The organism is Bacillus sp. BACIII (assembly GCF_057836745.1).
Window position 1 is genome coordinate 543,549 of the sequence record NZ_CM174437.1, and the last position, 53,861, is coordinate 597,409.

Annotated in this window: 69 protein-coding genes, 1 tRNA gene and 1 riboswitch (2 of these 71 cut by a window edge); of the genes, 55 read left to right on the forward strand and 15 right to left on the reverse strand. The window is 45.6% G+C overall.

Going from position 1 to position 53,861, the window contains the following annotated elements; translation table 11 throughout:
- The 8 genes from sodA to pstB (ACXN9U_RS02970) all read left to right on the forward strand — a co-directional run.
- Positions 1-231, forward strand: partial view of a superoxide dismutase SodA gene (sodA, locus tag ACXN9U_RS02935; RefSeq protein ID WP_060964747.1) — the final stretch only. 375 nt of this gene lie to the left of the window's left edge; only the last 231 of its 606 coding nucleotides appear in the window; the start codon falls outside the window, past its left edge; the stop codon is at positions 229-231.
- 119 nt (positions 232-350) lie between these two features.
- Positions 351-1,640 (forward strand): MFS transporter, encoded by a 1,290-nt coding sequence (locus ACXN9U_RS02940; protein WP_060964748.1) that lies wholly within the window; start codon positions 351-353, stop codon positions 1,638-1,640.
- A 101-nt stretch (positions 1,641-1,741) separates the two neighbouring features.
- The gene (pbpA, locus tag ACXN9U_RS02945) at positions 1,742-3,889 is read left to right on the forward strand and encodes a penicillin-binding protein 2A (protein WP_060964749.1); all 2,148 of its coding nucleotides are present in this window, start codon (positions 1,742-1,744) and stop codon (positions 3,887-3,889) included.
- 156 nt (positions 3,890-4,045) lie between these two features.
- Positions 4,046-4,948, forward strand: coding sequence for a phosphate ABC transporter substrate-binding protein (locus ACXN9U_RS02950; RefSeq protein ID WP_060964750.1), 903 nt, complete (start codon positions 4,046-4,048; stop codon positions 4,946-4,948).
- Between the two features lie 47 nt (positions 4,949-4,995).
- Positions 4,996-5,925, forward strand: a complete 930-nt coding sequence (gene pstC, locus ACXN9U_RS02955; RefSeq protein ID WP_489202145.1) for a phosphate ABC transporter permease subunit PstC — start codon at positions 4,996-4,998, stop codon at positions 5,923-5,925.
- On the forward strand, positions 5,925-6,809 hold the full coding sequence (gene pstA, locus ACXN9U_RS02960) for a phosphate ABC transporter permease PstA (RefSeq protein ID WP_016938946.1): 885 nt from the start codon (positions 5,925-5,927) through the stop codon (positions 6,807-6,809). Before pstC ends, pstA begins: the two co-directional genes overlap by 1 nt.
- A gap of 18 nt (positions 6,810-6,827) precedes the next feature.
- Complete coding sequence (gene pstB / locus ACXN9U_RS02965; protein WP_060964752.1) at positions 6,828-7,634, forward strand: phosphate ABC transporter ATP-binding protein PstB; 807 nt, start codon at positions 6,828-6,830, stop codon at positions 7,632-7,634.
- Between the two features lie 11 nt (positions 7,635-7,645).
- Positions 7,646-8,428 (forward strand): phosphate ABC transporter ATP-binding protein PstB, encoded by a 783-nt coding sequence (gene pstB / locus ACXN9U_RS02970; protein WP_489202146.1) that lies wholly within the window; start codon positions 7,646-7,648, stop codon positions 8,426-8,428.
- Positions 8,429-8,524: 96 nt separating this feature from the next.
- On the opposite strand, the gene ACXN9U_RS02975 is transcribed toward pstB (ACXN9U_RS02970), so the two are convergent.
- Entirely contained in the window at positions 8,525-8,989 is a 465-nt protein-coding gene (locus ACXN9U_RS02975; RefSeq protein ID WP_060964754.1) for an endolytic transglycosylase MltG, read from the reverse strand.
- Positions 8,986-9,339 carry a hypothetical protein gene (locus ACXN9U_RS02980; protein WP_016938950.1) on the reverse strand — a complete coding sequence of 118 codons (354 nt, stop codon included), beginning with the start codon at positions 9,337-9,339 and terminating at the stop codon, positions 8,986-8,988. The genes ACXN9U_RS02975 and ACXN9U_RS02980 overlap by 4 nt, the downstream gene beginning before the upstream one ends.
- A 347-nt stretch (positions 9,340-9,686) precedes the next feature.
- On the opposite strand from ACXN9U_RS02980, the gene rpmG reads away from it, so the two are divergent.
- The 3 genes from rpmG (at position 9,687) to ACXN9U_RS02995 (ending at position 10,705) form a co-directional block, all read left to right on the forward strand.
- Entirely contained in the window at positions 9,687-9,836 is a 150-nt protein-coding gene (rpmG, locus tag ACXN9U_RS02985) for a 50S ribosomal protein L33 (RefSeq protein WP_003153056.1), read from the forward strand.
- A 78-nt stretch (positions 9,837-9,914) separates the two neighbouring features.
- Positions 9,915-10,469: a 5-formyltetrahydrofolate cyclo-ligase gene (locus ACXN9U_RS02990; RefSeq protein WP_489202147.1), complete on the forward strand. Its 555-nt coding sequence runs from the start codon at positions 9,915-9,917 to the stop codon at positions 10,467-10,469.
- Between the two features lie 62 nt (positions 10,470-10,531).
- Positions 10,532-10,705 carry a hypothetical protein gene (locus ACXN9U_RS02995; RefSeq protein ID WP_101605444.1) on the forward strand — a complete coding sequence of 58 codons (174 nt, stop codon included), beginning with the start codon at positions 10,532-10,534 and terminating at the stop codon, positions 10,703-10,705.
- Between the two features lie 77 nt (positions 10,706-10,782).
- On the opposite strand, the gene nhaC is transcribed toward ACXN9U_RS02995, so the two are convergent.
- Positions 10,783-12,147, reverse strand: coding sequence for a Na+/H+ antiporter NhaC (gene nhaC, locus ACXN9U_RS03000; protein WP_489202148.1), 1,365 nt, complete (start codon positions 12,145-12,147; stop codon positions 10,783-10,785).
- Between the two features lie 209 nt (positions 12,148-12,356).
- Between nhaC and ACXN9U_RS03005 the strand changes: the two genes are divergently transcribed.
- From ACXN9U_RS03005 to ACXN9U_RS03025, 5 genes are all read left to right on the forward strand, one after another.
- Complete coding sequence (locus ACXN9U_RS03005) at positions 12,357-12,569, forward strand: YqgQ family protein (protein ID WP_235588381.1); 213 nt, start codon at positions 12,357-12,359, stop codon at positions 12,567-12,569.
- Positions 12,570-12,587: 18 nt separating this feature from the next.
- Positions 12,588-13,550, forward strand: a complete 963-nt coding sequence (gene glcK, locus ACXN9U_RS03010) for a glucose kinase GlcK (RefSeq protein ID WP_489202149.1) — start codon at positions 12,588-12,590, stop codon at positions 13,548-13,550.
- Positions 13,551-13,630: 80 nt separating this feature from the next.
- Positions 13,631-14,755, forward strand: coding sequence for a M14 family metallopeptidase (locus ACXN9U_RS03015; RefSeq protein WP_489202150.1), 1,125 nt, complete (start codon positions 13,631-13,633; stop codon positions 14,753-14,755).
- 72 nt (positions 14,756-14,827) lie between these two features.
- On the forward strand, positions 14,828-15,865 hold the full coding sequence (locus ACXN9U_RS03020) for a YqgU-like beta propeller domain-containing protein (RefSeq protein ID WP_489202151.1): 1,038 nt from the start codon (positions 14,828-14,830) through the stop codon (positions 15,863-15,865).
- Positions 15,866-15,870: 5 nt separating this feature from the next.
- Positions 15,871-16,185 (forward strand): MTH1187 family thiamine-binding protein, encoded by a 315-nt coding sequence (locus ACXN9U_RS03025; RefSeq protein ID WP_060964759.1) that lies wholly within the window; start codon positions 15,871-15,873, stop codon positions 16,183-16,185.
- Positions 16,186-16,218: 33 nt separating this feature from the next.
- Here ACXN9U_RS03025 and ACXN9U_RS03030 read toward each other — a convergent pair whose 3' ends face one another.
- The gene (locus ACXN9U_RS03030; RefSeq protein ID WP_003153076.1) at positions 16,219-16,392 is read right to left on the reverse strand and encodes a DUF2759 domain-containing protein; all 174 of its coding nucleotides are present in this window, start codon (positions 16,390-16,392) and stop codon (positions 16,219-16,221) included.
- A gap of 154 nt (positions 16,393-16,546) precedes the next feature.
- Here ACXN9U_RS03030 and ACXN9U_RS03035 point away from each other — a divergent pair, with 154 nt between their 5' ends.
- Positions 16,547-17,185, forward strand: coding sequence for an MBL fold metallo-hydrolase (locus ACXN9U_RS03035; protein ID WP_016938959.1), 639 nt, complete (start codon positions 16,547-16,549; stop codon positions 17,183-17,185).
- 39 nt (positions 17,186-17,224) lie between these two features.
- On the opposite strand, the gene ACXN9U_RS03040 is transcribed toward ACXN9U_RS03035, so the two are convergent.
- Positions 17,225-17,470, reverse strand: coding sequence for a DUF2626 domain-containing protein (locus ACXN9U_RS03040; protein WP_003153078.1), 246 nt, complete (start codon positions 17,468-17,470; stop codon positions 17,225-17,227).
- Between the two features lie 236 nt (positions 17,471-17,706).
- Between ACXN9U_RS03040 and ACXN9U_RS03045 the strand changes: the two genes are divergently transcribed.
- On the forward strand, positions 17,707-18,087 hold the full coding sequence (locus ACXN9U_RS03045) for a Spx/MgsR family RNA polymerase-binding regulatory protein (protein ID WP_060964760.1): 381 nt from the start codon (positions 17,707-17,709) through the stop codon (positions 18,085-18,087).
- 64 nt (positions 18,088-18,151) lie between these two features.
- On the opposite strand, the gene ACXN9U_RS03050 is transcribed toward ACXN9U_RS03045, so the two are convergent.
- Positions 18,152-18,222, reverse strand: a tRNA-Gln gene (locus ACXN9U_RS03050).
- Positions 18,223-18,295: 73 nt separating this feature from the next.
- On the opposite strand from ACXN9U_RS03050, the gene ACXN9U_RS03055 reads away from it, so the two are divergent.
- Positions 18,296-19,126, forward strand: coding sequence for an STAS domain-containing protein (locus ACXN9U_RS03055; RefSeq protein WP_060964761.1), 831 nt, complete (start codon positions 18,296-18,298; stop codon positions 19,124-19,126).
- Between the two features lie 37 nt (positions 19,127-19,163).
- On the opposite strand, the gene ACXN9U_RS03060 is transcribed toward ACXN9U_RS03055, so the two are convergent.
- Complete coding sequence (locus ACXN9U_RS03060) at positions 19,164-20,465, reverse strand: hemolysin family protein (RefSeq protein ID WP_060964762.1); 1,302 nt, start codon at positions 20,463-20,465, stop codon at positions 19,164-19,166.
- Between the two features lie 145 nt (positions 20,466-20,610).
- Here ACXN9U_RS03060 and ACXN9U_RS03065 point away from each other — a divergent pair, with 145 nt between their 5' ends.
- The 9 genes from ACXN9U_RS03065 (at position 20,611) to ACXN9U_RS03105 (ending at position 25,909) form a co-directional block, all read left to right on the forward strand.
- Positions 20,611-21,561 (forward strand): magnesium transporter CorA family protein, encoded by a 951-nt coding sequence (locus ACXN9U_RS03065; protein WP_060964763.1) that lies wholly within the window; start codon positions 20,611-20,613, stop codon positions 21,559-21,561.
- Between the two features lie 192 nt (positions 21,562-21,753).
- The gene (gene comGA, locus ACXN9U_RS03070) at positions 21,754-22,824 is read left to right on the forward strand and encodes a competence type IV pilus ATPase ComGA (protein ID WP_489202152.1); all 1,071 of its coding nucleotides are present in this window, start codon (positions 21,754-21,756) and stop codon (positions 22,822-22,824) included.
- Positions 22,811-23,848, forward strand: coding sequence for a competence type IV pilus assembly protein ComGB (comGB, locus tag ACXN9U_RS03075; RefSeq protein ID WP_489202153.1), 1,038 nt, complete (start codon positions 22,811-22,813; stop codon positions 23,846-23,848). The genes comGA and comGB overlap by 14 nt, the downstream gene beginning before the upstream one ends.
- Positions 23,849-23,852: 4 nt before the next feature.
- The gene (gene comGC / locus ACXN9U_RS03080) at positions 23,853-24,161 is read left to right on the forward strand and encodes a competence type IV pilus major pilin ComGC (protein WP_016938966.1); all 309 of its coding nucleotides are present in this window, start codon (positions 23,853-23,855) and stop codon (positions 24,159-24,161) included.
- A complete protein-coding gene (gene comGD, locus ACXN9U_RS03085; protein WP_045926719.1) occupies positions 24,151-24,588 on the forward strand; it encodes a competence type IV pilus minor pilin ComGD in 438 nt (145 codons plus the stop codon). The genes comGC and comGD overlap by 11 nt, the downstream gene beginning before the upstream one ends.
- A complete protein-coding gene (comGE, locus tag ACXN9U_RS03090) occupies positions 24,572-24,886 on the forward strand; it encodes a competence type IV pilus minor pilin ComGE (RefSeq protein ID WP_489202154.1) in 315 nt (104 codons plus the stop codon). The genes comGD and comGE overlap by 17 nt, the downstream gene beginning before the upstream one ends.
- Complete coding sequence (gene comGF, locus ACXN9U_RS03095; protein ID WP_489202155.1) at positions 24,798-25,295, forward strand: competence type IV pilus minor pilin ComGF; 498 nt, start codon at positions 24,798-24,800, stop codon at positions 25,293-25,295. The genes comGE and comGF overlap by 89 nt, the downstream gene beginning before the upstream one ends.
- Complete coding sequence (gene comGG / locus ACXN9U_RS03100; protein WP_060964768.1) at positions 25,296-25,673, forward strand: competence type IV pilus minor pilin ComGG; 378 nt, start codon at positions 25,296-25,298, stop codon at positions 25,671-25,673. It begins immediately after the preceding gene.
- Between the two features lie 56 nt (positions 25,674-25,729).
- The gene (locus tag ACXN9U_RS03105) at positions 25,730-25,909 is read left to right on the forward strand and encodes a YqzE family protein (protein ID WP_022552966.1); all 180 of its coding nucleotides are present in this window, start codon (positions 25,730-25,732) and stop codon (positions 25,907-25,909) included.
- 40 nt (positions 25,910-25,949) lie between these two features.
- On the opposite strand, the gene ACXN9U_RS03110 is transcribed toward ACXN9U_RS03105, so the two are convergent.
- Positions 25,950-26,279: a DUF3889 domain-containing protein gene (locus tag ACXN9U_RS03110; protein WP_016938972.1), complete on the reverse strand. Its 330-nt coding sequence runs from the start codon at positions 26,277-26,279 to the stop codon at positions 25,950-25,952.
- 258 nt (positions 26,280-26,537) lie between these two features.
- On the opposite strand from ACXN9U_RS03110, the gene tapA reads away from it, so the two are divergent.
- From tapA to tasA, 3 genes are all read left to right on the forward strand, one after another.
- Positions 26,538-27,209 (forward strand): amyloid fiber anchoring/assembly protein TapA, encoded by a 672-nt coding sequence (gene tapA, locus ACXN9U_RS03115; protein ID WP_489202156.1) that lies wholly within the window; start codon positions 26,538-26,540, stop codon positions 27,207-27,209.
- Positions 27,181-27,765, forward strand: a complete 585-nt coding sequence (gene sipW / locus ACXN9U_RS03120; protein WP_060964770.1) for a signal peptidase I SipW — start codon at positions 27,181-27,183, stop codon at positions 27,763-27,765. Before tapA ends, sipW begins: the two co-directional genes overlap by 29 nt.
- A gap of 63 nt (positions 27,766-27,828) precedes the next feature.
- The gene (gene tasA / locus ACXN9U_RS03125; protein WP_016938976.1) at positions 27,829-28,614 is read left to right on the forward strand and encodes a biofilm matrix protein TasA; all 786 of its coding nucleotides are present in this window, start codon (positions 27,829-27,831) and stop codon (positions 28,612-28,614) included.
- Between the two features lie 47 nt (positions 28,615-28,661).
- On the opposite strand, the gene sinR is transcribed toward tasA, so the two are convergent.
- From sinR to ACXN9U_RS03145, 4 genes are all read right to left on the reverse strand, one after another.
- Positions 28,662-28,997 carry a transcriptional regulator SinR gene (gene sinR, locus ACXN9U_RS03130; protein ID WP_003226345.1) on the reverse strand — a complete coding sequence of 112 codons (336 nt, stop codon included), beginning with the start codon at positions 28,995-28,997 and terminating at the stop codon, positions 28,662-28,664.
- 33 nt (positions 28,998-29,030) lie between these two features.
- Positions 29,031-29,204: an anti-repressor SinI gene (gene sinI / locus ACXN9U_RS03135; RefSeq protein ID WP_016938977.1), complete on the reverse strand. Its 174-nt coding sequence runs from the start codon at positions 29,202-29,204 to the stop codon at positions 29,031-29,033.
- Positions 29,205-29,380: 176 nt separating this feature from the next.
- On the reverse strand, positions 29,381-30,175 hold the full coding sequence (locus ACXN9U_RS03140) for a YqhG family protein (protein ID WP_438420222.1): 795 nt from the start codon (positions 30,173-30,175) through the stop codon (positions 29,381-29,383).
- Positions 30,176-30,196: 21 nt separating this feature from the next.
- Positions 30,197-31,867, reverse strand: a complete 1,671-nt coding sequence (locus tag ACXN9U_RS03145; RefSeq protein ID WP_489202157.1) for a DEAD/DEAH box helicase — start codon at positions 31,865-31,867, stop codon at positions 30,197-30,199.
- 144 nt (positions 31,868-32,011) lie between these two features.
- Positions 32,012-32,112: riboswitch (glycine riboswitch) on the forward strand.
- 178 nt (positions 32,113-32,290) lie between these two features.
- Here ACXN9U_RS03145 and gcvT point away from each other — a divergent pair.
- From gcvT to gcvPB, 3 genes are read left to right on the forward strand one after another with little or no spacing between them, the layout of a single operon-like run.
- On the forward strand, positions 32,291-33,391 hold the full coding sequence (gene gcvT, locus ACXN9U_RS03150) for a glycine cleavage system aminomethyltransferase GcvT (RefSeq protein WP_060964773.1): 1,101 nt from the start codon (positions 32,291-32,293) through the stop codon (positions 33,389-33,391).
- Between the two features lie 14 nt (positions 33,392-33,405).
- On the forward strand, positions 33,406-34,752 hold the full coding sequence (gene gcvPA / locus ACXN9U_RS03155) for an aminomethyl-transferring glycine dehydrogenase subunit GcvPA (protein WP_489202158.1): 1,347 nt from the start codon (positions 33,406-33,408) through the stop codon (positions 34,750-34,752).
- The gene (gcvPB, locus tag ACXN9U_RS03160) at positions 34,745-36,217 is read left to right on the forward strand and encodes an aminomethyl-transferring glycine dehydrogenase subunit GcvPB (RefSeq protein ID WP_060964775.1); all 1,473 of its coding nucleotides are present in this window, start codon (positions 34,745-34,747) and stop codon (positions 36,215-36,217) included. Before gcvPA ends, gcvPB begins: the two co-directional genes overlap by 8 nt.
- Before the next feature lie 38 nt (positions 36,218-36,255).
- On the opposite strand, the gene ACXN9U_RS03165 is transcribed toward gcvPB, so the two are convergent.
- On the reverse strand, positions 36,256-36,639 hold the full coding sequence (locus ACXN9U_RS03165) for a rhodanese-like domain-containing protein (RefSeq protein WP_013352854.1): 384 nt from the start codon (positions 36,637-36,639) through the stop codon (positions 36,256-36,258).
- 192 nt (positions 36,640-36,831) lie between these two features.
- On the opposite strand from ACXN9U_RS03165, the gene ACXN9U_RS03170 reads away from it, so the two are divergent.
- From ACXN9U_RS03170 to ACXN9U_RS03180, 3 genes are all read left to right on the forward strand, one after another.
- Positions 36,832-37,668 carry a lipoate--protein ligase family protein gene (locus tag ACXN9U_RS03170; RefSeq protein ID WP_489202159.1) on the forward strand — a complete coding sequence of 279 codons (837 nt, stop codon included), beginning with the start codon at positions 36,832-36,834 and terminating at the stop codon, positions 37,666-37,668.
- Between the two features lie 99 nt (positions 37,669-37,767).
- On the forward strand, positions 37,768-38,196 hold the full coding sequence (gene mntR, locus ACXN9U_RS03175) for a transcriptional regulator MntR (protein ID WP_013352852.1): 429 nt from the start codon (positions 37,768-37,770) through the stop codon (positions 38,194-38,196).
- Between the two features lie 112 nt (positions 38,197-38,308).
- On the forward strand, positions 38,309-39,184 hold the full coding sequence (locus ACXN9U_RS03180) for a patatin-like phospholipase family protein (protein ID WP_060964776.1): 876 nt from the start codon (positions 38,309-38,311) through the stop codon (positions 39,182-39,184).
- Here the strand turns inward: ACXN9U_RS03180 and ACXN9U_RS03185 are convergent.
- Positions 39,181-39,576: an SA1362 family protein gene (locus ACXN9U_RS03185; RefSeq protein ID WP_489202160.1), complete on the reverse strand. Its 396-nt coding sequence runs from the start codon at positions 39,574-39,576 to the stop codon at positions 39,181-39,183. The two genes, ACXN9U_RS03180 and ACXN9U_RS03185, sit on opposite strands and share 4 nt — an antisense overlap.
- 36 nt (positions 39,577-39,612) lie before the next feature.
- On the reverse strand, positions 39,613-40,569 hold the full coding sequence (locus tag ACXN9U_RS03190) for a DUF1385 domain-containing protein (RefSeq protein WP_489202161.1): 957 nt from the start codon (positions 40,567-40,569) through the stop codon (positions 39,613-39,615).
- Positions 40,570-40,789: 220 nt separating this feature from the next.
- Here ACXN9U_RS03190 and ACXN9U_RS03195 point away from each other — a divergent pair, with 220 nt between their 5' ends.
- From ACXN9U_RS03195 to xseA, 18 genes are all read left to right on the forward strand, one after another.
- Complete coding sequence (locus tag ACXN9U_RS03195) at positions 40,790-41,320, forward strand: YqhR family membrane protein (RefSeq protein WP_060964779.1); 531 nt, start codon at positions 40,790-40,792, stop codon at positions 41,318-41,320.
- Positions 41,321-41,451: 131 nt separating this feature from the next.
- Positions 41,452-42,513 (forward strand): M24 family metallopeptidase, encoded by a 1,062-nt coding sequence (locus ACXN9U_RS03200; RefSeq protein ID WP_060964780.1) that lies wholly within the window; start codon positions 41,452-41,454, stop codon positions 42,511-42,513.
- Positions 42,514-42,537: 24 nt separating this feature from the next.
- Positions 42,538-43,095 carry an elongation factor P gene (gene efp, locus ACXN9U_RS03205; protein WP_060964781.1) on the forward strand — a complete coding sequence of 186 codons (558 nt, stop codon included), beginning with the start codon at positions 42,538-42,540 and terminating at the stop codon, positions 43,093-43,095.
- 146 nt (positions 43,096-43,241) lie between these two features.
- Positions 43,242-43,523 (forward strand): YqhV family protein, encoded by a 282-nt coding sequence (locus tag ACXN9U_RS03210; protein ID WP_016938990.1) that lies wholly within the window; start codon positions 43,242-43,244, stop codon positions 43,521-43,523.
- A 76-nt stretch (positions 43,524-43,599) separates the two neighbouring features.
- Positions 43,600-44,523 (forward strand): stage III sporulation protein AA, encoded by a 924-nt coding sequence (gene spoIIIAA, locus ACXN9U_RS03215; RefSeq protein WP_489202162.1) that lies wholly within the window; start codon positions 43,600-43,602, stop codon positions 44,521-44,523.
- Positions 44,517-45,032 (forward strand): stage III sporulation protein SpoIIIAB, encoded by a 516-nt coding sequence (gene spoIIIAB / locus ACXN9U_RS03220; RefSeq protein ID WP_016938992.1) that lies wholly within the window; start codon positions 44,517-44,519, stop codon positions 45,030-45,032. The genes spoIIIAA and spoIIIAB overlap by 7 nt, the downstream gene beginning before the upstream one ends.
- A gap of 22 nt (positions 45,033-45,054) precedes the next feature.
- Positions 45,055-45,261, forward strand: a complete 207-nt coding sequence (gene spoIIIAC / locus ACXN9U_RS03225) for a stage III sporulation protein AC (RefSeq protein WP_003153142.1) — start codon at positions 45,055-45,057, stop codon at positions 45,259-45,261.
- Between the two features lie 12 nt (positions 45,262-45,273).
- Positions 45,274-45,663, forward strand: coding sequence for a stage III sporulation protein AD (gene spoIIIAD / locus ACXN9U_RS03230; RefSeq protein ID WP_076982559.1), 390 nt, complete (start codon positions 45,274-45,276; stop codon positions 45,661-45,663).
- A 26-nt stretch (positions 45,664-45,689) separates the two neighbouring features.
- Positions 45,690-46,901: a stage III sporulation protein AE gene (gene spoIIIAE, locus ACXN9U_RS03235; protein WP_064777768.1), complete on the forward strand. Its 1,212-nt coding sequence runs from the start codon at positions 45,690-45,692 to the stop codon at positions 46,899-46,901.
- A gap of 16 nt (positions 46,902-46,917) precedes the next feature.
- Entirely contained in the window at positions 46,918-47,538 is a 621-nt protein-coding gene (gene spoIIIAF, locus ACXN9U_RS03240) for a stage III sporulation protein AF (RefSeq protein WP_060964783.1), read from the forward strand.
- Positions 47,531-48,223, forward strand: a complete 693-nt coding sequence (gene spoIIIAG / locus ACXN9U_RS03245) for a stage III sporulation protein AG (RefSeq protein WP_060964784.1) — start codon at positions 47,531-47,533, stop codon at positions 48,221-48,223. Before spoIIIAF ends, spoIIIAG begins: the two co-directional genes overlap by 8 nt.
- 3 nt (positions 48,224-48,226) lie before the next feature.
- Positions 48,227-48,877, forward strand: coding sequence for a SpoIIIAH-like family protein (locus ACXN9U_RS03250; protein ID WP_060964785.1), 651 nt, complete (start codon positions 48,227-48,229; stop codon positions 48,875-48,877).
- 151 nt (positions 48,878-49,028) lie between these two features.
- Entirely contained in the window at positions 49,029-49,508 is a 480-nt protein-coding gene (accB, locus tag ACXN9U_RS03255) for an acetyl-CoA carboxylase biotin carboxyl carrier protein (protein WP_016938997.1), read from the forward strand.
- A 14-nt stretch (positions 49,509-49,522) separates the two neighbouring features.
- Positions 49,523-50,875, forward strand: a complete 1,353-nt coding sequence (accC, locus tag ACXN9U_RS03260; protein WP_045926702.1) for an acetyl-CoA carboxylase biotin carboxylase subunit — start codon at positions 49,523-49,525, stop codon at positions 50,873-50,875.
- Between the two features lie 21 nt (positions 50,876-50,896).
- Complete coding sequence (locus ACXN9U_RS03265) at positions 50,897-51,304, forward strand: Asp23/Gls24 family envelope stress response protein (RefSeq protein ID WP_016938999.1); 408 nt, start codon at positions 50,897-50,899, stop codon at positions 51,302-51,304.
- 264 nt (positions 51,305-51,568) lie between these two features.
- A complete protein-coding gene (gene nusB, locus ACXN9U_RS03270) occupies positions 51,569-51,961 on the forward strand; it encodes a transcription antitermination factor NusB (protein ID WP_016939001.1) in 393 nt (130 codons plus the stop codon).
- 11 nt (positions 51,962-51,972) lie between these two features.
- Positions 51,973-52,824, forward strand: coding sequence for a bifunctional methylenetetrahydrofolate dehydrogenase/methenyltetrahydrofolate cyclohydrolase FolD (gene folD / locus ACXN9U_RS03275; RefSeq protein ID WP_016939002.1), 852 nt, complete (start codon positions 51,973-51,975; stop codon positions 52,822-52,824).
- 123 nt (positions 52,825-52,947) lie between these two features.
- Positions 52,948-53,861: the 5' portion of an exodeoxyribonuclease VII large subunit gene (gene xseA, locus ACXN9U_RS03280; protein WP_060964786.1), read on the forward strand. 430 nt of this gene lie beyond the right edge of the window; 914 of the gene's 1,344 nt are visible here — the first part of the coding sequence; its start codon is at positions 52,948-52,950; its stop codon lies off the right edge, out of view.

Below are 53,861 nucleotides of genomic sequence, written 5' to 3' on the forward strand. Positions count from 1 at the left end.
TTCGGTTCCGGCTGGGCTTGGCTTGTTGTAAACAACGGCAAACTTGAAATTACAAGCACGCCAAACCAAGATTCACCGCTTTCAGAAGGTAAAACGCCTGTCCTCGGTCTTGATGTTTGGGAGCACGCTTACTACCTGAACTACCAAAACCGCCGTCCTGATTACATTTCAGCTTTCTGGAATGTTGTAAATTGGGATGAAGTTGCCCGCCTTTACAGCGAAGCAAAATAAATAGTTCTGATCAAACAAGGTCTCCCGAGGGAGGCCTTGTTTTTTTATTGACTTTGATTCCTTTTTACATATCTCAGTTTGAGTGAGACAGACTAATGTGTAGTAAAGGGGAGTCAATGATGAGCAAAATAAAAAAAATTATCGGCGACATCGAAGTAAATAAAGGTCTGCTGCTGTTATTGACGATTGGCGGCCTTTACTCATTAGGCATCGCGCTGTCAAATACTTTTGTCAATGTGTACTTATGGAAACAGTCAGGAAAATTCATTGATTTGGCCATATACAATTTATCGGTCGTGACGATGCAGCCGATTACCTTTCTTCTGGCGGGTCGGCTGGCTAAAAAAATTGACAGGGTGTTTATTCTCAGGTTCGGTGTTATCTTTTTGGCGGCTTTTTATTTAAGTGTGCTCCTTGCCGGGGAAAATGCGGCTTCCCGCCTCATTTTGATCGGTGCCGTGCTCGGAGTGGGATATGGTTTTTACTGGCTGGCTTTTAACGTGCTGACTTTCGAAATTACGGAACCTGAAACGAGAGATTTTTTCAACGGCTTTTTAGGCATTTTATCTTCGTCGGCAGGGATGATCGGCCCGATTGTGGCCGGGTTGGTCATCTCAAGACTTCAAAACAATACGGGTTATACAGTCATTTTCAGCCTGTCGCTCGGCTTATTTGCCCTTGCCGTGGTCATGAGCTTTTTTCTCAAGCGGAGAGAGTCGAAAGGCCGGTTTATGCTGAAAAAAGTTTATGATGAGCGTCACACGAATCTGAATTGGCGCCGGATTACAAACGCGCACTTTTTTCAAGGCTTGAGAGAAGGGATTTTTGTTTTTTTAATCAGCGTATTTGTGTTCATTGCGACAAACAGTGAGCTGGCGCTCGGGACATTCGGTCTCGTCAATTCCGCTGTTTCTTTTTTTGCTTACTATTTTGCATCAAGGCTCATCAAAAAAAGATCGCGTAAAAAGGCGATTCTTATCGGCGGATTGATTGTGTACGGCGCCCTGTTTCTCATTATTTTTCATATGAGCTTTACGACGCTTCTTATATACGGAGTGTTTATTGCGATCGGCTATCCTGTTCTGCTCGTGCCGTATGTCTCGCTTACATATGATGTAATAGGCCGGGCGCGGCTTGCCAGAAAGGCCAGAATTGAGTACATCGTGCTCAGGGAATTGTTTTTAAATGCAGGCCGGATCGTTTCCATCCTGTGCTTCCTTTTGATCGTTACCTTGCTGAAGGAAAAAGTGGGAATACCGGCGGCGCTCGTGCTGCTCGGAGCCGGTCATCCGCTGATTTATTACTTTATTAAAGACGTTAAACTGGATACGGAAACTTCTGATGAAACAGTGGAAGAGGACCGACAAAAACAGGCGGGTGAACCGAATTTTATAAAAGGAGAAAGATAAAAGGGTTATCTGTAGAAAATTATCGAAAAAACCTTTAGAATGAAAAATGGCACCTGAACAAAAGGTGTCATTTCTTTCTGTAAATAAGAAAAGGTGATGTCATGAGGAGAAATAAAAAGAAAATAGCAGTAAGCAAAGAAAAGAAAAAATCATTGCCGATCCGGCTTAATTTTTTGTTTTTGGCCGCGTTTCTTATTTTCACGTGGATTATCGTCGAGCTTGGCATCAAGCAGATCGTTCAGGGTGATGACTATAAAAACGCCGCCAATAAGCAAGAAGAGTCTGATGTCAGCACGGCTGTTCCGAGAGGGAAAATATACGACCGGAACCTTAATCCCATCGTAACGAATAAAGCATTAAATGCGATTACATATACACGTTCAGCCTCAACCACCCAGGCACAGCGTTTAAAAATCGCAAAAAAACTGTCGGGTATGATTAAAGTAAGCACCAAAAAGGTGACTGAACGGGATAAAAAAGACTATTGGATGTTAACGAGGCCTGATGAAGCGAAAAAACTGATTACGGCCAAAGAAAAGCAAAAAGCTGAAGACAAAAAATTGTCTGATGATGATTTATACCAGCTCCAGCTGAAACGCATTACGGACAAACAGCTGAATGAACTCACTTCAAAAGATATGCAGATCCTTGCGATCAAAAGGCAGATGGATTCAGGCTACTCACTGACGCCTCAATACATCAAAAATGAAGGAGTGTCAGCAAAAGAAATGGCCGTCGTCAGCGAACATTTAGATGAGCTGCCGGGGGTTGACGTGACGTCTGACTGGGAACGGTCTTATCCTTACAAAAGTCTGATCCGGACATTGCTCGGCAGTGTATCCAGTTCGAACGAAGGTCTTCCGTCCAACCTGCTGGATCACTATCTGTCACTCGGATACAGCCGGAATGACAGGGTCGGAAAAAGCTATTTAGAATATCAATATGAAAGCCTGCTGCAGGGGCAAAAAGAGAAAGTGCAGAACTTAACCGACTCATCCGGAAATGTCACGGGCAGCAAAGTGATTTCAAAAGGACAGGCCGGCAAAGACCTTGTGTTATCCATTGATATGGACCTGCAGAAGTCCGTTGAAAAAATCATTGAGAAAAATTTAAGATCGGCCAAAGCGAGACCGAGCACGAAGCTTCTTGATCGGGCCTTTGTCGTCATGATGAACCCGAAAAACGGCGAAGTGCTGACGATGGCCGGCAAACAGATTACGAATGACCATGGAAAGTACAAAATTAATGATTACGCCCTTGGCGCAATGACGTCCTCCTATGCAATGGGATCGGCGGTCAAAGGAGCAACGGTATTGACGGGACTCCAGACGGGCGCGATTAATTTGAACACCGTTTTTCAGGATGAGCCTTTGTATTTCAAAGGTAGTAAAAACCCGAAAAAATCATGGACGAATTTAGGTCCTGTTGATATCCAAAAAGCGCTTCAGGAATCATCAAACGTGTTCATGTTTAAAACGGCGATCGCCGTCGGTAAAGGGGAATATAAAAAAGGCCAGTCTCTGCCGCTTGATATGAAGGCATTTGATACTTTCAGATACTACTTCAGTCAGTTCGGTCTCGGAGTGAAGACGGGAATTGATCTCCCGAATGAAGCGACTGGGTATCAAGGGACACAGCGGATTTCCGGTCTTCTGTTAGACTTTGCCATCGGACAGTATGATACGTTCACACCGCTGCAAATGGCACAGTATGTATCAACAATCGCCAATGGAGGCTATCGTTTGAAACCTCAGCTTGTAAAAGAGGTCAGACAGCCTGATTCAAAAAGAGGAATCGGAGCCGTTGTAGAGTCTGTTCAGCCTCAAGTACTGAACAAGATTGATATGAATAATGCTGACATTAAAGAAGTGCAGGCAGGTTTCAGACGTGTCATGACAAAAGGAACAGCCGCAACTGATTTTGCAACGGCAAAATACAGTCCTGCCGGTAAAACGGGTACGGCGCAATCTTTCTATGACGGTCCGGACAAATCAGAGACGGGTGAAGGAACGTATAATACGACTCTTGTCGCTTATGCACCTGCTGATAATCCGGAAGTGGCTATTTCTGTAGTCGTTCCTTGGGCCTATATTGATTACAGCGATCGATATTCGATTACGAATGATATAGGAAGAGCAGCTCTGGACAAATACTTCGAGCTGAAAAAGAAACAAGAAGATAATAATACGAAGCAGAAAAACGAAGATAAAATTCAGGAAGACGCTGCTAACGGCAATACAAATAACTGATAGATGAAACGCTCACAGTCTGTGGGCGTTTTTTTTATACAAAAAAACATCCGGATTTACAAAACCTTAACATTCGATTTATACGCATTTTACACGAACCCTTTACTCTATACGTGTAGGACAAATTACACATTAAACGCAGGGGGAATTCAGGAAATGAAAAAAAACAAATGGATGCTTATGCTTCTGATGGCTGCTGTTATGATCATCGCTGCAGCATGCGGAAATGCAAAGGAAAGCGGCAAGACGGACGGCCAATCTGCAAGTGAGGATAAAAAAGCATCAGGTTCTTTAACCATTTCTGGTTCATCAGCCATGCAGCCGTTAGTACTGGCAGCGGCGGAAAAGTTTATGGAAAAACATCCGGATGCTGATGTGCAGGTGCAAGCGGGAGGTTCAGGAACAGGTCTTTCGCAAGTGTCTGAAGGCGCAGTGCAAATCGGCAACTCAGACGTCTTTGCTGAAGAAAAGGAAGGCATTGATGCGAAAGCCCTGAATGATCACCGTGTAGCGGTAGTTGCGATGGCGGCTGCGGTCAACCCGGGTGCGGGCGTAAAGGATATAACCAAAAAACAGCTGGCAGACGTTTTTACAGGCAAAATCAAAAACTGGAAAGAGCTTGGCGGCAAAGATCAAAAGATTACACTCGTCAACCGTCCTGATTCATCAGGCACACGCGCTACGTTCGTCAAATACGCGCTTGACGGAGCGGAGCCGGCAGAGGGCATCACAGAGGATTCCTCCAATACAGTCAAAAAAATCATTGCAGAAACACCGGGAGCAATCGGTTATCTGGCTTTCTCTTATATAAACGATGACAAAGTAACGCCTTTATCAATCGGCGGCATCAAACCTGAAGAGAAAAATGTCGTCACAGGCGAATATCCGATTTGGGCTTACGAGCACTCTTATACGAAAGGTGAAGCATCTGGCCTGACCAAAACATTTCTTGACTATTTGAACAGCGATGAAGTGCAGAAAAGTATCGTGAAAGATCAGGGCTACATTCCGATCTCTGATATGAAAGTCACACGTGACGCAAAAGGCAAGCAAAGCTGAGGGGAGGGCGGGCTCCCCGTCCTTCTTCTTTATAGGAGTGTAAACAAATGATAAATCACAGAGAAAAAGAGTCTGTAAGCGAACGCTTAATAAGCTCAAAACAAAACAGGCAAATGGATGAAGTCCGCGGAAGAGTGATTGTGTCTGTATGTGCGGCGATTATCATTGGGGCATCAGCGGCAATCACCATCTTTCTCGGCATAAAGGGGCTGCAATCTTTTTTTGTAAATGGTGTAAGCCCGATTGAGTTCTTAACAAGTCTGAATTGGAATCCAACCCAGGCAAAACCTGAGTTCGGCGCGCTGCCTTTTATTTTCGGATCATTCGCGGTCACGGTTCTTTCCGCTCTGATCGCGGCGCCCCTCGGGATTGCGGGTGCCGTGTTTATGACGGAAATTGCGCCGACTTGGGGAAAAAAGGTGCTGCAGCCGGTAATTGAGCTGCTTGTCGGCATTCCGTCCGTCGTTTATGGATTCATAGGTCTTACAGTATTGGTTCCGTTTATCGGATCTTTTAAATCAAGCGGAACGGGTCACAGTCTTCTGGCCGGAACGATCGTACTTTCGGTGATGATTCTGCCGACCATTACGTCGATTTCCGCTGATGCGCTTGCGTCATTACCGAAACACCTTCGTGACGGTTCATATGCGCTCGGTGCGACGAGATGGCAGACAATCAGGAAGGTGCTTATCCCGGCGGCGTTTCCGACATTGCTGACCGCTGTCGTGCTTGGAATGGCAAGAGCGTTCGGAGAAGCTCTCGCCGTACAGATGGTTATCGGAAATACAAAGCTTCTCCCGGAAAGCCTGCTTGATACGGCGGGGACATTAACGACGATTATCACGTTAAACATGGGCCATACCACATACGGAAGTATCGAAAATAACACGCTGTGGTCGATGGGGCTTGTTCTTCTTATCATGTCGTTTCTGTTTATACTGCTCATACGCTACTTGTCATCTAGGAGGAAAGTATAATGAACCGGAAAATAACGGATAAATTGGCCACCGGTGTATTCGGTTTATGCGCCGCTGTGATTGCGGCGATTTTGGCAGGATTGTTTTTGTATATTCTGATTCACGGCGTCTCAGAAATCACATTGCATTTTCTTACGTCAAAATCAAGTGCTATCGCGTCAGGCGGCGGGATACGGGATCAGCTTTTTAACTCCTTTTACATTCTGTTCATCACCATGCTGATTACGATACCGCTTGGTGTGGGGGGCGGCGTCTTTATGGCTGAATATGCGCCGCAAAATAAAATCACTGATTTTATCAGAACATGTATTGAAGTTCTGTCGTCGCTTCCGTCGATTGTCATCGGGATGTTCGGCATGCTGATGTTTGTGAACCTGACGGGGTGGGGATACACGATTATCGGGGGCGCACTCGCCTTAACAGTCTTTAACCTTCCCGTAATGGTCCGGGTGACAGAAGGCGCGCTCACTGCAGTTCCTAAAGAACTGAAAGAAGCTTCTCTCGCTTTAGGCGTATCGAGATGGCATACTGTCAAAACGGTGCTGATTCCGAGCGCGATTCCTTCAATTTTAACCGGAGCCATTTTGGCATCAGGAAGAGTGTTCGGAGAAGCGGCGGCATTGTTATTTACAGCGGGGCTGACAACGCCGCGGCTGAATTTTACCGATTTAAACCCGTTTTCTGAAGCATCTCCTTTAAATATTTTCAGGCCGGCTGAGACGCTGGCGGTTCATATATGGAGTGTCAATACCCAGGGGATTATTCCCGATGCAGAAGCAATAGCAAACGGCGGCTCGGCAGTGCTGGTGATTTCAGTGCTCTTATTTAACCTTTGTGCAAGATGGCTCGGATCTGCTATTTATAAAAAGCTTACGGCAAATTAATCGGAAAGAGGCGAAAATATGATTGATCACATCGTCAGGGAACAAGCGGAACAGACAGAGCGTTCGCCGGGGCCGTCGATTTTGGAAGTGAATCATTTGTCCATTTACTACGGAGACAAACAAGCGGTTAAGCGTGTGAATATGGATATTGAAAAACATGCGGTGACGGCTCTGATCGGCCCGTCCGGCTGCGGGAAATCAACATTTCTGAGGCAGATTAACAGAATGAACGATGCCATCCCTTCTGCAAGAAGCGAGGGGGAAATCCTTTATGAAGGACTGAATATTTTGGGGGAAGAGATTAATGTCGTGTCTCTCAGACGGGAGATCGGTATGGTGTTTCAAAAACCGAATCCGTTCCCCAAATCCATTTACAATAACATCACACATGCGCTGAAGTATGCGGGTGAACGAAGAAAAGCCGTTTTGGACGAAGCGGTAGAGGAAAGCTTAACGAAAGCTGCGCTTTGGGATGAAGTCAAAGACCGTCTTCATTCATCGGCTCTTTCATTATCAGGCGGACAGCAGCAGCGCCTTTGCATCGCCCGGACGCTTGCGATGAAACCTGCCGTGCTTCTTTTAGATGAACCGGCCTCAGCTCTGGACCCCATCTCAAACGCCAGAATCGAGACGCTTTTGACAGAACTGAAAAAAGATTATTCGATTGTTATCGTTACGCATAACATGCAGCAGGCGCTGAGGGTGTCTGACCGCACGGCTTTCTTTTTAAACGGAGAAGTGGTGGAGTACGGACAGACAGAACAGATTTTTACAAGTCCTAAAGAGCAAAAAACGGATGACTATATTAACGGAAAGTTCGGATAGGGGGAAGAACCGTGAGCGTTGTAAAAGAAGCGGTGCACACGCAGAATCTATTTGATATTCAAGGCATGAACGTATGGTACGGAGCTCATCAGGCCTTGAAAAATATTACGATCGAATTTGAGGAGCGGAAGGTCACTGCCATCATCGGTCCGTCCGGCTGCGGGAAATCCACGTTTATTAAAACATTAAACTTAATGCTGCAAATGGCCCCGAATGTCAAAGTGACAGGCGATATGATTTATAACGGGCGCAATCTGCTGAAGGAAAAGACGGATGCGGCAGAATTAAGAAAGCAGATCGGTATGGTGTTTCAAAAAGGCAATCCGTTTCCGCAGTCCATATTTGAGAATGTCGTGTACGGACCGAGAATACACGGCGAAAAAAATAAAAAGAAACTGCTTGAAATCGCCGAAGAATCATTAAAGGCAGCAGCGCTCTGGGATGAAGTGAAGGATCGTCTCCATCAGCAGGCGCTTTCCCTGTCAGGCGGACAGCAGCAGCGGCTGTGCATCGCAAGGGCGCTCGCCACAAAACCGGATGTCCTATTGATGGATGAACCGACGTCTGCTCTTGATCCCGTGTCCACCCGGAAAATAGAAGAGCTGATTCTGACCTTAAAAGAGAAGTATACCATTGTCATTGTGACGCACAACATGCAGCAGGCTGCGAGAGTTTCTGATCAAACCGCGTTTTTCTATATGGGCGAACTTGTAGAGCGGGGCGACACGGGCAAAATCTTTTCCCAGCCGGATCATCAAAAAACACATGATTATATCAGCGGAAAATTCGGATGAAAAAACGGGCCCGGCCATTGACCGGGTCCGTTTTATATTGTCTATTAAAAAAGCCTGCCGGCCGTATCCATGAATGGACGATGCCTGCAAGCTTTTTTAGCGGGTTAATGTTTTGACGATTTTTTTGAAGCTCATATCTGAGTCGACTTTGAAATGGCCGGCGCGGATTTCTTTGTGGTAGCCTGCGTCGATTACGTAATCATTAAAGTCCTTCGCTGAAGGAATAATTCCTTCTTTTTCAAGGATGGATGACACATCAGCCGTGCTCATTCCGTCTTTGATCGTCAGTTTGTATGTGACCTTTTTCTTTTTGGCGTCCGTGTTTTGATCGTTGTTTAACGATTTTTCTTTAGCGTCAAGCAGTTTTTGATAGTCATCCCGTTTGACGGAGACTTTTTGCTGAGAGTCGAGGTAGCTGTTTACTTCTTTTTCTGTCAATGCTGTTTTTTCAGTTTTAACGGCAGCTGCCCGGTCATGGTCAGTCAAATAGAAGACAGCGGCGAGGACGGCCGTCGCTAAAATCATACCTGCTGCAAAAGCCTGAATGCCCCGTTTTGTCATACGAGCACCTTCTCATTATCTTTAATAATGGTATTGACATCCTCGACAGACACGTGTTCCGCTTTTGCGATGGCTTCGGCAGACATCCCGTTGTTATATTTTGAAATGATTTGTTTGGCGATTTTTTGGTTAATGCCGCTGCTTTTGGTTTTGCGGATGACGAGGTTGGTTTCCAGCAATTCTTCTTCAAGCACCGTCATTTTCTTTTTTAACTTGTAAATTTCCTGCATGGCGGAAAGCTGAAGCGTTTCAAGCTCCTGTTCCACGTCTTTCATCGGATCTCTTTGAGAATATGAGAATGCAATAAGCGCTATACTGACGATAAACAACGCAATAATAGCAATTTCCACGTTTCATCACCTTCTATTATTAATTTGCCCTTCTTTTTTATACCATAAAACGCCGCCATTCTAAAGGAAATAGAGAAAAAAACAGAATTTTGTCGGAAAATCTTTTTTATTCGGGGGGCAAACGGATATTTCTCTATAGATTTCGCATATGAAAGCCCTTTTTTGTCCTGTTTCGTCATTTTTTGTATGCGTCTTGCGCAAGGCCATTCAGAGGATCAGAAACATAAACTGATGTTTTCTGCATTTAAACAACATTTCATGTAAATCAGCTCTAGCATTCCGTGCATTATAGTGGTATTATGTATAAGTCTGAATAAGTAAATGATATTTAGTTTGGAGGGAAAATAATGCGCGTTAATATTACTTTGGCTTGCACTGAATGTGGTGAGCGTAACTATATTTCTAAAAAGAACAAACGCAACAATCCGGACCGCGTTGAATTTAAAAAATATTGCCCACGTGATAAAAAATCTACGTTACACCGTGAAACAAAATAAGCTGTTTCAAACGGCGGAAAAAGCTGGAGCTTTCAATAAAGTTCTGGCTTTTTTGTCTTTCAGGGAGGTTTGAGAAACGTGAAAGCACAAATCAGAACCGATATAAAAGCAAAGCTTTCCGGCATAACAGAAAGTGAATGGGAGGCAAAAAGCCGCAGCATGCACAAAACGCTGTTTTCTTTAAAAGAATGGAAACAAGCCCGCATGATTGCCGTCACCATCTCGAAACGCTTGGAAATTCCGACACGGCCGATTATTGAACAGGCTTGGAAAGAGGGAAAACAAGTCTGTATCCCGAAATGCTTCCCCCAGACGGGAGCGATGGAATTCCGTACATATTCTGCTGATGATCAGCTGGAAACCGTATATGCCGGTCTCAGTGAACCGATCGAAAGCCTGACTGAAAAAGCGGCTCAAAAAGACATTGATCTTGTTATTGTGCCCGGTGTGGCTTTTGACCGGGAAGGCTTCAGAATCGGATACGGCGGCGGATATTATGATCGGTTTCTGACAGGTTATGAAGGCCGTACCGTGTCGCTTCTCTTCGACTGCCAGCTGACAGACCGCATTCCCCGCATGCCCCACGATATCCCGGTCGATATGATCGTGACTGAATCTGAAACCATCGCATAAAAAACTTCTTGCACCCGAATAATTCTCGCTGTTTGACAAACGATAGGGGCAGGAGGGATAAAATGAAAAAATTGTTGATCTACTCATTATGCGCCGTATCTGTTTTAGCCGTTTACCAAAACCGCTACCGTCTGATGAACACCGTGCTCAGCCAGCCAGGGATCAGACGGCCATTTATTCATTTCTTTTTAAAAATACCGTTTATCAGAAATAAGTTCATTCAGCAGGCCTTTTAAACAAATCCCGTTTTTTCAGCGGGATTTTTCGCATGAAAAAAACCTGCCTGTAATGACGGCAGGTTTTTCTCGTAATATCAGTTTTTTTTCAGGAAACCGAGAAGGATTGAAATGATCGGTGAAATGTACAGGAAAAAGGTAAACGGCAGGTAGTCGATGACAGAAACCCCTAACGCGCTTGCCATGAAAGCGCCGCTTACTCCCCAAGGAATCAGCGGATTGATTAATGTTCCGCCGTCCTCAATCGATCGTGCAAGGTGAAGCCGCTTAATGCTGAGCTTGTCATATAAAGGTTTATAAGACTGACCCGGAATTAAGATCGACAAGTATTGCTCGCCTGTCGCAAGGTTTACGCCAATGCTTGAGAAGACGGTCGCCATGACAAGACGTCCTTTCGTATGCACGCCTTTTATCAATCCTTGAAGCAGCGCTGCGATCAGGCCTGTTTTTTCCATCAGGCCGCCGAGCGCAAAGGCGATCATGATCAGAGAGACTGACCCCATCATGGATTGGAGTCCGCCTCTGTTGATAATGCTGGCTACAGCCTGGTCGCCGGTTTTAAAAGCCGTGCCGCTTTGCAGGGCGGATATAAATCCTTGAATACTGCTGTCAGGAATAAAAACGGCAGTCAGAAGCCCTGCGGAAATAATACCGGCGGTAAGCACCGGAATAACAGAAACCCGTCTGACCGCCAAAATGATCACCAAAAGAGGTGAAAGAAGCGACCAAGGCGTAACGTGCACGGCCTCTTTAATTCCGGAAATGACCGCCTCAATATTTTGCGTTGAAGCGGCATTTATTGAAACGGATGAACCGAGAATATAAAAAAGAACGATTGTGATCAAAAGGGCTGGAACGGTCGTGCCCATCATATGGCGGATATGCTTAAAAATCGGAATTTCGCCGATACCGGCGGCAAAATTCGTCGTGTCGGACATCGGTGACATTTTATCACCGAAACAGGCCCCGCAAATGACTGCTCCCGCCGTCCATTCGAGCGGAACTCCCGCCGCGCTTGCCACCCCTAACAGCGCGACGCCGATTGTACTGACAGTTGTCAGACTTGAGCCGACAAGCGTGCTGATAATCATACATGAAAATAATGCGGTCAATAGCAGCTGACTCGGCTGTATAATCGATAAAGCGTAAACAGTGACGGCGGGAATGGCCCCGCTGTACATCCAAGCACCAATCAGCACACCGATCAAAGCCAGCACGATAATCGGCTGTACACCGTTTTTCAATCCGTTGACAATTCCTTTTTCAAGACTGCCCCACGAGAAACCGAGCCCTAAACCTGCCAGAGACAGAATAATGACACAAAAAAACAGCGGCATATGCGGCTCCGTATGAAAGAAAAACAGGCAGGAAATAATGACTGCTAACATTAAAACAAATAAACCGATGGCTGAAATGAATGTCAGCCTTTTTTCTTGTTTCAAAACAACACCCCATCAAACTTTAATCCTTTTGTGCTTTTGGGCACGAAAGTATTGTAACAGAAAAACGCATAAATGAGTGTTTTTTTACAATTATGAATATAGATTTTACCAAAAAGACACAAGGATATTTTATCCAATTGTTTTTTGCTTGACGCCTGCTTTAGAGATGAAATACGCTTATACTGAGAAGAAAAGAAATGGTGAAAAAGATGAATTCATTTTATGACGTACAGCAGCTGTTTAAGTCATTCGGACATATCGTGTATTTCGGTGACAGACAAGCTGAAATTGACTTTATGAAAGATGAATTAAAGGAAATGTATTTGTCAAACGTGATTGAAAGAGACTTATGGCTGAAGGCCTCCGGAGTTCTACAGCAGGAATCAGAGAGGATCAAAGGAAGAGACAACAGCAGGATTTAATAAGAAAAGGAGATCATTATGGAAGAGACATGGTTTGCGGGGATTGATCTTGGCGGAACAACTATCAAGCTGGCCTTTATCAATATGTACGGTGAAATCCAGCATAAATGGGAGGTTCCGACCGATAAATCAGGAAACACTATAACGGTCACGATTGCAAAAGCGCTTGACCAGAAGCTGGAAGAATTGAACAAGCCGAAACGAATCTTGAAATGGATCGGCATGGGAGCGCCCGGACCCGTGGAAATAGCGACGGGGATGGTTTATGAGACGACTAATATGGGATGGAAAAACTATCCTTTGAAAGACCATCTTGAGGCGGAAACGGGTATTCCGGCCGTTATTGAAAACGATGCCAATATCGCGGCGCTCGGAGAAATGTGGAAAGGCGCAGGTGACGGAGCCAAAGATGTCATTTTAGTGACGCTCGGAACCGGTGTCGGCGGAGGCATCATCGTCAACGGCGAAATCGTTCACGGTAAAAACGGGGCCGGCGGAGAAATCGGTCATATTTGCAGCATTCCCGAAGGCGGAGCTCCGTGCAACTGCGGAAAATCCGGGTGTATCGAAACGATTGCGTCCGCAACCGGCATCGTCCGCATCGCAAAAGAAAAACTTGCGTCGGTTTCCGACTCTTCACTCTTGCAGGTGCGTGATCTGACAGCACGTGACGTGTTCGATGCGGCAAAACAGCAGGATAAAACTGCGCTTGAAGTCGTTGATTATGTCGCAAAACATTTAGGCCTCGTGCTCGGAAATCTGGCAAGCGCTATGAATCCGACGAAAATCGTGCTCGGCGGAGGCGTGTCTAAAGCAGGCGAAATACTGCGGTCAAAAGTGGAAGAGACCTTCAAAATCACCGCGTTCCCGCGTTCTGCGGAAGCGGCCGATATTTCGATTGCGGCACTGGGAAATGACGCCGGAGTCATTGGCGGAGCGTGGATTGCCAAAAATGAATGGCTTAAATATCAGAACTGCTGAGAAAGTCTGCCTGCCCATATAGCGGGCGGCTTTCTTTTTTTATCTCCCCTGTCATATAGTTTTAAAAAAGGGGGATGAACATGGCGGGAATTCGTGTCAAACCTGAAATAAAAAGGCATATGAAAGATGTCGCACAGGTGCTTTCAATTGATGAAAAACTGTTGGAAGACGCCAATAAAACGGCGGAAAGCGATGAATTATTTTGTCCCGGCTTCCTCGTGAGCGGTCAGCCACAATGTCCGATAGAAACGCTTAGCGGGCTTTCGCAATACATCCGGCACTGTGAAAGCGTTCTTTCCGCTGATCAATGGGTGAAGGAAGAAAAGGTGTACGGCGCTCAGTTGCTCTATGAAGAAATTGAGAAAATAATCGATGTCTTTCCATTTGTCACGTGCCGTAAAATCGGCAGTTCCGTTTTGGGAAAACCGCTCTATGAGCTGAGAATAGGCGCGGATACGGCCGAGAGAAACGTGCATGTAAACGCCTCTTTTCATGCCAATGAATGGATTACCACGTCGGTTGCGATTAAATGGTGCAAAGAATATTGCGCGGCATTATGCGAAAATAAAACCGTTTTCGGACATTCCGCCATTGATATATTCAGCCGGACATCCTTATCATTCGTTCCGCTCGTAAATCCCGACGGTGTGGATCTCGTACTTTACGGATGTGCAGATTTATCAGAAAAAAATGAATTTCTCAACGGATTAAATGAGCACCGCCCGGATTTCCGCGAATGGAAGGCGAATATAAACGGCGTTGATTTAAATAAACATTTCCCATCGAATTGGGAGATTGAACAGAGGCGCAAACCGAAGGCTCCCTCGTACCGTGATTTTCCGGGCACGGCGCCGCTCACTGAACCGGAGGCGCAGGCGATGCACCGGCTGATAACGGAGCAGCCGCCTGACAGGCTGATCGCGCTTCATACACAGGGAGAAGAGATTTATTGGGGGTACGAAGGATGTGAACCGGAGCAATCATCTGAGGTCATCCGGGAGTTTGAAGCGATAAGCGGAAACCGCTATCAAGGTGTAAAAACCATTGACAGCCATGCCGGTTTCAGGGATTGGTTTATACAGCAATACGGAAAAGAGGGCTATACCGTTGAGCTCGGAAAGGGAAAAAATCCTTTGCCTTTTCATCAGTTTTCTGATATCTATCAAGCGACGGAAGGAATATTGTGGAGGGCGCTTATTTTTTGAGACATCTGTGAAATTTCTCATTTGTTTATATTAACAAATATGGGACAATAGAAAAGAATGGAGGGAAGGCTGGTGAGATACTTGTGTTGTGTTCTGCTGTCCGCATTCGTTCTGTGTTTAGCGGCCTGTGAACCATCTCATCAGCAGCCTGACACAGACGTCTCAGCAAAAGCAGCAGAACAGAAAATCGTTCCGCTCAGTAAAAATGAAGCGGAGAAAACGGAAGGATGGCTGGATAACAGGACCATTTTGTATACAGCACATGATCAGCTGATGAAATATGACCTTTTCAGCGGAAAATCCGAACGGCTCTACGAAACAAAGGGCCATATTGTCAATGTAAAGATCAGCCTGAAAAAAAAGCTGATTCTCGTTCAGGTGACAAACAGCGGACAGACTGAGCTTGTGCTCATGAACAAGCAGGGGAAAAGACTTTATCACAAAGCCTTTAATTCTTATGAGCTGGAGACGGCTTGGAATCCATATGACCCGTACAAAATGATGATTACCGTTTTTTCTGAAACATGGGACTTCACAACCTATACAGCCGATATGAAACACGGCATTTTAAAAATAAGTCCCGTTCAGGCCCCTTTTGTCCATTGGATGTCCTCCGATGAATTTCAATATATTAAGCAAGGAAAAACGGAGGAAGAGGGCCCTTTATATTCCTATGATCTGGAGACGGCAAAAGAAAAAAGAGTGCTTCAGCATGTCATCTGGGCAGATTCCCGCCCGGGTATGACGCTTGCCGTCAGACAAGCGGATAAACCGGACGGCGACGGCGAGTTCCTTTTCCAAAAGCCGGCATCCGTGACACACCGTTTTCCTCTTCAAAAAAAGTATGAGAGCTTTGCGCCGATGGAATATGATTACGATCAGACCCACAAGCGGTTTTACACGTTTAAGCCGGAGGGCCGGTTATACAGGCTGATCAGCTTTGACTTGGGGGACAAACGGGAGCGGACGGTGCTTAACAATACGGAAATGGAACCGATTCAGATCTCTCCGAACGGGGAATACGCTTTATACGGCTTTACGTATGACCGGCTGATATCTCTGAAAACAGGACTGACAGAACCAATCATAACAAATGAAAAAGGAGTTTGAATCAAATGCCAATTGCAGATGTGACAATCATTCCGATCGGAACAAAAACACCGAGCGTCAGTGAGTATGTAGCGGATGTGCAAAAGATTTTGGAAGGCTACAAAGCAGCCGGCAAAATCAAATTTCAGCTCACACCGATGAACACTTTGATTGAAGGAGAGCTGAGCGACTTGTTCGCGGTCATTCAGGAGATTCACGAAGCCCCGTTCCAAAAAGGGCTGCACAGAGTGGCGACCAATATCCGCATTGATGACAGGCGTGATAAAGAAACGACGCTGGAGAGCAAAATCAAAAGTGTCAGCAAACATTTGCAGCAATAAAAAATAAGCCTGTATCCTAATGGATACAGGCTTTTAATGTGCAGTCGGATAGCCGCTTGTAACAACGGTCATGACGGTAAACCAGCCGAACACGCCCAGTGTGGCGGCGGCTAACAAAAATCCCAGGATATTTCTCTGTCTGACAGCCCGCAGGACTCCTAACACAGCTAATAATGCGACAAGGCCGAAGATTACAACAAGTAACATCATGCTCCCCCTTTGTCATTGGAACCTGAAAATCTTTCCATTTTATTTTAACCGTTTTCATTTTGTTTGTCGATAGTGTTTTCCCAGCCGCATTCATTGAATCTTCGGCAGAAAACCTTCATAATAAGGGCATATACATAAAGAGGTGATGAAAGTGAAATGGAGACGAATGCCGGCCGGTCCGATTCAGGCAAACGCATATTTCCTCGTCAGTGAGGATCAATCCTGTCTGATTTTCGATCCGGGCGGGGAAGCGGACAAACTCAACAATTACATAAAAGAAAACAATTTGAAGCCGCTTGCGATCTTGCTGACGCACGCCCATTTTGACCATATCGGCGCGCTTGACGAGGTAAGAGACAGATGGGATGTTCCCGTATATCTTCACAAAAATGAAGAAAAGTGGCTGGAGGACTCTTCCTTAAACGGATCAGGCATATTGCGCGGCATTGCTGTCACGGCACGGCCCGCCGATCGGCTGATTGAAGGCGACGGCATATTGGACATCGGTCCTTTCCATTTGGAGACGCTGTTTACGCCGGGTCATTCACCTGGAAGCGTTTCTTATTATGTGAAGGACGCTGATTTGGTGATTTCAGGCGATGTTCTCTTTCAGGGAGGCATCGGCCGGACGGATTTACATGGAGGAAATCAAGACGTATTGCTTGATTCCATCCATCAAAAACTGCTCACGCTTCCCGGGCATACACTTGTGTTAAGCGGTCACGGCGCGGAAACGGACATCCAGACAGAGCAGGAGCGAAATCCGTTTATTAATGGATTTTCATTGTAAACGAAAAAAGACAGACCGTAATCGGTCTGTCTTTTTCAGTCAGTGGGTTCCGCCGCCCGGTGTCATAATAAAAATAGAGTAATATGTAAATCCGGCGAAAAATACGGTTAAGTACGCTCCGAAAATATAAATATACATCCGCTCAGTCAGATTCAAATAAGAAAGAAATACGAAAAAGATCGTCTGTCCAAAAAACAAAAGAGATGCGTCTTTCATGCCGCCTAAAAAAAACATGACTGCAAAAATCCCCGTCCAAAATCCTAACACCCGGAACATGCGATTCATTCCTTATCCCCTCCCGAGAGTCTATCTGAAGTTTATTATAATAGATCGGCAGTTAAAATGTAAACATTTTCATGATTATATTTATTGTGGAATTTATGTCTTTCCCTGTGTTTTATATCTTATGCCGTTCTCTAAAAAAGATCCGAAAAATCTTTTTGAAATACGTTTAGTGAAAAAAAGTTCAGGGTACTTATGTTAACAAAGAGACGGATTATCCGAGGGAGGAATTTTTAAAAATGAAAGAACTTATTTTTTATTCATACCCGAGCTGCACATCTTGCCGAAAAACGAAACATTGGTTAAAAGCCCACAATATTGACTTTCAAGAGCGCCACCTATTCAGGGAGACACCGTCAATTGATGAATTGAAGCAAATCTTATCCTTAACAACCGAAGGAATTGATGAAATATTAGCGACGAGGAGCCAAACATTTAAAAACCTCAACCTGAACATTGAAGAAATGACTGTAAATGAAGTGCTGAAGCTTTTGACTGAAAATCCGAAGCTGCTGCGGCGTCCGATCCTGATCGATCGCAAAAAGCTCGTTATCGGATATAATCCAGGAGAATTGATGAAGCTGACGAAGAAAAAAACGGTGCATCAATCTGTATCATAAGAAAAAAACGAAGATCCGCTGATCAAACATCATCAGCTAATCTTCGTTTTTTGCGGTTCCAGGACTGGGCTAGCTGGATTCGAACCAACGATCACGGAGTCAAAGTCCATTGCCTTACCGCTTGGCTATAGCCCATCGAATGCTAATTACAGTATGTGCATCCGGCGCCGGTTTATACATACAAGTCAGATTTGAATGGAGGAAACCCGTGAAACATTTAAATGAAGTATTATCTCAAGTATTAATTGAAGAATCAGGCGAAATCATACGTCAATGGCTGCTCATCCCCGAACCGGGGCGGCCTTCAGAGGATCAGAAAGCGGAAACGCAGCAGCGCCTGTTAATTGAAATCGTTGCTGGCATTTTATCAGGGAAAGACGGCGGAGAAGAGGAGCTGACAAAGTGGGCGCTGCAGTTTGCAAGAGACCGGGCCGTGCATGAAGTCCCTGTCTATGAAAGCGTCGCAAGCTTTAAAGAATTCCGGAGATTGGTCTGGAACCGCATACAGACATGCAGTGAAACGATGTCTGAGAAGCCTGATACAAATGCGGTATTTACATGGGGAGAGAAGCTGAACAAAGCAATTGACCATATGATTGAAGTATTTACAGAGGAATATCATAAAGTGACAATAACGCAATTAAACGCCCAAAAAGAAATGATTAACGAACTAAGCGCGCCGATTATGCCGATTGCCGACGGTATTGGAATTTTGCCGCTTGTCGGCGAAATTGACACTTACCGGGCAAAAATGATTTTGGAATCGGTGCTTGACCAATGTTCTTCGCTCCGGCTTTCTTATTTATTTCTAGATATATCAGGTGTGCCGATTGTGGATACGATGGTCGCTTATCAAATTTTTAAAGTGATTGACAGCACAAAACTTCTTGGCATAGAAACGACAATCTCAGGCATCCGGCCGGAAATCGCCCAAACCGTCGTGAAGCTCGGCATCGACTTTTCTCATGTGAAAACGGAGCAGAGTCTGGCGAAGGCGCTGGCAAAAAACGGTTTTGTCGTAAAAGAATCATTAAGATGATATAAAGCTGAATGGCCGAGGGGGATTCCCCCCTCAGCTATTCAGCTTTGTCAGCTTCAATCGTAATGATATGATGGCTGTCGATTTCTTTTACCGTAAATGTGTACCCTTCAAAATCAATGGTGCTTCCGGGTTTTGCATCAATATGCTGAGTAAGGAACCAGCCCCCGAGTGTATCGACTTGATCAGCCGTAATCTCAGTTCCGAGTACGTCATTGACGTCACTGATCAGCAATTTGGCGTTCAGAAGATAACGGCTGTCTCCAAGCTTTTGAACAGAAGGTGTCTCATCCGTATCAAATTCGTCCCGGATCTCGCCGACGATCTCTTCAATGATGTCTTCCACGGTTACTAATCCCGCGGTTCCGCCGTACTCATCAATGAGAATGGCCATATGGGCGTGTTCCCGCTGCATTTTTACGAACAATTGATAAATCGGGATCGTCTCAATCACGTGGATGGCCGGCTGAATGTAAGGGCTGAGCTCGTGTTTTGTAAACGATGCCCCTTCAGACAGGAATCTGAATAAAACTTCTTTTATATTGATGATGCCGACAACATGATCTTTATCTCCCTTTACGACAGGATAACGGGTATATTTATTTGTTTTGATAATGTCGCGGAGCATATGTCCTGAACCGCTGTCTAACGGCAGGCTCACCATTTCATTCCGCGGCACCATGATTTCTTTCGCTGTGCGCTTATCAAATGTAAAAATGTTATTTACGTAATGCAGCTCGCTTTTTTTAATCATGCCGCTTCGGTAGCTTTCGGCAAGCAGCACCCGCAATTCTTCTTCCGTATAAGCCATTTCATGTTCTGAAGCCGGCTTCAAGCCGAACAGGGCTGTAATCAGGCGGGCGGAATGATTAAGCAGCCAGATGAACGGAAACATTAACTTATAAAACAAAATGATCGGTCTGGCAAACAAAAGCGTAATCCGCTCGGCTTTTTGAATGGCAAAACTTTTCGGCGCGAGTTCACCGATGACAACATTCACATATGTAACAAGCAGAAATGCGATAATCAGTGAAAGTACATGGGAAACCGCTTCATGAAGCCCGGTTTTTAAAAATAACGGCTGAAGCATTGCTTTGACTGTCGGTTCACCAAGCCAGCCGAGTCCCAAGGCGGTTACGGTGATGCCCAATTGGCACGCCGATAAATATTCATCAAGGTGTGTAATGACATGCTTGGCTGCTTTTGCCCCTTTCACACCTTCCTGAATGAGCTGATTGATGCGGGAGCGCCTTGCTTTAACGATTGAAAACTCGATGGCGACAAAACACGCCGTTAATAAAATAAATAGTACGATGGCAGTCAGTTTGATGATATACAATGTAACGCCTTCCGCGAAGGAAGGCTTGCACCTCCCTTTTTTCGGAATAATACCACTCTGGAAAGCTGCTCAAACATCAAACCTGGTTTAGCCTGCTTCATTTACGGTAATTAAAAAAGAAAGCGAAACTGGAGGCTGACAAGAGATGAAGGTACATTCAGGGACGGACTGGTTTTGGTACCAGCTCGGTCCGCATGAAAAAGCAGAAGCAAAAAAAATGATCCACCACAATCACTGGCCGCAATGCGAAAAGTGGTTTGAACATGAAAATCATATAAACTTTCTGCGCGCAGATACAAATGATCAGAATAATGAAGCGGTTTTCGGCTCTTTAATCTATCATCAAGGATTAGATGATGAAAAAAACCATACCGTATTTCACTTTTATATTACGAGAGACTTCTTTTTTACGATTAATTTTGATTTTTCGCTGCTGCGCGGTGTAAAAGAAAAGCATGCCACACAGCAGATTCAAACCTGTGAAAATCCGATTGAAGGCTTTTTTGTTCTGCTGGGAGAGCTGATGAATTCCTATCTGATCGGACTGGATGAATTTGAAGTCAAGCAGCGGACGCTGAAATGGCAGATTCATGATGACAACAGCAAAGGAATCTTGGAAAACGTGCATAAGCTGCGCCACGAGCTGTTCATTTGGAAAGGCCTGATACTGGGGGCTAAAAAAGTGGAAATGGCTTTAAAAGAAGCGTTTCTTCCGAAAAATGACAGGCAAAAAGATTACCTCAGGGCTCATCAAAAGATGGAAAGAGGGATTACATATATCAATGAGTTCGATCAGGAGCTGAGCAATCTGCTGCATGCCGAGGAAGTCATTACCTCTCAAAGAGGAAATGAAATTGTAAAAGCATTGACGATCTTTACAACTCTCTTTACACCGATGACGGCGCTTGGCGCTCTCTGGGGGATGAACTTTGATAATATGCCGGAGCTTCATTGGAAATATTCGTATATTTGTTCCATCGTGATTATTATCGTATCAACCCTGCTGATTTACATTTATCTGCGGCAGAAGGGCTGGACAGGGGATATTCTGCGGGAGAATCAAAAGAAATATTTGCGGAAAGAAAAGAAACGCTAAGAAGAGCAGGCACACGCCTGCTTTTTTGGCGGCCGAAAATGACTGAATGATTCCCGATTTCATTCAGTAAATCAATATCATGCAGCTGATTTTTGATTTTTTTACGTTTTACACTGTGTAAAAAGCATCATTTCTCTTTTGCCGGCTCTTGTCTATTTGATTTACAATACGTGTCGGAAGGAGGGAAATCTTATGGAGAATATTGAAACATACAGCAGGAACATTATAAACGAGGCCTATACGTCAAGAGCTTCAGATATACACATTGTGCCGCGTGAAAGGGATGCTTTCATTCATTTTCGCATTGGTCATGCTCTTGTGAAAAAAAGAGTCTTAAAAAAAGAGGAATGCGTTAGGCTTATTTCTCATTTTAAGTTTTTATCGGCGATGGATATAGGAGAAAGACGAAAGCCGCAAAACGGATCATTGTCTCTGCCGCTTCCATCCGAAACCGTTCATTTAAGGATGTCAACCTTACCGACAATGAATGATGAAAGTCTTGTCATCAGGCTGTTGCCTAAGCGGCAGATTCCCCCTCTGGATAAACTGTCCTTATTTCCGGGGGCAGGCGCCGCACTATTGTCCTTTCTGAAGCATTCCCACGGCCTGATTCTTTTTACCGGTCCGACCGGGTCTGGAAAAACGACCACTCTCTACTCGCTTGTCAATTATGCAAAACGTCATTTCAACCGGCGGATTGTCACGCTTGAAGATCCCGTAGAAACGAGAGATGAAGATGTTTTACAAGTTCAGGTGAATGAAAAAGCCGGAGTCACATATTCCGCCGGTTTAAAAGCGATTTTAAGACATGACCCCGATATGATCATCTTAGGGGAAATCAGGGATGCCGAGACGGCTGAAATTGCAGTTCGCGCGGCTATGACGGGGCACCTCGTTCTTTCAAGCCTGCATACAAGAGATGCTAAGGGCGCTATATACAGGCTGCTAGAGTTTGGGGTGAACATGACGGAAATTGAACAAACCGTTATTGCCATTGCCGCTCAGCGTCTGGTTGATTTAACGTGTCCGTTTTGCAAAGCGGAAAACTGCTCCGTGTACTGCCGGCTTTACAGGCAGACGCGCCGTGCGGGAATCTATGAACTGCTTTACGGGAAAAATCTCACCCAATGCTTTCAGGAAGCAAAAGGAGAGCACGCCAATTTTCAATATCAGACGCTCCGCAGGCTGATCCGAAAAGGAATCGCGCTCGGCTATGTCACGACTGACAACTACGATCGGTGGGTGTATCATGAAGCGGATTAAAAGAACCTGGCCGTTGAAAGATCAAGCGGCTTTTTTGAAAAGGCTCGGTGAAATGGCCGAAAAAGGGTACAGTCTGATCGAAGGGCTCAGACTGCTGAAACTCCAGCTTCATAAACGCCAGCTTGCAGAGCTGACGGACGGAATCCGCCGGCTGAGGGAGGGCGATGCGTTTTACGAAGTGCTTGAGGCATTGTCTTTTCATAAAGAAGCCGTCTCTATCTGCTATTTTGCGGAAAAACACGGAGAATTGCCCGGGGCGATGAAACAAAGCGGCGAATTGTTACAGAGAAAGCTCATGCAGACGAATCAAGTCAAAAAAATGCTCCGGTATCCGATGTTTTTAATCTGCTCCGTTTGTGTCATGTTTTATATTCTGCAAAGTATGATCATCCCGCAATTTTCAGGGATTTATCAATCAATGAATATGAATACTTCCGGTTGCGTCAGTTTCATCTTTGCGTTTTTTCGGCATTTTCATGAAGCCTGCACACTGGCGCTGTCCGCCGCTTTCTGCTTGTTTTTGTTCGTTTGGTTTTTATGTAAGAAAAAATCCCCGCAAGACAAAATGCTTATTGTTGTGAAAATCCCCTTAATAGGAAAAGCAGCCGTTCTTTTTAACAGCTACTTTTTCTCTTTACAGCTCAGCAGCCTTCTGAAATCCGGTCTTTCTATCTATGACAGCTTAACGGCTTTTAAGGAACAATCTTTTCTGCCTTTTTATCGTGAAGAAGCGGATATGCTCATTACACGTTTGAAAGCAGGTGAGACAATAGAATCCGCTCTTTCCGGGCATCCGTGTTATGAAAAAGATTTAGCGGCTGCAGTCAGCCACGGACAGGCAAACGGCAGGCTTCATCGCGAGCTTTATACGTACAGTCAGTTTATGATGGAGCGCCTTGAACAAAACGCGGAGAAGTATACAGGCATTCTCCAGCCTGTCATTTACGGCGTTGTAGCCGGTATGATTCTGATTGTCTATATGTCAATGCTGATGCCGATGTACCAGATGATGAACCAAATGTAAGGGAGTGCTTCGTCTGAAAAATCAAGATGGATTTACTTTAATTGAAATGCTGATCGTGTTATTTATCGTTTCAATTCTGCTTTTAATAACGATTCCTAACGTTACAAAACATAATCAAAGCATACAGCATAAAGGCTGTGAAGGACTGCAGAATATGGTGAAAGCCCAAGTGACGGCGTACGAAATCGACCATGAAGGAAAAATGCCGGATATGAAAGACTTACAATCAGAGGGATATATCAAAAAGAATACAGCCTGTCCGAATGGAAAACAGATCTTAATTAGCGGCGGGGAAGTTACAGTTGAACAATAACAGGCTGACAGAAAGCGGATTCACCCTTCTTGAAAGCCTGATTGTGTTAAGCCTGGCGTCCGTTCTGCTGACGGTCTTGTTCACGGCGCTTCCGCCGGTTTATACCCATCTGGCCGTTCGGCAAAAAACAGAACAGCTCCAAAAAGATATTCAGCTTGTTCAGGAAACGGCTGTCGCAGAGCATAAAAGAACAAAAATCATTTTTCTCCCCAAAGAGCATAAATACAAGTTCCAGTCAGCCGGAAAGGCTGTCGAGCGTTCATTTGATTCGCTTCATATTACACTTATGACCTTGCCGGAGAGCCTTGAATTTAATGAAAAAGGCCATCCGAATTCCGGCGGAAAGATTCAATTGAAGCACGCAGGGGTCACTTATGAAATAACAGTTTACCTAGGGAGCGGAAATGTCCATGCAGAACGGAAATAAAGGGTTCTCTACTATTGAAACACTATCAGCAATGGCCATTTGGCTGTTTCTTATGATTTCTATCGTTCCGGTCTGGACGGACCTGCTGACGGATAATCTGAAAACAGAGGAACGCCAAAAAGCGCGCCAGCTTCTCCAGGAACGCATCAGCGCTTATATGATGTCCGGAAAAAAGCAGCCGTCTCCCGGTGTGACGTGGAAGGAGGAAGGTGATTATTACAAAGTCTGTGCGGCTGTCCGCGGCGAAAAAGAAATGTGTCTCAGCATTCTCAAAACAGACTGGCTTTACGCTTCTTAATGTTTTGTTTTCCTTGGCAGTCTGTCTCTTCTTATCAAGCACCCTGAGCCCGATTTTACATTTGTTTTTATCCGGCCAAAGCGATAACGGCGGAATAGACAGCCGGGAGTATCATATTGCCGTTCAGCAGATTATGAATGAATGTAAACAGGCCGAGACTGTAAAGCCGGCGGACGGCGGACAGGCATTAAGCTGCCGGAAAGCAGGAGGCGAAGAAGTGCGTTTTGAAATCTACCATACGATGATAAGGAAAAGAGTGAACGGAAAAGGCCACGTGCCGATCCTGCATCATGCGGCATCTTTAACGGCTGGTGTGAAAAACGGCCTGCTTTTATTAGAGATCTCAAGCGATACAGGTAAAAAGAATCAGGCAGCCATTCCGGTTTACAGCTCTTTAAAAGGTGATTAAATGTACAAATCTGACGGGTTTATATATCCCGCGGTTCTGTTTGTTTCTGCCGCGGTTTTACTTGTCATCAGCTATACTTCATCTGATTTCATCACCCGAAAAACCTTTGCAAAAGAGGCCGGGGAGTACTGGATCGGTGAGAACCTGCTTCAAAACGGCGCGCTGCTGTCAAGCCGTCATGTGATACAGGGACAAAAGGGCCGAACCGGTACACATCGTTTTCCATACGGAACCGTTTCCTTTCAGATCACCGAAAGCGGTAAGCGGGAAACGGTTCAGGTTACAATTCAGGCGGAAACAGCGTCAGGGACGAGACGGGAGGTTCACCTTTTGTTCAATCAGAAGAAGAAACAGCTGATTCAATGGACAGAAGTATAAAAAAGAGGCGGCGGGACAACACTTCATAGTAAAGACAGCAATATGAGGTGAGAGCCGTGAAAACAAACGATTATGTAAAATATATGACTGAGCAATTCGTTAAATATTTCGATACGCCGAAACAGGAACGGAAAGAGCGAAAAGAAGTGCGGAAAGAAAAGAAAGTGCCGGCTTCCCAGCACTGGTTCGGAATATTGCCGTATAGTTTTAAGCTGTGGATGCAGCGGAAAAAATAAAGTGTAACACACGAAAGGTCCTCCTGATACAGGAGGGCCTTTATTGGTATTCCTCAATGACGGCAATTTTATTTACTTTTTGGCTGTAGGGATTAAAAGAAATCGTAACAAACACACCAAATTCTTTAGCGCCTTCCCGCAATGTCAGGTGGTATTGTTTTACTGCTTCATCTGTTCTTTTACGGTCCCACACCTTTTGAATAAATAACGTTTGCGCGAGCGGATATCTTTTTTTAGCTTCTTTTTCCGCGATTTTTTCCCATTTTGATTTATGGTGAACAGCATAATAAGGCGCCGCTTCCGCCTGATCCATTCCTGAAACCCCGAAAACAAGAAGAGAAAGGCAAATCAGACTTTGTTTGATCATCATTCTTCGTCCCTTCGCTGTATATGATTTCCAATTTGTTCTGGACACTTCATTATTTTCTCACATTTTATTAGAAAAAATTCCAAAAAGGTGTGTAATTTGGAGCAAAACGATGTTTTTAAAAGATTATATTCTTAAAAACGAACAATTTGACCGTTTTTGACATTTTTCAAGATGATAAACCTTGATTATACTTTGTTTGTGCAGTTCTTTAAAAAGAACGATTGTTATATTTATTAACAGTTTTACAGGGGGTAAGGCATGTTCCGATTGTTGCGAGTGGAGAAAAGCGGTAAGGGGAGATGGAGGATCATGCTGTTTTTGCGGCTTTCATTCATTTTCTGTCTGTCCGTGACGATATGTGCTCAGTTTACGGGTGACACGAGTTCCTCCTTTAATGATGTGAAAAGCTTCAGTCTTCCGGTTCAAACGTGCGGAGATTTTCGATATACCGATGACAATTGCCGTTATGACGAACGCTGGGATCAAAGTGATTTACATATAACAAATCAAACTGATACGTCGGGCGCCGTGTGTGCGCCGCTTCAACTCTATGCTGAGCTGGAGAATAGGGGAAAAGAGCGGACTGTTTCTGACTGGAAATGGGAACTTCATAAAATCGCCTCTCAGCAACAGCCTCTGCAAAACGGGAATGTTGTGGACAAAGGGCTTATTACTGATAAAAAAAGCAAAACGATTTATAAAATTGAGTCAAAGCGGACCCTGCAGCCAGGCATATACGCATTCAAGGTTTACAAGCCTGAAGGGTATCCTGCGGATGATGAAAAGTATGAGTGGTCAAAACCGATGAAGCTTGTCAAATGCCGGGAACAGGCGACCGTTTCCGATCTAAAGAAAACGGAGAAAGAGCCGGCTGAGCCGGTAAAAGAAAGCGGGGAAGAACATGAAAAGAACGCTGAAACTGATCAGTAATATTTTGTATGCCGTCATTTTCAGTTTGATTATTGTGCTGACCTTAACGGTGATCTCGACCCGGGCTTCCGGCGGTGAGCCGGCCATCTTCGGCTATACGCTTAAATCCGTGCTGTCGGGTTCAATGGACCCGGAATTTAAGACGGGTTCGCTCATAGCGGTAAAGAAAATTACTGACGTGAATGATTTAAAAAAAGGCGATGTCATCACTTTTACACAAAATGACGGATCAGCCGTAACACACAGAATTATCGGGATCACAAAAAAGGGCGGGCACCTGATGTTTGAGACAAAAGGAGACCATAATGCCGCTCCGGATGCCGCTCCTGTTCAAGCTGAAAACGTGGTGGCTCAGTATACGGGATATCAGCTTCCGTATGCGGGATATGTCATACATTTGGCAAGCCAGCCGATCGGAACGGCGATTCTGCTAATCGTTCCCGGCGTCATGCTTTTGATTTACTCAATAACTGTTATTGTCAGCGCTCTCCGCGATATCGAGCGGAAGACGAAAGCGCTGGAAGAACATGCGAAAAACGGGACGATGTCCACATGAATACGGTTGCAACCTGGCGACAGGATTTGATAACAAAAAAGAAAAAGTAGGGGGAATACAAACATGGGTATGAAAAAGAAATTAAGCTTGGGCGTTGCCTCAGCCGCACTCGGTTTAGCATTAGTGGGAGGAGGCACATGGGCCGCATTTAATGATGTGAAGTCGACGGACGCCACATTTGCGTCAGGAACGCTTGATTTATCGGCTAAAGAACAATCAGCCAATGTCAATTTGTCAAACTTAAAACCAGGTGATAAATTGACGAAAGATTTTGAATTCAGGAATAATGGCTCACTTGCCATTAAAGAAGTGCTGATGGCTTTGAATTTTACTGACTTCAAAGGAGCGAAAAAAGGAAACGAATCTGCGGAAGATTTCCTCAGCCAGTTTGAAATTACGGTTCTGACAGTCGGCAAAGAAGGCGGCAACGGCTATCCTAAAAATATCATTTTGAAGGCAGCCAGCCTGAAAGACTTATACTTAATGTCAACAAAACAGGATAAAGCAGCCGCCGAAGCGATCAGCAAACACATTGATCCGAAATTCCTGAGCGAGAGCGGAAAAGTCAATGTAGCAACCATTAATGGCAAGACGGCGCCTGAGTATGACGGAGTTCCGAAAACGCCTGTTGATTATGATCAGGTGCGGATGGAAATCCAATTTAAAAATGATACTGCAAAAGGTGCGGACGGACTGAGTGTCCAAAACAAATTCCAGGGCAATGCGATTTCTCTTCAATTCTCTTTTGAAGCGACGCAATGGAACGGCTTGACCATTACAAAAGATCATACGGATAAAGACGGTTACGTGAAGGAAAACGAAAAGGCTCACAGTGAGGATAAAAACTAATCCGAACGGCGGGCAGATAAAAGAGGAGTTGTGCACATATGGCGGCACTACTCCTCTTTTTGCGATTTTCTCCATTTTTGATAATCTAAAAATTCACGAAATTGTTTTTTTGATACCCCGGATGTCATCGCATCACGAACTAATTTCTCCCATTCACTATCTAATTGACCATCGTATTCGGTTTCATGTTTTTCATCAAGTAAAGTATGAACCGAGACGTCCAGAACAGCGGAGACTTTTTCTAGAAATTGAATGGAGGGGTTCGTCTGTAAATTTCGTTCTATTGAGCTTAAATAAGACTTCGCTACCCCAGCTTTTTCAGCTAGTTCTGATAGTGAGTAGCCTTTTTCTTTTCGGTATTGTTTAATACGCTGGCCAATCAATGTCATCACCTTCCTTGTGATATTATAGCACATTCAGAAAGGATTTACGGTATGACTTCTGGCGGCCTGGATATGTTGAGAAGACTTTTTATGCGAATGCAGGTATTTGCGTATTTCTTCCAGGCTGATATTTGCTTTTTGAGCTTCTAATATCAGCTCAACCCATTCCTTATCTAATTGCGAAAATTCCATTTTTGCATTTTTCATGCATTTTCTCCTCCTAAAATACTTGTTTATGTATTTCAGCCAATCCGCCCATGACCTTATCTTTACATGTCTGGAAGTGATTCATCGCATGCGAAACGCCAGAAATTTTTTCTGTATACTTTTATTATAATATAGAATTTCTAGAAAAAACGGGAAAGGTGTCGAATGGATAACGCTTATCCAGAAAAATTACTTTGCAGGAAAAATAAACCGCCATTTTCGATCTGAATGTGGATTTTCGGCTGATATAAGGCTTTCAGCGCTTGTTTTTCCAAGTGGTATTCCTCAGGTTTTTCCTCTGTCTGCTCGTAAAACTGATCGAGCAGCCTGAGATCCTTCTTCCATCTGGCGACCGCGCTGTCGGCCCAGTCTGACGGTTCTTTTGCGGCAGCGTTTTTTAAGTAATGCTCCATCCTTTTAATCCCGCTTTCCGGCTTAATCATCGGCGATATGGTAAAGCAATAGTCTGATATTTGTGATGTCATCGGCAGCGGTGCAAGCTTCTGCTGAAATCCTTCAACGATTGTTCCAGAAACAAGATGCAGGCCTAAAGACAAAAGTCTGTCTTTTTTCATGTCGGATTGGTATGAAATCACTACATTTAATCCAAGCCAGGGCTGAAGCGGCACTCTGGCTCCGGCTGATACAATTTTCTCATATATTCTTGTAAATCTCCCATTTTGTTTAACTGCTTGAAAGATTTGAAAGAGGCGCGGGGCTCCAAAGTAAATAAACTCGCCGTCCATATCCTCCGGAGCCGTTTCTTTATCAGTGATGAACGTGATCTTCATCGGGTTTGGTTCGCCGCCCGTTTTTTCACGCCAATGCCAATAAAACGGGCGGTTCATAATTTGTTTGTCCATCTCGACCGTCAACTGAACCGTCATAAAACCCGGCCCGTGTTCAGTAATCGGGCAGTGGTTCGCTTCAAAAAAGCGCAGTAAAAATTGGTGAACCTCCTGCTGTCTCATGTCGCGCTTCCTCCTTTTAAATTAAGAGCCTTTTTTTCTGGCGGGTTTTTCCGTACCGTACGATAAGAAAGAGGTAAGGTTGTCCATTTTGATCCGCATTTCTTCCACTGTCAGCGAGTGGCATAAAATATCATGTAAATGATCTTCAAAATTGCTCACTTTGATTTTTGTTAAAATGTCATCTAGTTCTCCGACGACATTTTCAAATAAATGAATTTTGTCATACAAGAGTTTTAAGATATGCTCTTCCACCGTATGTTTTGTCGCCATATTGTAGATGTGGACATCTCTTTCCTGACCGAGTCTGTGAATCCTACCGATTCTTTGTTCAAGCCGCATCGGGTTCCACGGAAGGTCATAGTTGATAATATGGTTGCAAAATTGCAGGTTGATTCCTTCCCCTCCGGCTTCTGTAGCGATCAGGACCTGCACTTTGCCGCGGAAGAGATCCTTCATCCAGTCTTTTTTCCCGCGCTTAAATCCGCCTCTGAACGGAACGGAGCTTATGCCGTTCTGCTGGAGGAACCATTGCAGGTAAATCTGTGTCGCCCGATACTCAGTAAAAATAATGACCTTGTCATTAATCTTTTTAATCAAGTCAACAACTTGAATCGCTTTTGAGTTTTGCGTGACTTGATTGATGCGGTCCATTAAATTGGCAATCGTCTGTTCATCGAAAGCGGGCGCTTGTTTGTCTTTTTGATCAAGCATTTTTTTAAGCGTCATATACACGGCTTCCCTGCTTGAACAGCACTCCCGTTGCAGCGTCATAATGGAAAATGCGCTTGCGGGCTTTTCCGTGCCGTTTTTCAGTGCGTTAATGTCATCGTAGAGCGCCTGTTCCGTCGGTGAAAAGGTGATCGGCACTGTTTCCACGTGGCGCTTCGTCCATGTAAGCCCCGTGTCGCTCCGTGTGTTGCGGATCATCACTTTATTGACGAGCTCTTTTAAATGCTCATGAGCGTCAATCCCGTCCTTTTGATTGAACGTTTCTTGAAATCCGCTTTCATTTCCTAAGTGGCCGGGTTTTAACAGTGACACTAAATTGAAAATTTCTTCGATCCGGTTTTGAATCGGGGTCGCCGTCAGAAGCAGGCAATATTTCTTCACAAGACTTCTCGCAAATTCATAATTTTTCGTTTTGCTGTTTTTGAGCTTATGCGCTTCGTCAATAATGACGAGATCATACGGAATCGAAAGCACAATGTCCTTGTGTGGCGAGCGTTTTGCCGTATCAATAGAAGAAACGACGATATCGCACTGTTCCCACACATAGCTTTTCTTCTGTTCAACAGCGGGTATTAAAAACTTCTCCTGAAGCTCTTTCACCCACTGGGAAACGAGTGATGCCGGCACAAGAATCAGGATTTTTTTGGCCAGCCCGCGAATCATGTATTCTTTTAAAATCAGTCCCGCTTCGACCGTTTTTCCGAGCCCCACTTCATCAGCCAAAATCGCTTTGCCATTCATTTTTTCAACGACTTTCTGCGCGACTTCAAGCTGATGGGGAAGCGGAGTGAAATCGGGCAGGTATAAAGGAGCCCTCAACCCTTCGAATTCAGGAATGGCAAGGGTCTGCTGGACTTCAGCCGACAGTTTGTACATCTCCCAATTTGACCAGGGACCGTCGGTTTTCAGCCGCTCAGAAAACTCTCCCGGCCAGTTTGCATCAAATATGATCTCTGCTGTCATATGTAACAAAACCGCCTTTCTTTTAAAAAACTGATTTATCATCATTTTTGTTGCCGGACGTATGTGAGGGTGGTAGGATATAAGTAATCATTTCACCTAAGATATTGCTTTAGTATGTCCATAACAATTGGTAAATATGAGCGAATGACAGCAAGGGGAGAGACTCGGACGAAAAATGTGCATCCGGGCGCCGAAGGAGCAAACTGCGGAGTGAATCTCTCAGGCAAAAGAACTCTTGCTCGACGCAACTCTGGAGAGTGTCTGCGGTTTGAAGCAGCAGACCACCAAAGGGGACGTCTTTATGATGTTTTCATAAAGTAAACTTTCAGGTGCCGGGACAGAGAAACCTTCATTTTCATGAGGTGTTTCTCTGTCCTTTTTTATATGTCTTTACAATGCGCCAATGACTGAAGGGGGAAGATGATGCTGAAACGAACACCGCTTTATGACGTTTATAAAGAATACGGCGGAAAAACGATTGATTTTGGAGGATGGGAGCTGCCGGTTCAATTTTCTTCTATTAAAGAGGAGCATGAAGCCGTCCGCACAAAGGGGGGTCTGTTTGATGTATCCCATATGGGAGAAGTCGAAGTCTCCGGTAAAGACGCCCTGTCTTTTCTGCAAAAAATGATGACAAATGACGTTGCCGATTTAAATCCGGGAAGCGCGCTCTATACCGCCATGTGTTATCCTGACGGCGGTACGGTCGATGATTTGCTGATCTATCAGAAAAGCGAGAGCTGCTATCTGCTTGTGATTAACGCGTCCAATATTGAAAAAGATATCGCTTGGCTGACAGAACACGCGGAAGGGGATGTCACGCTGACGAATCAGTCTGACGGGATTTCACTGCTAGCCGTTCAGGGGCCGAATGCTCAGGCAGTTCTTGCGAAGCTGACTGAATGTGATGTGTCGTCCTTAAAACCGTTTACGTTTATTGATGGAGCTGACGTTGCCGGCCGCCAAGTTCTGCTTTCAAGAACAGGCTATACCGGTGAAGACGGGTTTGAGTTATATTGCCGCAATGAAGACGCGGTGCATCTGTTTAAGGAGATTCTTACAGCGGGAGAGAATGAAGGAATCGTTCCGTGCGGTCTCGGTGCGCGTGATACGCTGAGATTTGAAGCGAAGCTCGCTTTATACGGTCAGGAATTGACGAAAGACATTACGCCGATTGAAGCCGGAATCGGATTTGCCGTAAAACACAAGAAAGATTCCGATTTTTTCGGGAAGTCTGTATTGAGTGAACAGAAAGAAAAAGGAGCACCGCGTAAGCTGGTCGGGCTTGAGATGATTGAAAAGGGAATTCCGAGACACGGTTACGCCGTGAAAAAAGACGGTGCTCTGATCGGGGAAGTCACGACAGGCACACAATCTCCGACTTTAAAGAAAAATATCGGCCTTGCCTTAATCAAAACGGAATTCAGTGAAATCGGAACGGAAGTCGAAGTGGAAATCCGCAAAAAAACGGTAAAAGCAAAGATTGTCCGCACACCGTTTTATAAACGCCCAAAACAGAGCTGAAAAAGGAGAGTCATATGAAGCATCGATATTTGCCCGCGACAGAACAGGATAAAAAAGAAATGCTGAAAGCCATCGGCGCAGATTCAATTGATGAACTGTTTGCCGATATTCCGGAAGATGTGAGGTTTCAAAAAGACTACCAAATTAAAAAAGCAAAATCAGAAACAGAGCTGACGAGAGAGCTGACAAAGCTTGCGGCGAAAAATAAGGACGCTGTTACATATGCATCTTTTCTGGGGGCAGGAGTGTACGATCACTATCAGCCGGTTATCGTCGATCATGTGATTTCCCGGTCAGAGTTCTACACGGCGTATACGCCTTACCAGCCTGAAATTTCACAAGGAGAGCTGCAGGCGATTTTTGAATTTCAAACGATGATTTGCGAATTAACAGGTATGGATATTGCAAACTCCTCCATGTACGACGGGGGAACGGCGCTGGCAGAAGCGGCGATGCTTGCGTCAGGACATACGAAAAAGAAAAAAATCGTCATTTCCGCCGCCGTGCATCCGGAATCACGGGATGTTCTGAAAACATACGCAAAAGGCCAATATATTGAAGTTGTAGAGGTGCCTGCAAAAAACGGCGTCACAGACCTTGACGCATTAGAACATGCCGTCTGTGATGAAACGGCCGCCGTAATCGTCCAGTATCCGAACTTCTTCGGACAAATTGAGCCGTTAAAGGACATTGAGCCGCTCGCACATAAAGGGAACAGCCAGCTGATTGTTTCTTCTAACCCGCTTGCCCTCGGTATTTTGACTCCGCCCGGAGCATACGGAGCTGATATCGTCGTCGGGGACGCGCAGCCTTTCGGCATACCTGCGGCGTTCGGCGGCCCGCACTGCGGCTATTTTGCAGTAACGAAAAAACTGATGAGAAAGGTGCCGGGCCGGCTTGTCGGCCAAACGGAGGATGAAAACGGGCGGAGAGGTTTTGTTCTCACCCTTCAGGCACGCGAGCAGCATATCAGAAGAGACAAAGCCACCTCTAACATCTGCTCAAACCAGGCGCTGAATGCGTTAGCAGCTTCAGTCGCGATGACGGCGCTCGGAAAAAACGGCGTCAAAGACATGGCACGCCAAAATATACTGAAAGCCGATTATGCGAGACGCCAAGCGGAAAAAGCCGGCTTGCACGTAGCATTCGACGGCCCGATGTTTAATGAATTTGCCGTCAGGCTGAACCTCCCCGTCAAAGAAGCAAACCGGCAGCTCCTGCAAGACGGATTCATCGGCGGATATGACTTAGGCCTTGCGTATCCGGAATTGAATCAGCATATGCTCATTGCCGTCACAGAGCTGAGAACAAAAGAAGAGATCGATTCGCTTATTGCGGGATTGGGGGATCAACATGAATAATCAAGATCAGGCGCTTATTTTTGAAATGTCCCGCGAAGGGCGTATCGGTTACAGCCTTCCGGAGCTTGATGTGCCGGAAACAGAGCTTGAGAGCCTTCTTCCCGGTGACTGCATCCGCGATGAAGACGCAAAGCTGCCGGAAGTATCAGAGCTTGATATTATGCGGCATTATACCGCTCTTTCCAGAAGAAACCACGGAGTTGATTCAGGTTTTTATCCGCTCGGCTCCTGTACGATGAAATACAATCCGAAATTAAATGAAAAAGTTGCCCGGTTCCCAGGCTTTTCCGCCATTCATCCGCTTCAGGACGAGGACACGGTTCAGGGGGCGCTTGAGCTTTTATACGATTTAAGCGGACATTTGGAGGAAATTACGGGCATGGACGAAGTGACGCTGCAGCCTGCCGCGGGGGCTCACGGCGAATGGACCGGCCTGATGATGATCCGCGCCTATCATGAAGCGCGCAGGGACTTCGGACGGACGAAGGTCATTGTCCCTGATTCAGCCCACGGCACGAATCCGGCATCCGCTACGGTCGCCGGTTTTGAAACGATTACCGTCAAGTCGAATGAACACGGACTGGTTGACATTGAAGATCTGAAAAGAGCGGTCAATGAAGAAACAGCAGCGCTGATGCTGACGAATCCGAACACCCTCGGATTATTCGAGGAAAACATTACGGAAATGGCTGAAATCGTCCATCAGGCCGGCGGAAAACTTTACTATGACGGAGCGAATTTAAATGCCGTTTTAAGTAAAGCAAGACCGGGAGATATGGGATTTGACGTCGTTCACCTTAATCTGCATAAAACATTTACCGGGCCGCACGGCGGGGGAGGACCGGGTTCGGGGCCGGTCGGAGTAAAAAAAGAATTCATTCCGTATCTGCCGAAACCCGTTCTCACGAAAAAAGAGGGCCGTTTGACTTTTGACGATGACCGCCCGCAATCGATCGGGCGCGTAAAGCCTTATTACGGCAACTTCGGCATTAATGTCAGAGCCTACACGTATATCCGTTCCATGGGGCCTGACGGCTTAAAAGCTGTGACCGAAAACGCGGTTTTAAATGCAAATTATATGATGAGAAAACTCGCGCCTTATTATGATCTCCCGTATGACCGTCATTGCAAGCATGAATTTGTGTTATCGGGAAGAAGGCAGAAAAAGCTCGGCGTAAGAACGCTTGATATTGCCAAACGGCTTTTAGATTTCGGCTATCATCCGCCGACTGTGTATTTCCCGCTGAATGTTGAAGAAAGCATCATGATCGAACCGACGGAAACGGAATCCAAGGAAACGCTTGATGCGTTTATAGATGCGATGATTCAAATTGCGCGGGAGGCGGAGGAATCGCCTGAAATCGTTCAGGAGGCGCCGCATACCACGGTTGTCAAAAGAATGGATGAAACCAAGGCCGCAAGAAAGCCGGTTTTAAAATACGAACATACATCTGACGGGGTGTAAAAAAAAGAGCTTCCGTATAAACGGAAAGCTCTTTTTCATTATTGGTTCTTTGCTTTAATTTTTCCGCCCCATTTTTTAAAGCCGCCTTTCAGGTTGTAAATATCCTTGCAGCCGTGTTTGCGGAGCGTCTGTGCCGCGCGTCCGCTGCGGACATTGTTTTGGCAGTACAGATAAACGGGTTTATCAGGACGGATTTCGCTTTTGCGCTGTTTCAGCTGTGACAGCGGAATGTTGCGCGCGCCGAGAATATGGCCGCCTTCAAATTCATTCGGTTCACGGACGTCAATCAGCTGCGCTTTTCTGTAGCCCGCGCGGAATTCCTCTTCCGTAAGTGTTTTCATTAAACGCTGTTGGTAAAAATACGACACGATCATATAAACGATAAACGCCGCAACAATAATTAAAGCAATCATATTAGACAATGCGATTCTACTCCTTTAGCTTATAAAATCAAAACCCTGCTTCTGAAAACAAGGCTTACCGGACGTTTTGGGACAAATACTATTATAGTAAAGCATGGAGCGATTGTCATCCTTAATGAAACGAAATATTTTTCATTTTCACGGCAGTTTGATAAACTGATTTTATTAAAACGATAAAGAAGGGTTCAGTTTATGGAAAAAGAAACATGGCGGTTTATTGACTCAGGGAACGAAAGCCCGGCATTTAACATGGCGCTGGATGAAGCGCTTTTATATTGGCACAGCCAAAAGAAAATTCCCCCGGTGATCCGTTTTTACGGGTGGAATCCGGCAACATTGTCTGTCGGATATTTTCAAAATATTAAGAAGGAAATTAACTTTGACGCAGTACATAAACACGGCCTCGGGTTTGTCAGAAGACCGACAGGCGGACGGGGTGTTCTGCATGATAAAGAATTGACATACAGCGTCATCGTTTCAGAGGATCACCCGGAAATGCCGGCCACGGTGACAGAGGCGTACCGGGTCATTTCAGAAGGCATCCTGCAGGGATTCAGAAACCTTGGGCTGGATGCCTACTTTGCGATTCCGCGCACGGAGAAAGAAAAAGAAAGCCTGAAAAATCCGCGCTCGTCCGTTTGCTTTGATGCGCCTTCGTGGTATGAGCTGGTCGTCGAAGGACGGAAAGTTGCGGGAAGCGCCCAGACACGCCAAAAAGGCGTTATTCTTCAGCACGGCTCTATCCTGCTTGACATTGATGAGGACAAGCTGTTTGATCTGTTTTTATATCCGAGCGACAGAGTCCGTGAGCGCATGCAGCGGAATTTCAAAAACAAAGCGGTAGCCATCAACGCCTTAGCCCAAAAACCGGTTACGATGGATGAGGCCAGAACCGCTTTTAAAGCCGGTTTTGAGGAAGGCCTCAACATTCATCTTGAACCTTACACGCTCACTCCTGAAGAGCTTGCGTTTGTCAATGATCTGGCTGAGACGAAATACGCGTCTGACGAATGGAATTATAAGCGCTGATTAAGGCTTGACAGACCGGAAGCATCCTTGTTTTTTCATAACCGTTAGTGTAAACTTGTAATGGTTTATTAAGTTAAGGTGCTTTTTGGGAGGGGTACGATGACAACACCAAGTATGGAAGATTATATTGAACAGATTTATATGCTGATAGAAGAAAAAGGATATGCGCGGGTTTCTGATATCGCGGAAGCTTTGGCAGTCCATCCCTCCTCTGTAACGAAAATGGTTCAAAAACTAGATAAAGACGAGTATTTGATTTATGAAAAATATCGCGGGCTCGTATTGACGTCAAAAGGTAAAAAGATCGGCAAACGGCTCGTATACAGACACGAATTGCTTGAGCAGTTTTTACGAATCATTGGTGTTGATGAAGAGAAGATTTACAATGATGTAGAAGGAATCGAACATCATCTGAGCTGGAACAGCATTGACCGCATCGGCGATCTCGTCCAGTATTTTGAAGATGACGACAGCCGGAAAAAAGAATTGAAATCCGTACAGAAAAAAACCGAAAATCCCGGTGAATAAAAGGGCGGCCCAAATAGGCGCCCTTTTTTTAATGTCTTCATTCTTTGGTCTATTTCCCCAAGCCGTTTCTTAAAATAATAATACACCTTGGATGGAAGGGAGAGGGCGCGGTATGCAGATTGACGGCGTATTTTCGGGCGGGGGAATAAAAGGGGTCGCGCTTGCCGGCGCTTATGAAGCGCTGGAAGAAAAGGGCTTTCGCTTTGAAAGGCTCGCCGGAACAAGCGCCGGCGCGATTATTGCCGCATTGATCGCTGCGGGCTACACGAGCAGAGAGGTTCATGCGATCATCGATGATGTGGACGGAAGGCAATTGCTTGATCAGAGATACTCATTCCTCCCGCTGAAAATCCTGCAGTGGGTGTCGATATATTGGCGCCTCGGATTGTACAGAGGCGATGTGCTGGAAAAGTGGATTGCGGATAAATTAAAAGCGAAGGGCATCATCGCATTCGGCGATATGAAAAAAGGATCGCTCCGTCTGATCGCTTCAGATCTGACGAACGGAACGATGATCGTGCTTCCCGACGACCTTCCCCGCTACGGATTAAATCCGGAGGTGTTCCCGGTTGCCAGAGCTGTCAGAATGAGCTGCAGCATCCCTTATTTTTTTGAACCGATTAAACTGAAGACCGAAAAAGGCATTTCAACGGTTGTTGACGGCGGCGTGTTAAGCAATTTTCCGATTTGGCTGTTTTCAAAAGAGCGCAAACGGCCGGTCATCGGAATTTCGCTTTCTCCTAATGAAAAAGAGCGTCCGAAGAAATCAATCCGGAACGCTTTTGAGCTGTTCGGCGCTTTGTTTGAAACGATGAAAGACGCTCATGATGCCAGACATATCGCGACAAAGTACGAACAGAATATTATTTTTATTCCCGTGGAACATGTGATGGCGACGGAGTTTCACCTCACACCGCAAAAAAAACTAGCTCTCATTGAGCTAGGAAAAAGCAAAACAGAGCAATTTTTGAAGCAATGGAGCTATTAAAAAAGCGCTCTGTTTTTCTTTTTATTCTTTTTACCTTCTATGACGGTAAGCTGGGTCTGGCTTTTTTTCTTCAGAATCATCGGCTTCGGTCTGCTGCTGCTCGGCACGCTCCGCAAATGGCTGACCCGCCCCCTGTGGCCGGCGCGGTGCTTCGCTTTGTGCTCCTTCATTCGGAGCCGCGATTGTTTGGCCGCTTTTCTGAAAGCGGTTCCGTCACGTCCGGTGCGGCGGTTCAGGACCGATCTCACGATAAAATAAATAATGATGCCTGCGATAATGACGGTGATCGCTCTTGAGATCATCTGCGCGGGGTTTGTGACCGCCGCATAAACGAAACCGAATGCGCCAAGCGCTATTAATACAGCAAAAAAAGGTTGTACACGATGATTCATAACTGCCCACCTCCGAAAATAATAACAGGTAACGGTTCAGATTGCGTTGTGAGACGGCTTTTCGCTCTGTTCTGAAATGTCTTCCAGTCTGAGAAGCTCGTTAAAGCTTTCTATGGCAACCTCGACCTGGTCATCTTCCGGTTCCTTTGTCGTTAAAAGCTGCAGCCACAGGCCGGGATAACCGAGCACCTTCAAAACGGGGATATTCCGAACCCTGTTCGTCAGCTGGAGCACTTCAAAGGAGATGCCGAGGACGGCCGGTATAAGCGCAATCCTGTCTAAAATCCGCACCCAAAGCGGATCTGTCGGAACGAGTAAATAGACAAACATGCCGACAATGATCGTAAATAAGATAAAGCTTGAACCGCATCGGTAATGCAGCCGCGACTGTTTCTGAACATTTTCTATCGTAATTGGTAAATTCTGTTCATAACAGTTTATGACCTTATGTTCGGCTCCATGATATTGAAACACTCTTTTAATTAACGGCGTCATTGATAAAAAATAAATGTAGCCGAGAAGCAGGATAAGCTTAAACAGGCTTTCGATGCCGATCTGCGCGGCATCTGAGGAAAAAACGGGCCTTACAAGCTCAGCTAAAAAGACCGGGACGAGCGTAAAAACGAATTTGCTGAACAAAAACGATAGAACGCCGATCACCGCCAGGCTGAAAAACATTGATAATCCCGAACCCTTCTTATCTTCCTGTTCCAGCTTGGCGTCCTCTTGGGGGTCAAGCCCGTAACGTTCACTGGAGAAGTTTAAATGCTTTGTGCCGTTGGCGCTTGCCTCGATAATTGCGACGATTCCCCGCAAAAAAGGAATCTTTTTTAAAACCGAAAGCTTGGGGTTCGGCACTCTCGGAAGCTTGAAAAAATCAATGCTTCCGTCATTCCTGCGGATGGCGGTAACATAATTTTTTCTGCCGCCGAACATAACCCCTTCAACGACAGCCTGACCGCCGTATGCGGGCGGCGTTTTGTGTTTGGACATTGTTTATCAACCTGCCTGTTTTCTTAGGATTTACTAACCATTTTCTTTCACTCTATTGTACAGGAAACAGCGGTAAACCTCTAGTTTGACAGCCGGAAAATCAATGCTTTTTCTACAAGCAGTATACCCGGTTTCCTAGAATTTACTCATTAAATGAAAATATGGCGGAACTTTTTATGACTTTTCAATTTTGGGGCACTCTATGACTGGAGGTGCCATGATGACCAGCGAAAAACATTCAGAACAGGAAGAAAAAAAGAAGCAGGATGATGATCAGCAGCCTGTTTCATTTACCGGGAGAATTTGCGGTATCGGATTTGCCGGCGGTGTATTTTGGAGTTTGATCGGCTATCTCGGATATATCTTTCATTTTTCAGAGATCAGTCCTAACATGATTCTTCAGCCGTTTATGATCGGAGAATGGAAAAAACAATGGCTCGGCACGATGGTCAGCATCGTTGTCATCGGATTCATTTCGATTGCCGGGGCATTTATATATTTTGTCTGTCTGAAGCGTTTTAAAACGATGTGGCCGGGGATGGTATACGGCGTCATTTTATGGTGTGCGGTTTTTTTCTTATTCAATCCGATTTTCGAAGACGTGAAATCTGTCACTGAATTGAAATCAGATACAATCGTGACGACGATTTGCCTTTACATTCTGTATGGTTTGTTTGTCGGCTACTCGATTTCTTTCAACTACAATGAGCTTACGTCAGACAAGCTTGCAAGGGCGCTCGGCAACAAGTGAATAAGTGTATAATCCCTGTCCGGTATGGTAAAATGTTCACGAGAAGTGAACATTTTTTATGCTGAAAACCGGATGGGGATGCTCCCGCGGTGTCAGGCGGCAGTCAAGAATCGGCGAGGAGGAGAAAGGGAATGAAACTTGAGAAATTGCGAAATCTGTTCGGTCAGCTGGATATAGACGGAATGTTGGTGACAAGCTCCGCCAATCTGCAGTATATGACGGGATTTACGGGTTCGTCAGGCCTTGCGGTCATATCGAAAGAACGCGCGGCATTTATCACGGATTTCCGTTACACCGAGCAGGCGAAGGCGCAAGTAAAGGGCTTTGATATTATCGAGCACGGCGGAAGCTTAATCCAAACGGCTGCGGATACGATTCTTGAGTACGGCATTAAAAAACTCGGCTTTGAGCAAAACAGCATGACGTACGGAACATATGCATCCTGCCAAGCGGTGCTGCAGGAAGCGGAGATGGTTCCCGTCGCGGATTCCGTTGAAAAGTTGCGCTTGATTAAGTCAAGTGAAGAGATTAAGATATTAGAGGAAGCTGCGAAGATTGCGGATGATGCGTTTGAACATATTCTGACGTTTATTAAACCGGGCATCTCAGAGATTTCAGTTGCAAATGAGCTTGAATTTTATATGAGACGTCAGGGAGCAGACGGTTCTTCCTTTGATATGATCGTCGCCTCGGGAGTGAGATCCAGCCTTCCGCACGGAGTGGCAAGCGGCAAATTGATTGAAAAGGGAGACTTGGTCACGCTCGATTTCGGCGCGTATTATAAAGGCTATTGTTCTGATATCACACGCACCATCGCGGTCGGAGAGCCAAGTGATAAACTGAAAGAAATTTATCAGGTCGTATACGATGCCCAGGCGCTTGGCGTTTTGCATATTAAACCCGGCATGACGGGAAAAGAAGCGGATGCCCTGACGAGGGATCACATCACCGCAAAAGGCTACGGACAGTATTTCGGCCATTCAACAGGACACGGATTCGGAATGGAGGTCCATGAATCACCGGGGCTGTCTTTCAGGTCATCGGCCGTTCTTGAGCCGGGCATGGCTGTAACGGTTGAGCCGGGCATATACATACCGGAAGTTGGGGGCGCAAGAATCGAAGATGATATCATCATCACAGAGGACGGCAACCGGACAATTACGCATTCCCCTAAAGAATTAATTATTTTGTGATTGGAATATAGGAGGACATCAAACATGATTTCAGTTAACGATTTTCGTACAGGATTAACGATTGAAGTAGACGGCGGCATTTGGCGCGTCGTTGACTTCCAGCACGTAAAGCCGGGAAAAGGCGCGGCATTTGTCCGTTCTAAACTTCGCAATCTGCGCACGGGCGCTATTCAGGAGAAAACATTCCGTGCAGGTGAAAAAGTGGCGAAAGCGCAAATCGAAACAAAAACGATGCAGTATCTTTATGCCAACGGAGATCAGCACGTGTTCATGGATACAAGCTCATATGAACAGCTTGAATTGAACGAAAACCAAATCGAAGAAGAATTAAAATATCTTTTGGAAAATATGTCTGTGCACATCATGATGTATCAGGCTGAAACGCTCGGTATTGAACTGCCGAACACAGTTGAGCTGAAAGTTGTTGAAACAGAGCCGGGAATTAAAGGCGACACGGCGTCGGGCGGCACAAAACCTGCCAAAACGGAAACAGGCCTTGTCGTAAACGTACCGTTCTTTGTGAACGAAGGCGATACGCTTGTTGTAAATACATCAGACGGCTCTTACGTGTCAAGAGCGTAGTCAAAGAAATTCAGAGTCTGCTCCTTTTACGGGGCAGGCTTTTTTTGCGTTTGAAACAGAATCTTTCTTCTATATGAAAATAGTGAGACTACTTCCGTCAGCTAGAGCATATAGTGTAACAAAATGCTTGAAGTTGGGGGATTGCAATGAAATTTTTGTTTGGTTCAATCAATTCTACTGTTTTAACGATGGCCGGTTTACGAGTTTTGTCCTCTCTCATTGAATTATCGGCGGCCATTATCATGCTTGTTACAAACGACATCAGAAAAGCGGTTGTGGTGAATAGTATTTTGGCAATCGTCGGCCCGCTGATCTTTATCATCACGATGACGATCGGCATTTATCAGATTGCCGGACAGCTTTCATATGCAAAATTGATTTTGATTTTCGCGGGGGTTGTGCTGATTCTAGCCGGTGTTCACAAATAGGGGTCCGGGTGTCATAAAGTCTGTCCCGGATCATACATTTTAAAGAAGCCAATCGGTAAAAAAGGAGGAGACTCTATTGAATGAAATTACAGAGGTTCTCCCTGAATTATTGAGAGATGCCATCTCCGCCGTGTCTGAAGAAACGCGCCGGGATACAGAGGAAATCAGAATCCGCGTCGGCAGGCCGGTTGAACTGATCCGAAAAGGACAACCTTTGTTTTTGTCATATATCTGTACGGCCGGCGACGCACAGCTGATCCTCAGCCGGCTCAGCAATTACAGTATGTACACGCTGGAAGAAGAGCTGAAAAAAGGATATATCACAATCAGAGGAGGCCACCGTGTGGGGCTCGCCGGAAGAGTCATCGTTGAAAACGGAGCTGTCAAAGGACTCCGGGATATTACTTCCTTTAATATTCGAATCGCCCGGGAGAAGCTTGGCATTGCAGAACCGCTCATCCCTTTCTTATGGAAAGAAAACTGGCTGAATACGCTGATCATCGGCCCTCCGCAAACGGGGAAAACGACTTTGCTTCGTGATTTGGCCCGGCTTTCAAGCACCGGATCGAAACGCATTCCGGCGAAAAAGACCGCTATTGTAGATGAACGCTCAGAAATTGCCGGCTGCCTGCGGGGCATTCCCCAGCACAGTTTCGGCCGCAGAGTGGATGTCCTTGACGCCTGTCCGAAGGCGGAAGGGCTAATGATGATGATCCGCTCTATGAGTCCAGATGTCATGATCGCGGATGAGATCGGGAGAATGGAAGACTCAAAAGCGCTGATGGAGGCGCTTCATGCCGGCGTAACCGTTATCGTATCCGCGCACGGATGGAATATGAAAGACTTGGTCAAAAGGCCGTCGCTTAAAATGCTTTGGGAGGAAAAAGTGTTTGACCGATATGTTGAGCTGTCAAGACGCCGCGGTCCGGGAACGATCAGCAGGATGTATGGAAAGGACGGGGAACCGGTTCCGCATGCTGAAAGCGTGATGACATGCTGAAGCTTTTGGGTGCCGTGTTCATTCTGACGGCGACGACATGGACGGGATTTGAGATCGCCAAAATCTATATTGAAAGGCCGAGACAGATCCGTCAGCTGCGCGCGGCGCTGCAATCGCTTGAAGCGGAAATTATGTTCGGGCATACGCCGCTGCACATAGCTTCGGGACAAATCGCCGCACAGCTTTCCAAGCCTGTATCGTCATTGTTCCAAGCTTTCAGCAGGAGGCTTGAGCAGGGAAGCGATTCCGCCAAAACAGCCTGGGAACAGAGCTTGAAACATAACTGGCCCTCCATGGCGATGAAAAAAAGCGAATACGATGTGCTGAAGCAATTCGGAGAGACGCTCGGGCTCCATGACCGCGTTTCTCAGCAGAAACATATCAAGCTTGCGCTTACACATTTGGAAGCGGCGGAAGCGGATGCCGGACGGGCGCAGGCGAAAAATGAAAAAATGGTGAAAAGTTTAGGGTTTTTAGCCGGACTGTTACTCATTCTTCTATTGATGTAAACATGAGGGGAGCAAACATAAAATGGGAGTCGACGTAAATGTCATTTTTCAAATCGCCGGAGTCGGTATCGTGGTTGCCTTTCTGCACACCATACTTGATCAAATGGGAAAAAAAGAATACGCCCAATGGGTGACGCTGCTTGGCTTTATCTATATTTTATTTATGGTGGCAACGATTGTCGATGACCTGTTCAAAAAGATCAAAGCTGTGTTTCTATTCCAAGGATAGGGGGGCTTACAGATTGAGATTGTTCAAATTGTAGGTTTAGGCCTGATCGCCACGTTTCTCTCCCTGATCGTAAAAGAACAGAAACCGACTTTCGCGTTTATGATTGTCGTCTTCAGCGGCTGCGTGATCTTTCTTTATCTCGTCGACCAGATTTACGACATTATCAGAATGATAGAAAAAATAGCCGTCAATGCAAATGTCAATATGGTCTATGTGGAAACCATTTTAAAAATTATCGGCATCGCCTACATCGCTGAATTCGGAGCACAGCTGACAAAAGATGCGGGCCAGGGAGCGATTGCTTCGAAAATAGAGCTGGCCGGGAAGATTTTGATCCTCGTGATGGCCGTGCCGATACTGACCGTTATTATTGAAACGATTCTCGGACTTATTCCTTCTTAATCATAAAGGGAAAGGGGGCGCAAAAAATGAAGCGCTTTCGGTGGGCGGGGGCTTTTTTGTTCATCCTCCTCTTAATTTTTCAGACTGAATGTGTACAAGCTGCCGGAACAGACGGTGCGGCGCAGGAAACCGCAGTTCACCAAGAAACGGCTGATGAAGTGGCGAAAAAGCAGGCCGAAGCGCTGAAAACAGAAGGCATCGGAAAGTTCTGGGACGACATTATGACAGAATACGGCGGCCTTCTGCCGGAAAGCCAAAAGGGAAGCATCATCGATTTTATTAACGGAGAAAAAACGTTCTCGCCTGAGGCGTGGCTGAAGGCCTTATTTTCCTATCTGTTTCATGAAGTGCTTGCAAACGGAAAACTTCTGGGAACTTTGATCCTTCTCACCATTTTTTGCGTCATTCTTCAGCTGCTGCAAAATGCGTTCCAGCAGAGCACCGTCAGCAAAGTGGCTTATGCGATTGTTTATATGGTACTGATTATTCTCGCTTTAAACAGCTTTCATGTTGCCGTCAATTATGCCAGTGAAGCGATTCAGACGATGACAAGCTTCATTCTCGCGCTGATCCCGCTTTTGCTCGCGCTTTTGGCATCTTCCGGGGGAGCCGTTTCCGCTGCCTTTTTTCACCCCGTTATTTTATTTCTGATGAATACGAGCGGCCTGCTCATTCAAAACATCGTCATGCCGCTTATCTTCCTGTCAGCGATTTTAAGCATCGTCAGCACGATGACAGATCAATATAAAGTCACACAGCTTGCCAATCTCCTCAGAAATATCGCGATCGGCGCGCTTGCCGTATTCCTCACCGTGTTTCTCGGCGTCATCTCCGTCCAGGGGGCTTCGGCTGCCGTGACAGACGGGATCACCCTCAGGACTGCAAAATTTATAACGGGCAATTTTATTCCCGTGCTCGGCCGGATGTTTACGGATGCGACCGATACGGTCATCAGCGCCTCACTCTTATTAAAAAACACTGTGGGAATCCTCGGTGTTGGAATTTTGATCTGCATCTCCGCATTTCCGGCAATCAAAGTGCTTTCTCTCGCTTTTATTTATAAGCTCGCGGCCGCCATTCTGCAGCCGCTCGGAGGCGGGCCCGTCATTACGTGTCTCGGCGTCATCAGCAGAAGCGTGCTCTATATTTTTGCGGCGCTCGCCATTGTCTCTCTCATGTTTTTCCTCAGCATCACAGTCATTATTACAGCAGGCAATCTCACCATGATGATGAAATAAAGGAGGCCCATTGGATATGAGCTTTTTAACAGAATGGCTGACAAGCATTATTTTGTTTATCTTATTTGCCATCGTCATCGACATGCTGCTGCCCAGCTCCAGTATGCAAAAATACGCAAAGATGGTTGTCAGCCTGCTGTTAATCATTGTCATGCTCAACCCGATATTCAAACTTTTCAAAACAGACCCGGAGATCATCTTCGATTATTTGACAAAACAAGAGCAATCTCAATCCGCTGACATAAAAAATCAAATCAAATCAGAAAAAAAAGAAATACAAGCATCAAACCGCGCATATGTTTTAGAAGAAATGGCTGTCCAACTAAAAAAGAAAGCGGAGGAGATGTTCAGTCATGACGAATACAAAATAGACGACATCCGCCTTACAGCGGAAGAACAGGTTCGTTCAGAAGAAGATGTAAAAACGATCAGCGTGTATATGGCCCCATCTTCTGAAAAAACCGTGCAAACCGTCGCACCGATCGACATCCGCACAGACCGCAAATACGAACCCGAAGGCGCAGCCGGCAAAAAGGAGGCCGCAGTCATCAAAGGAAAACTTGCGGATATATGGGAAATCGGCAGTGAGAAAATTACGGTTTATATGGAAGGCGGGGAGAAAAACGGCCATGAATAAAAACGGACTATGGACCATACTCAAAAAACAGCTGATGATCGGACAGGCGAAAGACGGAGAAAAACCAAAACTGACAAAATATCATTACTTTCTGTTCGTGTTTGTGCTCGGCGTATCTTTTATGCTGGTCAGCCAGATGTTCTCTTCACCGGAAAAAACCGGGAAGGGCGAAACGGCGCAGACCGTCATGTCCGGCCGTGCGGACGATAAGAGCGGGCAAAAAAGCGCACCCGTTTTTAAAGCATCAAAAGACAGCAGCGCCAAAAACACGATTGATGATTACGAGAGAGACTATGAAAACCAGCTGAAAGAGATCCTTGAAACGATTATCGGCGTGGAGGATGTATCAATAGTCGTAAACGTAGACGCCACATCTTTAAAAGTGTTTGAGAAAAATAAAACGAAAAAAGACACCACCACTGAAGAAACCGATAAAGAAGGCGGCAAAAGAAGCGTAACCGATCAAACCTCTGAAGAACAAATTGTCATGATTCGAAACGGGGATCAGGAAACCCCGGTCGTCGTCCAGACGAAAAAACCCGATATCCGCGGTGTACTCGTTGTCGCTCAAGGAGTGGACAACGTTCAAATAAAAAAAACCATCATTGATGCCGTCACAAGGGTGCTTGATGTTCCGAGCTACCGTGTAGCGGTTGCCCCTAAAAAAATCAAGGAGGATTCATAAATCATGCTGAAAAAACAAACGGTTTGGCTTTTAACAATGCTCAGTCTCGTCGTGGTATTAAGTGTTTATTATATTATGTCTCCGGAAAGCAAAAATGCCGTGCAGATGAAAACCGAAAAAAGCAGCGGGGAAATCGCCACAGAAAAAACGCCGGCTCCTAAAACGGAAGAAAAGAGCGAAAGCGGCACAGAAAAAGAAGACGGAACAAAAGGAATGAAAGATTCTAAAGGCACAAAAGAGGATAAAGAAACGTCAGCCGAAGCATCGGAAAAAGACGGATCGGTCGCCACAGAAACAGCTGATGAAAATTTATTTACCGCATACCGCATGGAACTTGAAGACGCGAGAAGCAAAGAAAGAGAACAGTTAAACAGCATCGTTTCAAGCGATGATGCGACAGCAAAAGAAAAAAGCGAAGCCTACGATAAAATGACGGCGCTCGGCAAAGCGGAAGGGACAGAAAAACAGCTGGAAACGCTCATTAAAACGCAAGGCTACAAAGATGCGCTCGTGGATGCTGAAGGTGACAAAATCAACATTACGGTCATGTCTGACAAACATTCAAACGCAAAAGCTTCCGCCATCATTGACCTGGTGGAAAAAGAAATCAAGAATATGAAAGACGTCGCCGTTACGTTTGAACCGACAAAATAAGAGCCTGAACCGCCCGCACCCGCTGCGGGCTTTTTTGCTGTCATTTTAGATCAGTGTTGAATTTACACAACCGCTCCTGTAAGATAAACATAGTATGTACTTTTAGTAGCAACCCATAAATTTCTATTTTTTATACATAGGAGTGGAACTGATGTTAAAAATCAACGAAATTCATGAACTGATAAAAAGAATCGATGAATCTTCCATTGACGAATTTGTTTACGAGATGGAAGGCGTAAGTCTGAAGCTGAAAAAAAATGAAGCGCCGGCAGTGAATATAACGGGACAAGCCCCAGCTGTTCCCGCCGCTTACGCACCTGCTCCGCAGGCTGCAAAACCGGAAGCGCGCGAAGCCGATCCTGTTCAGGAAGCGCCGAAACAAGATGAAAACCTGCACAAAATTACGTCTCCGATGGTCGGAACGTTTTATGCTTCTTCATCGCCGGAAGCCGGCCCTTACGTAAACCAAGGTTCAAAAGTGAACGAAAATACAGTGGTTTGTATCGTAGAAGCAATGAAACTCTTTAACGAGATTGAAGCGGAAGTAAAAGGAGAAATCGTTGAAGTGTTAGTTGAAAACGGCCAGCTGGTCGAATACGGACAACCTCTATTTCTTGTAAAAGCTGAGTAAGGAGACCTGCTATTATGATTAAAAAGCTATTGATCGCCAACCGAGGAGAAATTGCCGTCAGAATCATCCGGGCCTGCAAAGAGCTTGGCATTGAAACTGTAGCCGTTTATTCTGAGGCAGATAAAGAGGCCCTGCATGTCCAAATGGCCGATGAGGCTTTTTGTATCGGGCCGAAAACATCAAAAGAGAGCTATTTAAATGTAACGAACATCGTCAGCGTCGCAAAGCTGACCGGTACGGATGCGATTCATCCGGGATACGGATTCTTAGCTGAAAACGCCGATTTTGCCGAGCTGTGCGAGGAATTAAACGTGACGTTTGTCGGCCCTTCGGCTGACGCCATTTCGAAGATGGGGACAAAAGATATCGCACGTGACACGATGCAGCAGGCAGGCGTGCCGATTGTGCCCGGTTCAAAAGGAATCATAAAAAATACCGAAGAAGCGGTTTCGCTTGCGGGTGAAATTGGGTATCCTGTGATTATAAAAGCCACTGCGGGCGGAGGCGGAAAAGGCATCCGGGTCGCACGCACAGAAGAAGAGATGATTAAAGGCATCGAAATCACCCAGCAGGAGGCCGCTACGGCATTCGGAAATCCGGGTGTGTACATCGAGAAGTACATAGAAGATTTCCGCCATGTTGAAATTCAGGTGCTTGCCGATAATTACGGAAACACGATCCATCTTGGAGAGCGTGACTGTTCTATCCAAAGACGTCTGCAAAAACTTCTTGAAGAGTCGCCGTCACCTGCGCTTGATTCTGAAATCAGAGAGCAGATGGGTGAAGCAGCGGTAAAAGCAGCGAAGGCTGTCGGTTACACGGGAGCCGGTACAGTAGAGTTCATTTATGACTACAGAGAACAGCGCTATTACTTCATGGAGATGAACACGCGTATTCAAGTAGAGCACCCTGTCACAGAAATGGTGACGGGAACGGATCTGATCAAAGAACAGATCAAAGTGGCATCCGGACAGGAGCTCTCGCTCAGACAGGAAGACGTTGAATTTAACGGCTGGGCAATTGAATGCCGCATCAATGCTGAAAATCCTGCGAAAAACTTCATGCCTTCACCTGGTAAGATTAACATGTACCTGCCGCCGGGCGGACTCGGCGTGCGCGTGGATTCAGCCGCATATCCGGGCTATTCGATCCCGCCGTACTATGACAGCATGATTGCCAAAGTCATCACATACGGAACAACGCGTGATGAGGCGGTCGCACGGATGAAACGCGCACTGAGCGAATTTGTGATTGAAGGTATTGAAACAACGATTCCGTTCCATCTGAAACTGCTTGAACATGAAACATTTGTCAGCGGAGAGTTTAATACAAAGTTTTTAGAAACATATGATGTAATGGGCTCATAATTTTTGCGGGAGGTGAATTGAATGGAAGACAACAGTGTGCTTAAAATGGATCATGATGAGGGTCATTTAGGCAAAGTTGAAATTGCTCCTGAAGTCATTGAAGTCATTGCCGGCATCGCCGCTTCCGAGGTTGAAGGAATAGCTGAAATGCGCGGCAATTTCGCCACGGGCGTCGTAGAACGCTTCGGCAAAATCAATCACGGCAAAGGCGTAAAGGTCGATTTAGCCGATGACGGGATTACCATTGACGTCTATTGCGTCGTTCAATTCGGGATTTCGATCCCGAAAGTGGCGGCAAGCGTTCAGGAGAATATCCGCCAAACCTTATTAAATATGACGTCTCTGACCATCAATGAAATCAATATTCATATCGTCGGCATTCAATTTGACACGAAAGCCCAAGAAGTCGAAATCGACGAAGAAATGTAATGAGCGTATAAAAACCAAGGGGATGGGCAGCCCTTTGGTTTTTTATACGTTTCCCTTCTTTTCAGGCATGAAGAAAGCCGGCTTACAAACGGCAGCCGAGTTTCTTCATGCTGTGAAATCCGAATGAAATTCAAAGGGTTTGTGAAAACATTCGGTATTAGGGTGAAAAAACCTAAATTTCGACATGCGATTGGGAAAAAAATATGTTATGATCTCTTTAGGCTTAACGACAAGCGGATAAAGCGGATCTGAAGGAGAAAGAAAATGAAAAGAAGAACAGCTAGAGAAAAAGCTTTGCAGGCACTTTTTCAGATTGATGTCAGCGATATTGCACCGAACGAGGCCATCGAGCACGCGCTTGATGGCGGAAAAACAGATGACTTCTTTGAACAGCTGGTGTACGGAGTGCTTGAACATCAGGTGCAGCTTGATGAAATGATTTCCGGCCATCTCGTCAATTGGAAGCTTGACCGGATTGCAAACGTAGACCGCGCGATCCTCCGTCTGGCGGTGTATGAAATGGTTTATACTGACGACATTCCTGCTAACGTGTCATTAAACGAAGCCATCGAGCTGGCAAAACGGTTCGGCGACGATAAAGCTGCAAAATTCGTAAACGGGGTTCTTTCTAACATCAAAACTGATATTGAATCATAGGAGGAAAGAAAATGACTGCAACAATCATCGACGGAAAAGAAACGGCTAAAGAAAAACGCGAACAATTGGCAAAAGAAGTAGAAGAGCTGAAAGCACAAGGCGTAGTGCCGGGCTTGGCGGTCATTTTAATCGGCGACGATCCCGCCTCTGTTTCATATGTGACAGGCAAGAAAAAAGCCGCTGAAACAATGGGAATGAAGTTTAAGCTTGACCGCTTTGACTCAAGCTTAACCGAAGCGGAGCTTTTAACAGTGATTGATGAGTACAATCAAAATCCGGAATTTCACGGCATTCTCGTCCAGCTGCCGCTCCCGGATCATATTTCTGAAAAAGCCGTCATCGAGCGGATCTCCCCTGATAAGGATGTTGATGGTTTCCACCCTCTCAACGTCGGGAAAATGCTGCTTGGAGAAGATACATTTCTGCCTTGCACACCGCACGGAATTGTCGAGTTATTGAAAAAGACGAACGTAGATCTTTCCGGCAAAGAAGTTGTTGTAGTCGGACGAAGCAATATTGTCGGTAAACCGGTCGGCCAGCTGCTGCTGAACGAAAATGCGACCGTCACATATTGCCATTCCCGTACAAAAAATATGTCTGAGCATACGAAAAAAGCAGATATTCTTGTGGTTGCGGTCGGTAAAGCGAACTTCATCACAGCTGATCAAATCAAAGAGGGCGCCATTGTCATTGATGTCGGCGTCAACCGTCTCGAAAGCGGAAAACTCTGCGGAGACGTTCAGTTTGATGAAGCGAAAGAAAAAGCATCTTTCATTACGCCGGTCCCGGGCGGAGTAGGTCCGATGACCATCACGATGCTTGCGCATAATACTGTTAAATCTGCCAGACGTACGTTATCATAGATAACCGGAGACAGTCACAAAAAGTGTGACAATGAGCACGATACCCGCTTCTTAAGGCTCCTTTCAGCCAGAGCGGGTTTTCTTAGTTTAGGGCAAGAAGCCTTTATGAAAGGAGTGCAGGATGTGAGTGAAGCGGCATATGTCACGGTTTCCGCACTGACCAAATATATTAAACGAAAATTCGATGTAGACCCTCATCTTGAAGACATTTGGATTAAAGGTGAGCTGTCCAACGTTAAAATCCATACAAGAGGCCACATCTATTTTACTTTAAAAGATGAACATGCCCGCATGCAGGCCGTCATGTTTCAAAGGCAAAGTTCAAGGCTTGCGTTTAAGCCTGAGGACGGAATGAAGGTCATCGTAAGAGGCGGCATCTCCGTCTATGAACCGAGCGGAAGCTATCAGCTGTACGCGAAAGAAATGCAGCCGGACGGTGTTGGGGCGCTTTACTTAGCCTATGAAGAATTAAAGAAAAAACTCGCCGGCGAAGGGTTGTTTGATGACCGGCATAAGCAGGCCATCCCCGCTTTTCCAGCCACGATCGGGGTTGTCACGTCACCGACGGGAGCGGCCGTCAGAGACGTCATTACCACACTCAAAAGAAGATACCCTCTGGTGAAAGTCATTGTGCTTCCCGCGCTCGTTCAGGGTGAAAACGCCAGCAGATCGATTGTGAAGCGCATTGAAGAAGCCAATTCGCAAAAGATGTGTGACGTTCTGATCGTCGGAAGGGGAGGGGGCTCGATCGAAGAATTGTGGGCGTTTAACGAAGAAATCGTTGCCCGGGCGATTTTTGCTTCCGCCATTCCGGTTATATCGGCCGTCGGACATGAAACAGATTTTACAATCAGTGATTTCGTCGCGGATATCCGGGCTGCAACGCCGACGGGAGCGGCAGAAATCGCCGTTCCTCACACGACGGACTTAATGGAACGGGCAAAAACGGCGGAAGTCCGCCTGACAAGAGCGATGCAGCAGCATATCGGCAAGAAAAAAGAACGGGTTCAATCGCTCCAGTCATCTTACGCATTCCG

What these genes read in the sequence shown, in the direction of transcription:
- ACXN9U_RS02940 (WP_060964748.1), top strand. Translation starts at nt 351, where the DNA reads ATGAGCAAAATAAAAAAAATTATCGGCGACATCGAAGTAAATAAAGGT.
- pbpA (WP_060964749.1), top strand. Translation starts at nt 1,742, where the DNA reads ATGAGGAGAAATAAAAAGAAAATAGCAGTAAGCAAAGAAAAGAAAAAA.
- ACXN9U_RS02950 (WP_060964750.1), top strand. Translation starts at nt 4,046, where the DNA reads ATGAAAAAAAACAAATGGATGCTTATGCTTCTGATGGCTGCTGTTATG.
- pstC (WP_489202145.1), top strand. Translation starts at nt 4,996, where the DNA reads ATGATAAATCACAGAGAAAAAGAGTCTGTAAGCGAACGCTTAATAAGC.
- pstA (WP_016938946.1), top strand. Translation starts at nt 5,925, where the DNA reads ATGAACCGGAAAATAACGGATAAATTGGCCACCGGTGTATTCGGTTTA.
- pstB (WP_060964752.1), top strand. Translation starts at nt 6,828, where the DNA reads ATGATTGATCACATCGTCAGGGAACAAGCGGAACAGACAGAGCGTTCG.
- ACXN9U_RS02975 (WP_060964754.1), bottom strand. Translation starts at nt 8,989, where the DNA reads ATGACAAAACGGGGCATTCAGGCTTTTGCAGCAGGTATGATTTTAGCG.
- rpmG (WP_003153056.1), top strand. Translation starts at nt 9,687, where the DNA reads ATGCGCGTTAATATTACTTTGGCTTGCACTGAATGTGGTGAGCGTAAC.
- ACXN9U_RS02995 (WP_101605444.1), top strand. Translation starts at nt 10,532, where the DNA reads ATGAAAAAATTGTTGATCTACTCATTATGCGCCGTATCTGTTTTAGCC.
- ACXN9U_RS03005 (WP_235588381.1), top strand. Translation starts at nt 12,357, where the DNA reads ATGAATTCATTTTATGACGTACAGCAGCTGTTTAAGTCATTCGGACAT.
- glcK (WP_489202149.1), top strand. Translation starts at nt 12,588, where the DNA reads ATGGAAGAGACATGGTTTGCGGGGATTGATCTTGGCGGAACAACTATC.
- ACXN9U_RS03015 (WP_489202150.1), top strand. Translation starts at nt 13,631, where the DNA reads ATGGCGGGAATTCGTGTCAAACCTGAAATAAAAAGGCATATGAAAGAT.
- ACXN9U_RS03025 (WP_060964759.1), top strand. Translation starts at nt 15,871, where the DNA reads ATGCCAATTGCAGATGTGACAATCATTCCGATCGGAACAAAAACACCG.
- ACXN9U_RS03030 (WP_003153076.1), bottom strand. Translation starts at nt 16,392, where the DNA reads ATGTTACTTGTTGTAATCTTCGGCCTTGTCGCATTATTAGCTGTGTTA.
- ACXN9U_RS03040 (WP_003153078.1), bottom strand. Translation starts at nt 17,470, where the DNA reads ATGAATCGCATGTTCCGGGTGTTAGGATTTTGGACGGGGATTTTTGCA.
- ACXN9U_RS03045 (WP_060964760.1), top strand. Translation starts at nt 17,707, where the DNA reads ATGAAAGAACTTATTTTTTATTCATACCCGAGCTGCACATCTTGCCGA.
- ACXN9U_RS03065 (WP_060964763.1), top strand. Translation starts at nt 20,611, where the DNA reads ATGAAGGTACATTCAGGGACGGACTGGTTTTGGTACCAGCTCGGTCCG.
- comGA (WP_489202152.1), top strand. Translation starts at nt 21,754, where the DNA reads ATGGAGAATATTGAAACATACAGCAGGAACATTATAAACGAGGCCTAT.
- comGB (WP_489202153.1), top strand. Translation starts at nt 22,811, where the DNA reads ATGAAGCGGATTAAAAGAACCTGGCCGTTGAAAGATCAAGCGGCTTTT.
- comGE (WP_489202154.1), top strand. Translation starts at nt 24,572, where the DNA reads ATGCAGAACGGAAATAAAGGGTTCTCTACTATTGAAACACTATCAGCA.
- comGG (WP_060964768.1), top strand. Translation starts at nt 25,296, where the DNA reads ATGTACAAATCTGACGGGTTTATATATCCCGCGGTTCTGTTTGTTTCT.
- ACXN9U_RS03110 (WP_016938972.1), bottom strand. Translation starts at nt 26,279, where the DNA reads ATGATGATCAAACAAAGTCTGATTTGCCTTTCTCTTCTTGTTTTCGGG.
- tapA (WP_489202156.1), top strand. Translation starts at nt 26,538, where the DNA reads ATGTTCCGATTGTTGCGAGTGGAGAAAAGCGGTAAGGGGAGATGGAGG.
- sipW (WP_060964770.1), top strand. Translation starts at nt 27,181, where the DNA reads ATGAAAAGAACGCTGAAACTGATCAGTAATATTTTGTATGCCGTCATT.
- tasA (WP_016938976.1), top strand. Translation starts at nt 27,829, where the DNA reads ATGGGTATGAAAAAGAAATTAAGCTTGGGCGTTGCCTCAGCCGCACTC.
- sinI (WP_016938977.1), bottom strand. Translation starts at nt 29,204, where the DNA reads ATGAAAAATGCAAAAATGGAATTTTCGCAATTAGATAAGGAATGGGTT.
- ACXN9U_RS03140 (WP_438420222.1), bottom strand. Translation starts at nt 30,175, where the DNA reads ATGAGACAGCAGGAGGTTCACCAATTTTTACTGCGCTTTTTTGAAGCG.
- ACXN9U_RS03145 (WP_489202157.1), bottom strand. Translation starts at nt 31,867, where the DNA reads ATGACAGCAGAGATCATATTTGATGCAAACTGGCCGGGAGAGTTTTCT.
- gcvT (WP_060964773.1), top strand. Translation starts at nt 32,291, where the DNA reads ATGCTGAAACGAACACCGCTTTATGACGTTTATAAAGAATACGGCGGA.
- gcvPA (WP_489202158.1), top strand. Translation starts at nt 33,406, where the DNA reads ATGAAGCATCGATATTTGCCCGCGACAGAACAGGATAAAAAAGAAATG.
- gcvPB (WP_060964775.1), top strand. Translation starts at nt 34,745, where the DNA reads ATGAATAATCAAGATCAGGCGCTTATTTTTGAAATGTCCCGCGAAGGG.
- ACXN9U_RS03170 (WP_489202159.1), top strand. Translation starts at nt 36,832, where the DNA reads ATGGAAAAAGAAACATGGCGGTTTATTGACTCAGGGAACGAAAGCCCG.
- mntR (WP_013352852.1), top strand. Translation starts at nt 37,768, where the DNA reads ATGACAACACCAAGTATGGAAGATTATATTGAACAGATTTATATGCTG.
- ACXN9U_RS03180 (WP_060964776.1), top strand. Translation starts at nt 38,309, where the DNA reads ATGCAGATTGACGGCGTATTTTCGGGCGGGGGAATAAAAGGGGTCGCG.
- ACXN9U_RS03185 (WP_489202160.1), bottom strand. Translation starts at nt 39,576, where the DNA reads ATGAATCATCGTGTACAACCTTTTTTTGCTGTATTAATAGCGCTTGGC.
- ACXN9U_RS03190 (WP_489202161.1), bottom strand. Translation starts at nt 40,569, where the DNA reads ATGTCCAAACACAAAACGCCGCCCGCATACGGCGGTCAGGCTGTCGTT.
- ACXN9U_RS03195 (WP_060964779.1), top strand. Translation starts at nt 40,790, where the DNA reads ATGACCAGCGAAAAACATTCAGAACAGGAAGAAAAAAAGAAGCAGGAT.
- ACXN9U_RS03200 (WP_060964780.1), top strand. Translation starts at nt 41,452, where the DNA reads ATGAAACTTGAGAAATTGCGAAATCTGTTCGGTCAGCTGGATATAGAC.
- efp (WP_060964781.1), top strand. Translation starts at nt 42,538, where the DNA reads ATGATTTCAGTTAACGATTTTCGTACAGGATTAACGATTGAAGTAGAC.
- ACXN9U_RS03210 (WP_016938990.1), top strand. Translation starts at nt 43,242, where the DNA reads ATGAAATTTTTGTTTGGTTCAATCAATTCTACTGTTTTAACGATGGCC.
- spoIIIAB (WP_016938992.1), top strand. Translation starts at nt 44,517, where the DNA reads ATGCTGAAGCTTTTGGGTGCCGTGTTCATTCTGACGGCGACGACATGG.
- spoIIIAC (WP_003153142.1), top strand. Translation starts at nt 45,055, where the DNA reads ATGGGAGTCGACGTAAATGTCATTTTTCAAATCGCCGGAGTCGGTATC.
- spoIIIAE (WP_064777768.1), top strand. Translation starts at nt 45,690, where the DNA reads ATGAAGCGCTTTCGGTGGGCGGGGGCTTTTTTGTTCATCCTCCTCTTA.
- spoIIIAF (WP_060964783.1), top strand. Translation starts at nt 46,918, where the DNA reads ATGAGCTTTTTAACAGAATGGCTGACAAGCATTATTTTGTTTATCTTA.
- spoIIIAG (WP_060964784.1), top strand. Translation starts at nt 47,531, where the DNA reads ATGAATAAAAACGGACTATGGACCATACTCAAAAAACAGCTGATGATC.
- ACXN9U_RS03250 (WP_060964785.1), top strand. Translation starts at nt 48,227, where the DNA reads ATGCTGAAAAAACAAACGGTTTGGCTTTTAACAATGCTCAGTCTCGTC.
- accB (WP_016938997.1), top strand. Translation starts at nt 49,029, where the DNA reads ATGTTAAAAATCAACGAAATTCATGAACTGATAAAAAGAATCGATGAA.
- accC (WP_045926702.1), top strand. Translation starts at nt 49,523, where the DNA reads ATGATTAAAAAGCTATTGATCGCCAACCGAGGAGAAATTGCCGTCAGA.
- ACXN9U_RS03265 (WP_016938999.1), top strand. Translation starts at nt 50,897, where the DNA reads ATGGAAGACAACAGTGTGCTTAAAATGGATCATGATGAGGGTCATTTA.
- nusB (WP_016939001.1), top strand. Translation starts at nt 51,569, where the DNA reads ATGAAAAGAAGAACAGCTAGAGAAAAAGCTTTGCAGGCACTTTTTCAG.
- folD (WP_016939002.1), top strand. Translation starts at nt 51,973, where the DNA reads ATGACTGCAACAATCATCGACGGAAAAGAAACGGCTAAAGAAAAACGC.